The organism is Mycolicibacterium celeriflavum (assembly GCF_010731795.1).
In the GTDB taxonomy this organism is placed as follows: Bacteria; Actinomycetota; Actinomycetes; order Mycobacteriales; family Mycobacteriaceae; genus Mycobacterium; species Mycobacterium celeriflavum.
Window position 1 is genome coordinate 1593956 of sequence record NZ_AP022591.1, and the last position, 57671, is coordinate 1651626.

A 57671-nucleotide genomic window follows, 5' to 3' on the forward strand; every position below is an offset into this window, starting at 1 on the left:
GCCCCGGATGAACGCGATCTGCTCTCGCACATTGGGACGGTCCGCTCGGAACGTATTGGGATCGGGGAACTTCCGTTCATCGCGGTTGCATGCCCCCGGCAGCAGCATGACCGTCGTACCCGCAGGTACCTCGACGTCGCCGACCTTCGTCGTCGTACGCGCCATCCGGAAGTGTGATTTCACCGGGCTTTCCATCCGCAGCGTCTCTTCGAGGAAGGCCGGAATCTTGCTGCGGTCGTCGCGCAATTCCTTCTCGGATCCCTCGTTGTCACCGATGAATCGGACTGCCGAGCTGACCAGTTTCGTCGTCGTCTCGGTGCCCGCAGCGAACAGAAACGTCGACAGATTCATGACGTCCTCGATATCGGGCGTCGACCCGTCTTCATGCTTGGCCTGTGCGAGTTCGGTCAGTACGTCTTCGCGCGGTGAGCGTCTGCGGTCTTCGATGTAGGCGTAGAACTTCTCGTCGAGCCACTGCAGCGGATTGTGGGACGTGGGCGCCTCCTTACCCAACTCGCCGACGGTCTCCAGCGCGAACACCGCCTTGAACTCGTCGTGGTCCTCCTGCGGCACACCGAGCAGGTCGGCGATGACCAGCAGCGAGAACGGCTTTGCGTAATCGCCGAGGAACTCACAGCCGCCCTCCTCGATGAAGATGTCGAGTTGCCGGTCAGCCAGCCGCCACATGAAGTCCTCGTTTTCCTTGAGGCGCTTCGGGGTGATCAGCTTGTTCAGCAAGCTGCGCGTGCGGGTGTGCACCGGCGGGTCCTGTGACGTGATGTGTTCGGCCATCGGAACGGCGTCGCGATGCTGTTCGATGAGCTCCGTGACATCGTCGGTTTCACCCGGCCCGAAGGGCATACCGGAGAACGGCCCGGCGACCGAAACGCATGACGAGAAGGCCGGGTCTTTGTAGACAGCCAGCGCTTCGTCATAGCCGGTGACGGCCAGCACATTGAACGCGGTGGCCCTGGCCACCGGACATCTCGACCGCAGGTGCTCGAAGTACGGGTACGGGTCCGAGACAAGGGATTCGTCGGTGAAGAAGTCCACGGTCTCGTAATCGGTCACGAACGGCTCCTCACCGCGTCGAACAGCACGGGCACCGCGGTCGGCGACCGGAATACCTGTCCCCGCACGTGCGGATCGTCACCGTCGGGATCGAGTCGCAGATTCGGCAGCCGGTCGAGCAGCAGATTGACGGCCGTCCGCATTTCGAGGCGGGCGAGGTGCATGCCGAGGCAGACGTGGACGCCGTGGCCCCACGCGAGATTGCTCTTCTGCGGACGGAAGATGTCGAATTTGTCGGGGTCCGCGAAGCGGTCGTCCTGGTGTGTGGCCGAACCCAACATCGGCATCACGGTCGCGCCCGCAGGGATCGCCACCCCACCGAGAACGGTGTCCTTGGTTGCCACACGCGTGATGGTCAGCAGTGGCGGTTCCCATCGCACGCCCTCCTCGATGGCCTGGGGAAGCAGGGAGCGGTCGGCGCGGATCGCGTCGAGTTGGTCCGGGTGGGACAGCAGTGCGAAGAGCAGACTGCCGAGCGAGCGGTATGTCGTCTCAACGCCGGCCGGCAGAAGGAGCCGAAGGAACGAGAAGATCTCCTCGTCGTCGAGCTTTTCTCCGTCGATTTCCGCCGCCGCGAGTGCACTGATCAGATCCTCGCGCGGCTCGGCCCGGCGGGCTTCGAGGATCGGTGCGAAGTATTCGCACAGCGCAGCCGAGGCCGCAAGACCCCGTTCCGGGTTCATCAGCCAACTCAACAGCGAGATCGACCAGCGCTGGAACTGCGGATAGTCCTCCTCTGGCAGGCCGAGCAGGCCCGCGATGATCTGGCTCGGATAGTCGAAAGTGAATTCCTTCACCAGATCTGCCTTGCCGTTGGGCGCAAACTTGTCGATGAGGCTGTTGGCCACCCGGGCGACGAGCTCGTCTTCCCAACGCGCCAGGGACTTCTGCGCAAACGCTTTCGAGACGAGTCCACGCAGCCGGCCATGGATCGGCTCGTCCATGCCGAGCATCACGCCTTGGCCGAGTACCGGACCGAAGGCAGCGATGACGGCAGCAGACGAGAAAGTCTCGTTGTCGCGCAGCATCTGCTGGATGTCCTCGTGGCGATACACGATGAACATCGGCAGCGACTCCTCGTGCGGCAGCGCACCGGATGTTTCGAGTCGCTGCACCGGCTCCTCGCGGCGGATCCGCGCCAGCTCCGTGTACGGGTCACGAACGTCGCCGGAGATCGCGTCGTCGAAGGATCCGAAGTCTTCGAGGTCATCGAATAGGTCTGACAAGTGTGCTCCTACTATTGGGCCGGGTAGGCAACGGATTTCACTTCGGTGTACTGGTCGAAGCCGGCCGTGCCGTTCTGCCGTCCCACACCGCTGGCCTTGTATCCGCCGAACGGCGTGTCTGCGCCGTAGCCGACGGCGCCGTTGATGCCGAGGAACCCCGCCCGTAGCCGTCTGGCCACGGCGAGACCGTGCTCGATGGAACCGGCCATGACGTTTCCTGCAAGCCCATACGGGCTGTCGTTGGCGATGCGCACCGCGTCGTCCTCGTCGGTGTACGGGATGACCGCCAGCACAGGTCCGAAGACCTCCTCCTGCGCGATGGTCATCGCGTTGTCGACGTCGACGAAAAGCGTTGGCTTGACGAAGAATCCCTTGTCCAGTCCTTCGGGCTTCTCGGGGCCGCCGACCACGAGTCGGGCTCCTTCGTCGATACCCTTCTGAATGTAGGTTCGGATCCGGCCGCGCTGCTTGTCAGAGATGACGGGTCCGCAGAGCGTGCCGGGGTCCTGTGGATCTCCGGGCGCCTGACTTTGGTAGATGCCCTTGAGGATCTCGACGCCTTCGTCGTAGCGCGACCGCGGCAACAGCAACCGTGTCGGGTTCGCGCAGCCCTGTCCCGCATGCATGCACGGTGCGATGCCCATCATGCAGCCCAGGGCGAAGTCAGCGTCCTCCAGCACGATCGTCGCGGACTTGCCGCCGAGTTCGAGGAACAGGCGCTTCATGGTCGCGGCGCCCTTTTCCATGATCCGCTGCCCGACGACGGTGGAACCGGTGAACGAGATGAGGTCGACCTTCGGCGAGAGCGTGAGTTCCTCGCCGACGAAGTGGTCCGACGCCGTCACAACGTTCACTACACCGGCTGGGATATCGGTCTTCTCGGCGATCAGCCTGCCGAGCCGCGTGGCGTTGTAGGGGGTGTTCGGCGCCGGCTTGAGCACGACGGTGTTGCCGGTTCCCAGCGCCTGGCCGATCTTCTGGATGGTGACCTCGAACGGGAAGTTCCAGGGGACAATCGCACCGACGACACCCGCGGGTTCGCGCCACACCCTGCGCGTGGTGTTCATTCCCGTCACCGACACCATGGCATCGCCGAGCAAGGTCTCCCAAGGGTATTCATCGATCAGCTTGGCCGGATACCGCAGCCCGTCGGCAAGCGGCGCATCGAGCTGCGGCCCGTAGGTGATCGAGCGCGGGCAACCGACCTCGAGGATCAGCTCTTCGCGCAACTCTTCTCGTTCGGACTCCAGCGCCTCCTGCAGCTGCAGGAGGCATCGTTGGCGGAACGCGTGATTCGTCGACCAATCGGTCTCGTCGAAGGCGCGACGCGCGGCGTCGATGGCACGGTGCATGTCGCTTTTGGACGCGTCGGCCACCTCACCGAGCACTTCCTCGGTCGCCGGATTGATGTTGGTGAAGGTGCCGGCCTGCCCATCGACGAGCTTGCCGTCGATCATCATCTTGGTCTCGAAGCGCACTGCGGGGCTGTCAGCCACTCTCGTCGCTCTCCTGGGTGTTCTCCTCTGGCGCTCCCATGGTCGCGGCCGACGTGCCGCCCAAAGCGCCGAATCGCGGTATTCCCATCATCAGCCGGGTCACCGTGTGCATTGCGGCGCCGGGCAGCATCCGGTTGGCGATCAGTAGCATTCGCGCATCGGGGCCGACGCAATGTCGCACGAATGGCTTGTCGCTTTCCAGCGCCTGCGCGAGTCCTGTGGCGAAGCGGGCCGGCGACTTGGCAGCCCGCCTCATCGCCTCGCGACCCCGCTTGTCCATCGTCCGGTGGTGGCGGGCGTAGGGGCCGTCGAGGACGCGGTTGTCCGTGGTGCCGGCGTCGGTGATGATCTCGGTGTCATAGGTGCCCGTCACCAGGATCGTGACCCCGATTCCGAACGGGGCGACCTCACTGGCCATCGATTCGCCCCAGCGCTCGAGGGCGCCCTTGACCGCCGAATACGCTGCGGTCGCGGGCATTCCCCGAATCCCACCCGCACTCGAGATCAGCACGATCCGCCCGCGCCCCGCCGACCGCATCGACGGCAGTAGCACCTTCGTCAACGCGACCGGCCCGAAGATGTTGGTGGCGAACATGCGTTCCCAGAGGCTCATCGGGGCTTCCTCGACCATTCCGGCCGCGGAGATTCCCGCATTGTGAACGATGGCGTACGGGGCGCCGACGGCTTCGGTGATCGACTTGGCCGCCGCGGTGACGGACGCCAGGTCGGTGAGGTCGAGCGTGACGCCGATGAGGCGCGGATCGCCCTCGGCAGCAGCGGTTTCCGTGCGCAACGCCGCCATGCCCGCATCGACCGACCGCATCGCGGCGACGACCCGCCATCCTTGCCGGTACAGGTGCGCCGCGGATGCGAGGCCGAGCCCCCGGGATGCGCCGGTGATGACGACTGATCGGGGTTCAGACATCAGCGATCACTCGTTGCGCACCTGTTGCTCTTCGAACCCAGCTCGACATCGGGGCGACCGTCCGGCAGACCCTGCTGCCAGGTCGACCACTTTCCGACCGAGTACGGACCTTCGGCGCCGTTCTCCTCGTAATACCCCTGCGGGTCGTACACTTTGGCCTCTGGATAGGGCCACGGGCAGGCGACGGACGTCGCCAGGCCGCTGGCCTTGATCGCCCAGAACCATCCGCCGTAGGCGAAGTACGACACGTTGATGATTGCGAACATCACGAGGAACGTGCCGAGTACCGGTTTCGTGGTGAACAGCCGGGCCTTCGCGGCGAGCTTTTCCGCCATCGACTTTCCGGTGTCGTCGCGGTACACGAGGATCGCCGCGGGGATCATCACGAACGTCACCGACAGCGACTCCCAGATCAGCGGGAACTGGAAGGTGGTGCCTCCGAACATCGTGCCGAACGGGATCGCCTGCGAGTAGATGTACAGCCCCGTGCGCACGAGGCTGATCTCCAGGATGGCGTCGAAAATGAAGCCGATCACCAGCACCAGTCCGCCGAGGCTGATCAGCGGGTGCCGGCTGACGAACGCCTCGGGGCCGCGCTTGGCCTGCATCCGGCGCAGAATCCAGATCGCCGGGAAGTACGGCCCGAAGTAGAACAGGACGTAGCCGAACACGATGAACGGTTCGACGGTCGGCGACATCATGATCAGCGGCCAGGATTCCGGCCAGTGCAACAGCATCGGGTTGTACACCGCGTACGGTGACCAGTTCATGATCGGGTCCTGCCACACGATCAGCGTGGTGACCAGAACCATCAGCAGTACCGGACTTCCAGGATTCGTGCGCCAGCCGCGGATGAACGCGACGGTGAACACCACGACGATGATCACGGCGCCGACCTGCGGGATGATCTGCCACTGATCGAACGCCGTCAGAAACTCGACCGGGCGGGGCCGCCCCTTGACGTTCGGGTTGGCCACCCGTGGGTCGACGTCCGTCCGCCCGACGGCTGCGAACAGGCCCAGGAAGCCGAGCCACGCCAGCAGCGAGATCACCCGGCCCCAATTCGGGCCGTTGCGCGGGCTCGGTGAATCCGGCGCTTTCTCAGCAGGTTTGGATTCCTGTGTGGTCATCTCATGCCTCGCCGAAGCGATCCACCAGGTGCGAGTTGACGCCGTCGGCGTCGAGGGTCCGAGCGACGAGATATCCGGAGCCCATCCAGGCGCGACGCGTCCACTTACCCAGCGACACACGGGTTCCCGGCGCGCCGGAGGCGGCAGGCATCATCTTGACCCGTTCGAGCGCCTCCTTGACCCCGCGCGGACTCAGCGGATGCGCATCGGTGAAGGCGCGCACCAGTGTCGCGGCGACGTCGCGGTTGACCACCGTGACACAGAACTCGGGACGGCTGCCGTTGTATTTCGCCGCGTAACGATCGAGGAAGTCCTGCCCGATCGGGTTCTCCTCGTCGTACTGATCGATCCCGACCCACCCCATGAACGCGTTCCACATGATCGGGTTCACCCACGCGTTCTGGAAGGCGGTGGTGGTGAAGCGCGGCGGATCCCAGTCGACGGCCTCGAGTGCCGGGTTGACGAACACGATGCCGAAGCCGAACCCGAGATGCACGATCGCCTCGGCCTTCGCGTCGTGCAGGGTGCGCACCGCCTCGCTGATGTCCTGCGCGGTCTGGGCGATCGCCGCCTCCGCAACGATCCGAATTCCCTTCCGCCTACAGGCGCTCCGGAGATTCTTCAGATAGCTCTCGCCGATGAGGTTCTGCTCGACCAGGACACCGATCTCGGTGAGTCCGCGCTTGGCGACCAGGTCGGCGAGGAATATCGGCTCGTCGGTCATCGATCCCTGCGGGAAGGCGAACGTCCATTCGCCCAGCCAGTCGTCGGTGCCGGTGACGCTAATCGCCGGCACCTTGAAGCGCTCCTCGATCGCCTCGCGAAGCGGTACGCAGTTGTCTGTGATGTTCGGACCGAAAACCACCAGGCAGCCCTCGTCGACGAGTTCGCCGTAGGCGTCGATCACCGCCTTGACCGAACCTTTCGGAAGACCTTCGACCTCGCGGTAGATCATCTGCACCGGGCGATCCATCAGGCCCTGTTCGACGGCTTCGGAGAAGATCAGGTCGAAACACTGGGTGAAGGACGCGAACAGGTCTTCCGGAAAGCCGGGAGGCAGCGTGAAGTCCATCAGATAACCGACCTTGATCGGCTCAGCAGTGCTTTCGTAGGACACCCGACCTCCCGGGAGGGTCACGACCTAATATTTGTTCAGACCTTAGCGGGGCCGGCCGGTACCGTCAATCAACGTCGGCCGCGCCGAGGTAGACGTCGATCATCTCGTCCAGACCGCGGCCGACCGAGGCGTCGTCCGTCAGGGGCCCCGCGATCGCCGCTCTGGCCGCCTCGCGCATGGTCAACCCCTCGACGATGAGCCGGCCCGCCGCGATGAGCACCCGCGTCGACGCGACTTCGCGCAGTCCCCCGGTCTCGAGGCGCCGAATCGCCTGACCGAACTTGACGAGTTCGACGGCGGTCGCGTGCTCCACTCCCGATTCGTGGGCGACGATGCCCTCTTCGACGTCCGGCTCGGGGAACCCGAACTCGATGGCGACCATGCGCTGCCGCGTGGAGTCCTTGAGATCCTTGAGAACGCTTTGGTAGCCGGGGTTGTACGACACGACGAGGCCGAAACCCGGTGCCGCGTCGAGGGTGACCCCGAGGCGTTCGATGGGTAGTTGCCGCCGATGGTCGGCAAGCGGGTGCAGCACCACCGTGGTGTCCTGACGGGCTTCGACGACCTCGTCGAGGTAGCAGATCGCCCCCTCCCGCACCGCGTGGGTCAACGGCCCGTCCACCCAGACCGTCTCATCGCCCCGCAGCAGGTACCGGCCGACCAGATCGGCGGTGGTGAGGTCGTCGTGGCACGCCACTGTGATGAGCGGTCGACCGAGGTCGTGGGCCATCGCTTCGACGAACCGGGTCTTGCCGCAACCGGTCGGCCCTTTCAGGACCAGCGACAGACCCTGGCGATAGGCCGCCTTGAACACGGCCTCCTCGTTGCCCACCTGCCGGTAATACGGGCGCGACGGGTCGGCCTCTGGCATGGCGCCATTCTGGTACGCGACACTGGGCTCGGCCCCCATAACGCCCCTTTCGCCATCCGCGTCGTTGCGGTGGATTGCCAGCCTAATCGGAACAGATGTTTGTTTCAAGCACGTTGATCGTTGGCGCACAAGCGATGTCACGACACGCGCCGCAGCACCTCCGCAGACCGGATAGCCGACCGGAAGAGTGGCCCGACGATGCCTGCCAGTTGTTCGGGGCGCGCGATGGTGGCGTGTGCGGTATTCCCGAAGACCTTCCTCAGTGTTTCCACGTCGGTGCCGGCGCCCACGGTCAGGCAAACACAACCCGTCCCCCGGCGGCGGGATTCGGTCAGCGCGCGTCGCGCATCGGCAGCGCCGTAGGCACGCTCGTAGCCGTGGTCGTATGCCAGGCCGTCGGAAACCACGACCAGCAGGCGCCGTGACGTGCCACCGCGCGTTTCCAGGACTGCCGTCCCGTGGCGGATGGCGGCGCCCAGACGGGAATACGCGCCCGGTTCGAGGCTGTTCAGCCGTCGCATCATTCGCGCATCGAGATGGTCATCGAATCGCTTGACGGGCAACAGGTTCACAGCGGAACGGCCCTGCGAGTTGTAGGCGTAGAGCGCCACGCGATCGCCGAGGTCGTGCAGCGCGACGGTGAGATCGGCGATCACCGTCCGTTGCTGCTGATGGACCGTCCGACCCACCGTTCCCGGCTCCGCGGTCGACCCGGAGACATCGAGCAGCAGCAGCACAGACAGGTCGCGCCGCCGTCGCAGGCTGTCGAGATAGACCGCCTCGTCGGGCACTGATCCGGCTCGGACTTCGACGCGGGCCTCTACTGCGGCGTCGATGTCGATGTCGTCACCCTGGGACTGCCGATGACGGCGATGCAGGCCCATGCCCAGCCGCGCGAGCGGACGCCGGACTCCGATCGCACCATCGATCGCGTCGGCGGCCGACCCCTTGATCTTCGGCTCGAGCTCGCGCACGGTGCACCAGTCCGGCCGGTAGCCTCTGCGCTCGGCGTCCCATTCCGGGTACGTGAATCCGTGCGGCGTGATGTCCGCGACGTTCTCCGACGAGGTTGTCGCCGTCGACGCCACCGCGAGAGCGCCGCGGTTGGCCGAGTTCGTGCGGTGGGTCGGAGTGTCGGCACCGGGCGGCCCGCCGCCGTTTCCACCGGACTTGCGTGCCGATGACAACAACTTCTTCAGCCACTTGCCGATGAAGCCGCCACCTCCAACGGGATTGGTGAACAGGTCGGGATCGTCGCTGTCGTCGACCTCGCCGTCGTCGAGTTCGTCCAGCGCCTGCCTGCTTTCGCGCCGGGGAATGTGAGCGGCGGTCTCGCTCTCCACGCGTTCGGCGGCTCGACTGCCCGCCGCCATCACCCTCTTGGCCCGGATGACACCGAATGCTGCGGATGGATCGCCCAGCGTGTCCTTGCCCGACGCGATGGACAGCGACATCTCGGCTGAGTCGCTGCGATTCGCGGTTGCGGGATCCGCCATGGAACTCAGCACGCCCGGCAGCACCTCACCGTTGGCGGCGAGCGCCCGGTGTCCCTCCAGGACCAGATACCGCTTGGCCACCCGCGGATGCCGGACCAGTGCGCTGACAATGTCCGGGGCCAGGCTGTCCGCGGCGATCAGCGAGGCGTGCACCGCCACCGATTCGAGGTTCTCGCGCCGGCGAGCCGACGGATCGACGAAGATCGTCTGCCCATCGCTCCACGAGGGCTCGCCTGGATCGAGCGGCGCCACCGCGACGGCCCGTCCGGCGAGCGCGGACGCCAGCATTCCCAACGCCTGCAGGTGCTCACCTTCGGCGTGGTTCACCGCGATCACCCCCGACCAACAGCTCGTTGACCAAATATCTGTTCCACCGTAGAGTCCGGTCCTACTGGAGTCAATCGATGAGCCGGGCGGCCCCCGCGCCTCGCTCACGCCTTCCCGCAGCTGGGACGGCGGTCGGTAGGATCTCGTTCAGTTGTCGTAGCCGATGACGCGAGGGAAGGTACGCAGTTCGCGATGGCCGACGCCGACGCCGTGAGGCGGAAACCGAGAAGTAGCCGGCCTGCCGCCAAGAAGGGGGAGCGCGCCGCGAAGCTCACCGCCGTCACCGACGAACCGGCGGCCGACGCGACGCGGCGCACGGAGATCCTCAAAACCGCGAACGCCGTCATCGCGACAACAGGCTTGCGCACGTCGCTGCAACAGATCGCCGACGCCGCGGGCATTCTCGCGGGCAGCCTCTACCACCATTTCGACTCCAAAGAAGCAATACTCGTCGAGCTGATCCGGCGGTATCACGCCGACCTGGACCGCGTCGGTGAGTTGGCGCTCAAGCGTCTCGACGAACCAGATCCGCAGCCGGTCGCCGAGCAGATCACCGAGCTCGGATGTGCGATCGCCAACTGCGCCGTAGAGCATCGAGCCGCCCTGCAGATGTCGTTCTACGAGGGGCCGAGCTCAGACCCCGAGCTGATGGAGTTGACGCAGCGTCCGCCGTCGACCATCCAGGCGGCGATGTTGCAGGCATTGCGGGCCGGACGCTGGAGCGGCTACATCCGATCCGACCTGGACCTTCCCACCATGGCCGACCGGGTCTGCCAGAGCATGCTGCACGTCGGCCTGGACGTCATCCGGCACAAGGCGTCGACGAACGAACTGGCCACGTTGAAGAGCCGGATAGCTCTCGAGGGTCTCGCCGTCGACGTGCCCTCCGATTCCGACCTGGACAAGTCGAACGCTTTCGCGGCCGCCGAGAACGTCATCAAGAGTTGGGTCGACACCGAAGACGACAGTGACCTCAAGGCGGCCCACGTGCGAGCAGTGGCCCGGGCCGAGTTCGGCCGCCGCGGGTACGAGATGACGACGATCCGGGACATCGCGTCCGCCGCCGGGCTGGGCACCGGCACGGTGTACCGCGTCATCGGCTCGAAAGACGAGCTACTCATGTCGATAATGCTGGAATTCGGACACAAGGTCGGCGGCGCGTGGACGGACATCGTGCGGTCAGACGCCACCACGGTCGAGAAGCTCGACGCACTGAGTTGGCTGAACATCAACGCACTCGACCAGTTCCCCGACGAGTTCCGAATCCAACTTGCCTGGCTACGTCATACACCCCCGGACACCGCGAATCCCGCATGGTCGTTCACTACACGTATTCGCCAGATGAAAGCTCTTCTCTCCGAAGGTATTCGAGCCGGGGAGATACGTAACGACAGTCCCGCTGCCGATATGCTGGCCCGCTGCATCATCGGTGAGCAATGGATTCCGGAGAACATCCTCCAACGAATCGGCGCGCGGAACGCGCTGCTCCTGGCCCGCGACACCATTTTGCGGGGCATCAGCGTCCGCGAGTCGTGAGGCGCAGGAAGATTTTTCACGAGTTCGGCAGGACGACCGGAAGACTGCCCCACCCCCGCACGCTCGAGGTGTGCGCCATGGCCGCGTTCTCCAAGTCGATTTCCCACTCGGGCCACCGCTTGAGCATCTCCTCGAGCGCGACGCTGGCCTGCATCCGGGCCAGCGACGAGCCCAGGCAGAAATGCAGTCCCTGTCCGAAGGACAGATGCGGCCCGATGCGGTGGATGTAGAAGCTCTCACCGTCCGGGTAGTTCCGTTCGTCCCTGTTGGCTGAACCGTTGAGCAGCAACATGACTGAGCCTTCGCCGATTGTCTGTCCGTATACTTCGGTGTCCTGAGCGACATAGCGTGCCTGCACCGGCGAGGGCGACTCGTAGCGCAGCACCTCCTCGATCGCCCGTGGGATCAACGAGAAGTCCTCGACGAGTTCTCTGCGTTGGTCCGGATGCTGGGCGAGGAGCTGGGCGATGAAGCCGATGAGGCGGGTCGTCGTTTCGTTGCCCGCGCCGGCGATCATGCTGGTATAGGTCAGGACCTCGATGCGGGTCAACGCCCTCAGCTCTCCGCCGTCCTCGATCTGGGCATTGAGCAGCTGAGTCATCAGATCGTCGGATGGATGCTCGGCGCGCCACTCGATATAGTCGGCGAAAAGTTGGTACGAGTTCTCGAAGGTGGCCGCCGACACCGACCGGAAGCTGCCCTCCGTCAACCCAATTGACGCATCTGTGGTGTCCCGGATCTGCTGCTGCCCTTCTTCGGGTATGCCCAACAGATAACCGATTGTCCGCATCGGAATCAACGCACCGAAATCCGAGATGATGTCGAACCGTGAGGCGCCGGCCAGTGAATCAAGCGCCCGCACACAGAACTGGCGGGTCAGCGGCTCGATGGCCTCCATCCGACGGGGTGTGAAAACCTTCGACAGCACCCGCCGATGCAGATCGTGCAGCGGGGGGTCTTCGAACAGGATCACACCGGGCGGCACGTCGACACCGCTCTTGATGACGTCCATCGTGGTGCCCTTGCCCGACCGGTACGTGTCCCAGTTGTGCAGTTCGCGAGCCACGTCCTCATAGCGACTCAGCGCGTAGAAGTCGTACTTCTCGTTGTAATACAGCGGGGCCTCGTCGCGCATCCGCTTCCAGATCGGGTACGGGTCGTCGTCGATGGCGAAGTCGAACGGATCGTAGTACAGGTCCGTGGTGCTTGCGGTCATCGGCTGCTCTCCTTTATCAGTCGACTGCATGGCGCGGCAGTCTGTTCGGCAGGTCGAGCGAGCTGAGTAGGCCGGCGGGCGCCTCAACCACATAGGGAATGACATTGACAACCCGCATCGCGGTGGCGGTCATCGCTGCGTGGCCCGCGGCGTGCCCCTCCCCCGCTCCTACGTTCATCGCGCAGTGGATGGTGCGCCGCTGTCGGCTGCACGCATGTCGAACCGCAGCGTGAACATCAGCGCCGCATCCAGACCGAAGGGCTCACGGCGACCGACTATAACCTAATTTTTGTTCTCGTTCGTTCTAATAGTGAATGCTATCTTCGGGCGCTCGGGTTCACCCTACGCGGGTGAGGGTGAACGGCATCTCGATGTCGAGCACCTTGTTGAATCCGCAGGCACCACTGGGTCCTTCGGTCTTGTCCCAGCCTGTGTACTTATTGCGGTCCTGGGGATAGCCGAGCCAGAACACCCATGTCTGCTTACCGGGATAGGCGGTACCGTCGATGCAGGGCTCCCAGTTCTCCACGATCCGGCTGACCTTCCAGCGGCCGCTCATATAGACCAGATCCGAACTCCATCCCTGGTCGCTTGTCACCCGGCCGGTGCAATCCTGATAGGTCGTGCACGTCGAGGTGATCGTCCACGTCTGGGTCACGCTCAGCTCATCGTGGCGCGAGTCGTTCGTTTCGGCCCACCGGCCGTCGGAGAACGCGGTGAAGACGCCGTTGAGCGCGATATCATCTCGCGCGTGCGCATCAGGTGCGCCGGATATCGCCGCGATGACGGCTGCCGCAATCGCCATCATCCGAACCATCATGGCCCCGCCTCGTAGATCAGGTCCTGCCATGACTTGGGGCTCTCGACGAGATCGGTTTGGCGGCCGACGGTTCCATCCGGTGTCGAGTATTGGCCGCTCTGTGGGTCATAGTGGGCAATCGCGACGGATGGACCCGGCGCGGACGGGCCGGTGCCGAAGGCACTCGGCGCCGCTGGCACCGCACCCGCCGGTGACGCCTCCGCGGCCGCCGGCGCCGTGGCTTCCTCCGGCGCCCCGGCTTCCGGCGGCAGGGGCGGAATCGCTCCCGGCGGCAGAGTCGGAATCACGGCCCCCGGCAGCGGAGGGGTGATCGCCGGGCCCGGCGGCACCGGACCACGCGGCACCGCTCCGGGCGGGAGCGGAGTGCCTTCGACCGGGGCGAACAGGTGCTCGTCGGCCCTGACGCGGTCGTCGGGAAGCACGCCCTGCGCAATCAGGTTCGGATCGATCGGGTATGGGCCGAGAGTGTGCTGCCGCATCGCGAGCGGTTCGTAAGGCTTGTCGCTGTAGCAAATTTCGACGGTCGGCGCTCGTTTACCCGGCACGCCCATACAGGGCGCGTTGCGGGCGCCCCGCACGACGATCGGCGAGTCCTGCGGCAACTTGCAGTACAACCCGTCCGGCGTGTCGATGGTGGTCAGATCCGCGGGATTGCGCCATTCCGAGGGTGGTAGAAATCCGACCGTGCACGGGTTGGGGTCGGCGATTTGAATGCGGAAGTCGCCGAGCGCGATACCGGTCGGGTTGTTCTGAGGAGCCGAAGACTGCACATTGGCGACGAACGGAGGCAACAACACGAGCACCTGTTCGAGCGAGGGGCGATAGGTCACCGCCACCTGACCGAAGGTGGTCATGTTGGCCAGCAGCACCGGCAGGGTCGGCTTGATCTGCTCGAGCAGTCGGGCGGCCTCGTTCGCGGCGGGCGGCCCCTCGGTGAGCAGCGTGCGCACCTGCGGGTCGTTGACGACGACCTGGTCCGTGATTCCCGCAAGGCTGCGGGCCCACAGGCGTAGTGCATCCGTCGTCTGAGCTTGCGAATCGAGCAGGGGCACTGCATCTTCGATCAATCTCGGCGAGCGGTCGGCATCGCGATTCAGGGCTTCCGAGAGCGTGGCCGACGAATCGATCAGCGACCCCATGTCGTAGCCCGCCCCGCCGAAGGCCTCGAACGACTCGTCGATCAGCTCGTTCAACTGCCCCTTCGGGATACTTGCGATCAATGTGTTGACCTGATCCAACATCGGGCTGACCGGCTGGGGAATCATGGTGTCGGCCATCGGGATCACCGACCCGTCTTGCAGGTAGGGCGGTGAGTCGGTGCGCGGTAGCAGTTCGACGTACTGTTCGCCGATCGCGGAGACGCTGCGCACCTCGGCCTGCAGATCGGCGGGGATCTTGGGTGATGTGTCGAGCCGGAGAGTGGCCGTGGCATGCGTGCGGGACACATCCATCTCGGTCACCTTGCCGATCTGCACACCGCGGTAGGTGACGTTGGCGAAGCGGTACAGCCCTCCCGAAGCAGGCAACTGCAGGGTCACTGTGATTTTCCCGATGCCCAGCAGGGTGGGCACCTGCATGTAGACGAACACCATCGCGAGCACACCGACGATCGACGCGATCGTGAAGATCACCAGTTGGATTCGGACCATACGGGGGCAGCATCAGCCACCGCCCCCTGGGTCCCAAGGCGCGGGCGCCGCATTCGGAATCGGACCGAACGGCGGCGAAGTGCCCACTCCCAGCGGGAATTTCGTGTAATACGCGTCGTATCCAGGGTCGCCCGGCGCGGGGATCAGCGACGCCCGGTCCTGCCCGAGGCGGGTGCCGAGAAGCAACCCGCGTTTGATTCTGGCGTTGGTCCAGTCGATCGTCACCCAGAGATTCACGTAGTCGCCGCGGACACCGCGGTCGATCAGGTTCTGGGTCAGTGGGAACGTCGGAAGCCACGCGATCGCGGTGTCGATCTCGGGTCCTACGTCGGCGAGCGCACGCAACGTCGGCTCCAGGTTTTGCAGATTTTTCACCAGATCGGTTTGCGTGTCGTTGATCAAGCCGGTCACCGTGTCGCTGAACTGCCCCAAGCGTTCCAGCGCGGTGGTGAATCTGGGCCGCTCCCGTAGCAGGACGTCGAGCGCCGGCGGAATTTTGTTCAGTGCCCGGGTGAGCACTTGCTGCTGGTCGCCAAGCCGTTGCGAAAACCTGTTCAGTTCCTCGATCGTCGCGATGATGTTGTCGCGCTGCCGGTAGAGGGTTCCGACGAAGGTGTCCAGGCGGGTGATCAGGTCGCGCACCGAACCTTGGCGTCCCGACAGCGCAGCGTTGAAGTTGGCGATGATGTCACCGATCTGGCCCAGTCCGCCACCGTTGACGACCGCCGCCAACGACGACAGCGTCTGCTCTGTCGACGGATAGGTCGACGTCTTGTCGAGGTGGATCGTGGCGCCGGGGGCCAGCCTGCCGCTGGGCGCCTCGCCCGGTGGTGGATCGAGCGCGACGTGCATCGACCCCAATAGGCTGGTCTGTCCGACCGTCGCGATGGCGTTGGCGGGCACCGCGACGTCGGGCTTCACCGACAGCTCGAGGTCGATATGCCAGCCGTGCAACGTCATCTTGCCCACGCTGCCGACCACGACGTCGTCGATCATCACGGGTGAATTCGATTCCAGCGTCCCGACATTCGCGAGCTCGGCGTGATACACACTGGCGTCGGACCCGCGGCCCACCGCACCGGGAAGCGGCAACGAGTTGACGCCCTGGAACGAGCATCCGGTGACCGCCAGCATGATGCTGAGTCCGGTCGCCACCATCCGCCGGGCGATCATGGTGGCGTCCCGTCGTTCGGCACCGGTGGGGCCGCCGCCGGAGCGTGGGGCTGCTCGGCCGGTAACAGCATGTCCTGCAACGTCGGCGGGTTATGTGCGGCGGGAGCCGGTGCTGGTGTTGGAGCAGGAGTGGGCCCGAAACCCGGAGGGGGCGGCACGTCGCCGACGCCGGTGTAGGCCGACACGGCGGGCGGCTCCTCGGGCTGGTCGTCCGTCGGCCCGCCCGCACCGGGCATCAGGCTCGGTTCGGTGTAGCGCAGCATGTGCGGCGGCGGGTTCGAGGACATGAAGAGGCTGAACGGGAATGGCAGGTTGTTGAAGCTCGCGGTGCGCAATCCGGGCCCGAGATATTGCGAACACAACTTGGCCGTCGACGGTGCGGTGATGTTTCCGAGTGCCCCGATCATGCCGCAGACCAACCACACCGGGTTCGACATGTTGTTGAGCACGAACACGCCACTGGCCGCGCCAGTGCGGGGGTCGAACATGTTCACCGCGTTGGCGATGGAGTGCGGTGCGATGTGCAACACGTTCTCCAGAGCCATGCGGTGCTCGGAGAGGTTCTGCAGTACGTTGGCCAGTCGTTGGATCTGTTCGGCGGTCTGGTCTCGCGTACCCCGGATGAACCGGGTGGTGTCCCCGACGACGTCGGCGAGGTTCCGTAGTGCGCCGTCCAGATCGGATCGGCTCTCGTCGACAACGCTCGTCAACGTCGCGAACCTGTTCTGGAACTGCACGATCTGTTCGTTGCTGTCCCTCAGCGCGGTGACGAACATCTGTAGGTGAGCAATCGTGTCGACGATGTTGCCGCTGCCGTCGGCGAGTATTCGGCCGACGCCGGACAACTGCGCCAGCGTCTGACGTAGTTTGTCTCCGTTGCCGTCCAGTGCGGTCGCCGCGCTGTCGATGAACCGACCCACCGAACCGGTCGACATTCCGTTCGCAGGGCCCAGATCCGTCGCAAGCCGCATCAGCTGCTCTTTGACTTCGTTCCACTCGACCGGGACCGCGGTGCGCTCGACCGGGATCACCGCGCCGTCGGCCATTGCGGGCCCCGATTCGTATGCAGGCGTGAGTTGAACGTAGCGGGCCGAGACGAGGTTCTGGGCGACGATCACCGCCTTGGCATCGGCGGGGACCCTGATGCCGTGGTCGACGGACAGTGTCATCTGCGCGTGGGTTCCGACCGGCCGGATGGACTCGATGCTGCCCACTTTGACCCCGGCGATGCGTACCTCGTCGCCCGGGTAGATCGCGGTGGCGGTGGTGAAATAGGCGGTGACAGTGGTGGGCCGTAGTACCGTCTGCCGGATCAGGACGATGACGCCACCGATGAGGACGGCCACCAGCGCCGCCGCGACCGCACGCTTCATGAATCGGTTCATCGCGGCGGCCCCCACTGCTCGTGGGGCTGTGGGATCCCGTTGTAGGGGAACGGGAGTTCGGCGCGAGGCCCGGCGTTGTCGGGCGGCTGGCCCGCATTGACCCCGCGACGGAACCCGAATGCGTAGTCGAAGAACGGCTGCAGGATCGGCGCCATGTCGATATTGGGAATGTAGGCCTGGTAGTACGGACCGTTGCCGATGGTCTCGCCCAGCGTCGTTTGGAACTTCGCCAGCCCGGGAAGGGCTTTCGCGATGTTGTCTCGGTTCTTCTCCAGTACCTCGGTGACTCGGTTGAGCTTCTCCAGGCTGGGAGCGAGCTCCTGCTCGTTGTCGGCGATGAGCCCGGACAAGTGTGTGGACAACGCCGAGGTGTGCGCGAGCAGCTCGACGATGGCGTAACGCCGTGCCGACAACACCGCCACCAGGTCGTTGGCGTTGAGGATCAGCGTGTTCACCTGCTCGCTACGATCCGACAGGATCTTGGTGACGTCGGCGCCGTTCTCGAGCAAGTCGCCGAGCGTGTCGTCGCGGTCGTTGATCGCCTGGGACAACCGGGTCAGCCCGTCGAACGCGGGGCCGAGTTGCGGAGCGACCTGGTCCAGGGTGGCCGACAAGGTGTCCAGCGATTGGTTCAACGAGGCGGTGTCGGTGCCCGCGGTGTTGGTCGTCAACTCGCTGACCGCCTCGGTCAGAGAATACGGGGACGCGGTGCGCGACAACGGGATCACGTCCATCGGGTGCAGGGTTTCGGTGCCCTTCGATTCCAGGGTCACGACCCGCTCGCCCAGGAGCGTTCCGGTGCGCACGTGTGCCGTCGTGTCCGAGCCCAGCGATACCGATCCGTCGATCGTGAACGTCACGACCGCGTTTCGGCCCTCCAGTGCGACGTTGGACACGGTCCCGACCTTGATCCCCGAAACCGTCACGTCGTTGCCGGCAGCCACCCCGCCGGCATCGGCGAACTGTGCCTGATACCGAACCGCCGTAGCCCACGACACCAACCGTTCGGGGGCGAGTCCGACGGCTATGACGAGCACGATCAGCACCACGCCGATGACGCCGGCGCGGATGAGTTGTCTGCCACGGTATTTCAACATCAGGGCTCGGTGCACCTCCCGGTTTCCTGCCTGATCCACGGAAAGACCGCCGTGCGGCCCTGCAGGTCAGTCACCCGCCACTTGAGCTCGCAGATGTAGTAGTTGAAGAAACTGCCGTAGGACCCGGTGCGGATCAGTTTGCGGTAGTTCTCGGGCGCTTTCTGCAGAGCGGTGTCGATCCGGTCCTTCTGGAAGTCGAGGTTGTTGGCGAGCCGGTTGAGTTGATCCACAGTGCCAGCCAGTGGTGCCCGCGCATCGCCGAGCAGATCGGCCACCGACGCCGTACCGTTGTTCAGTGAATCGATCGCCGTGCCGATCGGATCCCGTTCTGCGGCAAGCTGGGTGACAAGCTGCTCGAGACGATCGATCGTGCCGGAGAACTTGTCACCTTCTCGGCTGAGCGTGGCGAGCAGTGTGCGCAGATTGTCGATCAGCGCCTGGATCGTCTGGTTGTGCTCGGCCAACGCGGTGGTGAACCCCGAGGTGTTGGTCAACAGAGATTGAAGTGTGCCACCCTGGCCCTGAAAGATCTGGATCAGCGACGCCGACAATGTGTTCACGTCTTCCGGGTTGAGGCCTCGGATAACGGGTTTGAGGCCGCCGAGCAACAGATCCAGGTCGAGTGCCGATTGGGTGCGTTCCCTCGGAATCTGAGAGCCGGGGGGCAGTGGTGTTCCTTCCGGCCCTTCGAGCAGTTCGAGATAGCGATCGCCGACCAGGTTCAGATAGCGCACCGCCGCGCGGGTTCCGGTGGTCAGCCGGACGTTCGGGTCGGCGTCGAACGTGACGATCACCGTCTTGTCCGGTTGCAGTTTGACGCTGTCGACCGTGCCGACCCGCATACCCGCCACCCGCACCGACTGCCCCGCCTCGAGCCGCGACGCATCGGCGAACACCGCGGAATAGCCTTTGGTGCTGCCTGTCCGGTACTGGCCGAAGATGAAGAACAACGACGCGGTGAGCAGTGACATCGCCACCGCGAAGATGCCGAACTTCACCAGTGTCGGACGTAGTGAGCGCCTCATCCGGGCTGTCCGATCTGCGCGGTGTTGCGGGGCGGTCCGGCAGTTTCGGTGTCGGGGAACATGATCTGTTTGATGATGTCCGCGTTGAGGATGATGCCCGGGTAGGTGCGTCGCCAGGGGTTCGTTCCGGTATCGGCGACCACGTAGGGTGCGACGCCTTCGAACGGCATCTTCGGCAGTCCGGTGCACTGCGGGCCACCTTCGGCGCCTGCCTTCGGCAGATCCAGCGGATAGCGGTAACGTTCCTGCGCCCAAAGGAAACCGGCCAGCACCTCTACTCCGGGCTCCTTCAACGGCGGCAGGTAAGACGCCTCGACCATGCCCGCCAGGGCGCACCACAGCGCCTGGTTGTACTCGTTGGTCAGTTCGGTGGTCGGCACCAGCAGTCGCACGACATCGGTCAACGGCTGGCGGTTCTGGCCGATCACCTCGTTGCCGATGTCGGCCAGACCGATGACGCTCACCAGCGCCGCGTCGAGATTATCTTCCTCCTCGACCAGCGTTTCGCTGATGTCTGCCGCGTTATCGGCGATCGCCACGAAATCCGCTGTCGCATCGGCATATCCGCTCAGCACATTCGGGGCGAGTTCCAGATCGCGGCTCAGCGCAGGCAGGCTGGGCTCCAGTTTCGCGAGGTAAGAATCCAGGTCGGAGAGCATCTGGCCAAGCCTCTGCCCTCGGCCGGACATGGCAGAGGCGATGGCACCCAGCGTCGCGTTGAGCTTCGCCGGTTCGATTGCCGACAGGACCGAGGTCAGCTGCTCGAAGACGGTGTTCATCTCGACCATCACGTGCTGCGCCTCGATCACCTGACCGGCGTGCAGCGATTGCGGTGATGGCTCGTCGGGGAAGACGAATTGCACCTGCTTCGCACCGAACACCGTCGGCGATGCGATGTCCACCAGCGCATTCGCCGGGATCGCATCGAGTCGCGAGGGATCCATCGCGAGGTGGATCGCCGCCTCACCGCTGGGCAGTTCTTCGATCGACGCGACTCGTCCGACCTGCACCCCGCGTACATCAACCTTCGCGTCCGGATTCATCACCAGACCGGCACGCTGAGAAATCACCGTTACCGGCACAGTGTCAGAGAAGCCGCCCCGAAACAGGTTCGCCGCCAACACGAACACCGCCACGGCCAAAACGATGGAGACCAATCCGACGAATGGACGCAGCAGATGCCGTCTCACCGAACGACCCCGCTTTCGCACCCGAGGCGCTCGGAACCGCACCACGCCGCTCGGTATGACAAACCCGTTTTCCCCCCAGCATGCAATCGAGGACGGTGCAGGACTTTACGCCGGAACATATTTTTGGGTCAATCGCTCCTAGGAGAAGGTGGTCAACGCCTGGACTGCGATACCCCCTCTTCGCCGCCGAGCCGCATATCGTGTTTGCTGTGCAAGGATGTCATACAGCTCGAACCTGTTCAAGGGCCAAAAACGGGACAAAGTCATGTTTTCTGTCTCACACGTGCAACGCTACGGACCGGTGCGTCAACGCCCTTGGGCATCAGGGCACAGCGGACCAAGAATTAGGCTCGGACACCGATGATTGATCGATCGCGAGTCTCGAGCCGTCAACCCGCGTGCCCCATGATCATGCCGCGAGGGTGCGGCGCGGCAGGGCTAAATGGCAATTTTTATGACAATAGAGACGGTCAGTATCAAAACCCGCTATCCGCCGCGGTTGGGCCAAACGCGATAAGTATTGTCGCACACGTCAAAAGCGTCCGACGAGAAGGTCGAAGATCCTCTACTCGGGCAGGTGTAGCTACTCGCGCAGGCGTAGCTACTCGGGCAGGCGTAGCTCGGGTTTCTCGACCTCTTCGATATTGACGTCTTTGAAGGTGATCACGCGCACCTGCTTGACGAAGCGCGCGGGTCGATACATGTCCCACACCCAGGCATCGGCCAGGCGCAGCTCGAAGTAGACCTCGCCCTCGGAGTTACGCGGCACCACCTCGACGCTGTTGGCGAGATAAAACCGCCGCTCGGTCTCCACCACATAGCTGAACTGACCGACGATGTCTTTGTATTCGCGGTAGAGCGAGAGCTCCATCTCGGTCTCATACTTCTCGAGATCTTCGGCACTCATCAGCTCAGCTGTCCTTCATGTCGGTCACGGCGCTCTCACTGGCACTATTGTCCCCTACCCCACTTCACCACGCTGATCCGGTTCACAGTCATCGACCAGCTCGGTGACGACCCTGATACCACCGGCCGTTGCCACCCGGCGCACGTTGATGAACGAATACCGATGCTGTGCGCATGGCCCCAGCTCTGCGAGCGCCGCGCTGTGGGCCGGCGTGCTGTAGCCCTTGTGATCCGCGAAACCGTAGCCGGGGTGCTCGGCCTCCATCTCGACCATCAACCGGTCGCGGCTCACCTTGGCCAGCACGCTGGCCGCCGCTATGCAGGCCGCGGCCGCGTCGCCCCCGACCACGGGCAGCGAGGGCGCCGGCAGGCCGGGCACGCGGAACCCGTCGGACAGTACGTATCCGGGCCGCAGCGACAGACCAGCCACCGCCCGGCGCATGCCTTCGATGTTGGCCACGTGCACGCCACGCCGGTCCACCTCCGCAGATGGAATGAACACCACGTGATAGGCCAGCGCGTACCGGCGGATCAGCGGGAACAGCCGCTCGCGTTCCTTCTCGTTGAGTTTCTTCGAGTCATCGAGGGCTGCCAGGCTCTCGAGCCGGTTCGGACCGAGCACACACGCAGCCACCACGAGCGGTCCCGCGCACGCGCCGCGACCCACCTCGTCGACGCCGGCGACCGGCCCGAGGCCGCTGCGATACAGCGCCGATTCCAGAGTGCGCAGGCCCGAGGATTTGCGGATCACCGTGCGCGGTGGCCATGTCGCCGGCAAGAACACCCTCTCCTATGCGTCCTACTGCGTTTTGGCGGTCACGTCTGCGGGTTCACGCTGCCAACGCCGCCCCACCGTGACGGGGGCCAGGCAATGAACCGTGCTATCCCGATCACATTGTCCACCGGGACGGTGCCCGCCATCGGGTCGCCCGTACACAGCAGGCCCTTCTGAACGTCGGCCGGAATGTTTGAGCAGTGTGCGCGTGAATCGGCCGAGTGGGTGCGGTTGTCGCCCATCACCCACAGCCGGTCCTCGGGCACAGTCACGGGCCCGAACTCATTGCCCAGGCACGGGTAGACCGCGGGGTCGGCCCGCATGGTCTCGGGGTCCAGGTACGGCTCGTGGAGCCGCTCGCCGTCGACGGTCAGCCCGGTCGCGGCGCGGCATGCGACAGTCTGTCCGCCCACCGCGATGACCCGCTTGACGAGGTCGTTCTCGTCCGGCGGGACGAAGCCGATGAATGACAGCGCGTTCTGCAGCCATCGCACGGCAGTGTTGTCCGAGCGGATCGACTGGTAGTTGATGTTCCAATTCGGCGGACCCTTGAACACGATCACGTCGCCCGGCTCGGGGGACGAGAACCGGTAGGTCACCTTGTCCACCATGATCCGGTCGCCGGTGCAGCCGGCACACCCGTGCAGTGTGGGTTCCATCGATTCTGACGGAATGAGGTAGGGCCGCGCGACGAACGTCAGCATGACGTAGTACAGGACCAGCGCGATCGTGATGAGGATCGCGAATTCGCGCAGCGCGCCGCCCTTCTTCTTCTCGGGCTTGTCCGTGTCGGGTTCTGGAGCCGCGTCCTCGGGCGGGCGCTCGGCTGACGACTCGTCGGACTTCGGGGAACCGGTCACCGCATCAGGGTAGCCAGCGCGGTGCTCGGCACCGCGCGGCTCGCGCTGCAAGGATCAGACCTCGATGCCGGCGGCCGACCCGAAAGTCAGCGCTTTTCCTTGATCTTCGCCTTCTTGCCGCGCAGCTCGCGCAGGTAGTACAGCTTGGCGCGACGCACGTCGCCGCGGGTCACGACGTCGATGTGATCGATGTTGGGTGAGTGCACCGGAAAGGTTCGCTCCACGCCGACGCCGTAGCTCTCCTTGCGCACCGTGAAGGTCTCCCGGACTCCGCCGCCCTGGCGACGCAGCACCACGCCCTTGAAGACCTGGATGCGCTCCTTGGAGCCCTCGATGACCTTGACGTGCACGTTAACGGTGTCGCCGGGACCGAAGTCCGGGATGTCGTCGCGCAGCGATGTCTGATCGACGAAGTCCAGCGTGTTCATCGGTGACACTTCCTTGCGGTTGGCGGCTGCGGGCGCTGCTGTCACGATGGACGCGTCACCGAGCCGATCTGATCGGGCGTATCGGGGTGTATCTCGCAGCGGGCGGAACTGGCCGTTCCCGGGTCCTGCACAGACAACTGCTCAATTGTGCCAGATGGGGTCGAATCCGGAGAAATCGAGCGGTATCGCCGCCGCCCCGACATGCCGGAAAACGCGCCTACGCCTGCACAGGCGGCGCGAATCCGAACCGGTTAGGCTGGCTTCACGGGGCTGATCGCTGGTGATGACCCTGATTCCCCGCCCACCGCACCCTGAGGAGGGCCATGCGACGTCGGCCGTCAAGGCTGGTGAGGGTTGCCGCAACCATTGTCGTCGCGGTACCGGTCGTCGCGGGTTGTGAGGCCAAGGTGTACGGGACGACGCCGCCCGAACGAGCGGCGCCGCATGCGACCGTCGTCGTACCGCAGGGCACCATGGCACCGCTGCCAGAGACCGCACCCGACGAGCCCGCCGCATCGTTCTCCGGCCTGCAGTTGCGGGTGCAGCAGGCCACCGCCGAGGCCGCCGGGGCCGGCGCCGACATCTCGGTCACGATCCTTGACCGCAATACCGGGCAGCTCATCTCGAATGGGAACGCCGAGGCGATGCCAATCGCCTCGGTGGTCAAGCTGTTCATCGCCGACGACCTGCTGCTGCAGGAGTCGCGGGGAAAGGTCAAACTCTCCCCCGACGACCGGCGGGCGTTCGAAGCGATGTTGCGGTCCTCGGACGACAGCGCGGCCGAGGTCTTCTGGAACCGAGGCGGCGGCAGCGAGATCGTGTCGCGGGTCATCGCGCGGTACGGCCTGAAGGCGACGAGCACGCCCTACAACGGGCGGTGGTTCAACACGTTGAGCACGACCGGTGACCTCGTTCGGTACTACGACAAGCTGCTCTCGGGCAGCGGCGGGTTGCCTCGGGACAAAGCCGACATCATCCTGTCGAACCTGGCGGCCTCCACGCCGACCGCGCCCGACGGCACCGTCCCCGGGGGCGTCTACCCGCAGCGGTTCGGCATCCCCGAGGGTCTCTACGCCGACCGGGTCGCAGTCAAGCAGGGCTGGTTCTGCTGCTGGAACGGTGGCAACTGGGTGCACTGGTCCACCGGAGCGATCGGCGGCGACCATCGGTATGTGATGGCGATCGCCTCCATGCAAGCCGCCGACGACGTGACGACGCGCAACACGATCACCCAAGCGGTCAAGACCATGTTCCCCGACGGCCGAATCTAGTCGGTGCGGTCGAGCAGATCCGGTCGACGTTGCCGGGTGCGTTGCAACCCTTGTTCTCGCCGCCACGCCGCGATCTTCGCGTGGTCGCCCGACAACAGGACGTCGGGCACATCGAGGCCGCGCCAGCTCGGCGGCCGGGTATAGCTGGGCGCTTCCAGCACCCCGTGTGAGTGCGAATCATCTTGGTGCGACGCGGGATTGCCGAGTACACCGGGAAGTAGCCGGACGATCGCCTCGATCATCACCAGCGCCGCCGACTCGCCGCCGGGCAGCACGTAGTCGCCGATCGACACCTCCGCGACCCGCATGCGGCGCACGGCATCCTCGACGACCCGTTGATCGATTCCCTCGTACCGGCCGCACGCGAACACGACGTGCCTCTCAGCGGCCCAGGCCTGTGCGTCGGCCTGCCGAAACAGCCGCCCGGCCGGCGTGGGAATCACGAGAAGCGTTTCGTCCGAACAGATCTCGTCGAGCGCATCGCCCCAAACGGGGGCCTTCATCACCATTCCCGGCCCGCCGCCGTAGGGCGCGTCGTCGACCGAATGATGCACGTCATGGGTCCAGCGGCGCAGGTCATGCACGACCAGCTCCACGATGCCCGTTTCGATCGCCTTGCCGGGCAACGACTGTCGCAGCGGGTCGAGGTAGGCCGGAAAGATCGTCACGACATCTATGCGCACGTTCAGATCTCCAGTAGGCCCTCGGGCGGATCTATCTCGATCAGCTGCTCGGTCAGCGACACCGACGTCACGATCGCGCTGACGAACGGGACCAGCACCTCACGTTCAGCGCTGCGCACCGCGAGCAGTTCACCCGCCGCGGTGTGCAACACCTCCGCCACGGTACCGATGTCATCGCCGGCGACGGTGCGCACCTGCAAACCTTCGAGCTGATGGTCGTAGTACTCGTCGGGGTCCTCGATGGGCGGAAGCTCTTCGGAATCGACGACGAACAACGTGCCGCGCAGCGCGTCGGCCGCGTCACGGTCCGCCACGCCGTCCAGCCTCACCAGCAGGCGGCCGCCGTGCGCCCGCGCTGACTCGACGACGTAGTCGCGCTCCGCACCGCCCTTCGGGGCGCGGCCGCGCAGCGACGCGCCGGGGGCGAAGCGCGCTTCGGGATCGTCGGTGCGGACGTCCACCACCACCTCACCGGTGATGCCGTGCGCTTTGGCGACGCGCCCGACGACGAGATCCATGTCGGATTACTGGTCGGTGTCCACCACGTCGACGCGAATACCGCGACCGCCGATGCCGGCGACCAGCGTGCGCAGCGCGGTCGCGGTGCGTCCACCTCGCCCGATCACCTTGCCGAGGTCATCGGGATGCACATGCACCTCGACGGTGCGTCCGCGCCGGTTGGTCACCATGTCGACGCGGACGTCATCGGGGTTGTCGACGATTCCGCGGACCAGGTGTTCGACGGCGTCGACGACGACAGAGCTCACGTCTTTGCTCAGCTCTCTGCCGACGAGGGCTCGCCCGAGGAGCCATCAGCCGTGGCGCCGTCGACGGTGGCGTCCGCACCCTCGGCCGCAGGCTCGGACTTGTCTTTCGCGCCGGACGGGTCGGCGGTCGCCTCGGCCTCGACGGCCTTCTGGTCGGCCTCGCCGCTTGCCTTCTCGTCGGCCTTGTCGGCCTTGTCGGCCTTCTTGGCGGGCGCCTTCTTCTTCTTGGGCTGCGTGGCCTCGGTGCTCGGGCCGCCCTCGGCCTCGGCCAGCGCCGCGTTGAACAGCTCGAGCTTGCTGGGCTTGGGCTCCTTGACCTTCAGCGTGCCTTCCCCGCCGGGCAGACCCTTGAACTTCTGCCAGTCGCCGGTGATCTTCAGCAGCGCCAGAACGGGTTCGGTGGGCTGGGCGCCGACGCCAAGCCAGTACTGCGCGCGCTCCGAGTCGATCTCGATGAGGCTCGGATCTTCCTTCGGGTGATACCGACCGATGACCTCGATCGCACGGCCCTGACGGCGGGTGCGGGCATCGGCGACGGCGATGCGGTACTGGGGATTGCGGATTTTGCCAAGCCGAGTGAGCTTGATCTTTACAGCCATGGTTGAGCTACTTCTCCTGTGATTGCCACGCTGCAATTCAGCGATCGAGGCGGGTTGCCTCGGCCCGGTTTTGCCTTGCGTGTGTGACCGCCGCAGAGCCGGAGTCCTGCGGTAGACAGCCGCCCATTGTGCCAGAACCCGCCCTACCGGCAAAAATCCGGCATTGTCGGCGCTTATTGGGGCGTTAGCGGGTTGATCCCATGCACCCCTGCGGGGGCAATCAACCCATTAACGGCCTCCTATGGGGCTCACACGAGCTTGTCGAAGCACTTCTCCTCGACGCGCCTGCTCATCCGCCAGCCCTCGGCGGTACGCACGAACTCGTCGACGTACCAGATCCCGACGAAGTAGATCTGGCCCTCCCCGCCCATCACCATCGGGTTGAAGCAGACGGCGCGCGAGGACGCGGTGTCGCCGGCCGGATCGTAGGAGATGCGTACGTCGACGTTGCCGAGCATGTGGTAGTACGCCGGGAAGTTCGGCAGCACTTCCGTCAGCCAGACCTTCACCTCCGGGTAACGGCCGTCGATGCCTCCGGTGACGCGGTAGTCGATGTAGGCGTCGGCGGTGAACACCCGGTCGAGGTCGTCGAATCGCTTCTGATCGATCGCCGTGGAGTAGTCGATCAGCAGTTGCTGTATTTCCAAGCGGTCCGAAATCTCCTCGAGGCTCAACATGCGTCGATTGAACACGACTAGGCTGCCTGCCCATGCGGAAGCTGTTGATCTGCTTGACGACCCTGCTGAGCCTGGTCGCGGCGGGAACCACCGTCGCCGCCGCCGCGCCTATCGGCGTCAACCAACCGTCGGGATCGGTGCCGATCCCCGACGGGCCCGCGCAGGCGTGGGTGCTCGCCGACATGGACAGTGGCGCCGTGCTGGCCGCACGCGACGAATACGGCCAGTACGCGCCCGCAAGCACGATCAAGGTGCTGCTGGCGCTGACAGTGCTCGACGAACTGCCCCTCGACGCCACCGTCGTCGCGAACGAGGCCGACACCCAGGTCGAATGCAACTGCGCAGGTGTGACGCCCGGCATGGTCTACACGGCGCGCCAACTGCTCGAGGCGCTGCTGCTGGTTTCGGGCAACGACGCGGCCAACACGTTGGCCACCATGCTCGGCGGCCACGACGTCGCCATCACCAAGATGAACGCCAAGGCCGCGTTGCTCGGCGCGCACGGCACCAACGTGGGCTCGCCGTCGGGCCTCGACGGCCCCGGTATCGACATGTGGTCGTCGCCGCACGATCTGGCGGTCATCTTCCGCGCCGCGATGGCCAACCCGGTGTTCGCCTCGATCACCGCGCAGCCGACCGCCGTCTTTCCGACCGAGACCGGCGACAAGGTCCTGGTCAACCAGGACGAGCTGCTCAAGCGGTATCCGGGCACGCTCGGCGGGAAAACCGGATTCACCGACCGCGCCCAGAAGACCTTCGTCGGCGCCGCCGAACGCAACGGCCGCCGACTGGTCGTCGCGTTGATGTACGGCATGGACAAGCCCGGCCAGCCGACATACTGGGATCAGGCCGCGAGCCTGTTCGACTGGGGTTTCGCGCTCAGCCCGGGAGCCAGTATCGGCACGCTGTGACCGCCTCCTTGAGTTGCTGAATCGCAACGCATCCGAGACCGGGACGGGGAACGCGGGCGATACGCTCGGCGGCCATGCGAGGCATGTTGGCTGCGTTGGCCATCGCGCTGACAGCGGCCATCGGCGTCGCTGCACCGGCGTCCGCCCAGCCGGGAAGTGAACCGTCGGGCGCCGTCGCGCTGCCGGACGGACCGGCGCAGTCCTGGTTGCTCGCCGACCTCGATTCCGGCCGGATCCTTGCTTCACGCAACCCCCATGAGCCGCACGCGCCCGCGAGCACCATCAAGGCGCTGCTCGCCATGGTCGTGCTCGACCAGCTTCCGCTCAACGGGGTGATCCGGGCCAGTCCGGCGGCCGCCGACGTCGAATGTTCCTGTGCGGGAGTGAAAGCGGGACGGGCTTACACGGTGCGTCAACTGCTCGACGGGCTGATGCTGGTGTCGGGCAACGACGCCGCCAATGTGCTTGCCGACGGTCTCGGCGGCTATCGAGTCGCGGTCGCGAAGATGAACGCCAAGGCGTCGGGCCTGGGGGCGCGCAACACCCGAGCCTCATCCCCGTCGGGACTGGACGATCCTGGAATGGAGTCGGTCACCACGGCCAACGACCTCGCGATGATCTACCGTCAAGCGCTGCGGTATCCCGCGTTCGCCGCGATCGTGCGCCAGCCGTCGTCGCTGTTTCCGACCGACGACGGCCCGAAGACCATCACGAACCAGAACGAGTTGCTCAAGAGGTATCCGGGCACGCTCGTCGGCAAGACCGGCTACACAAACCTGGCCCGCGACACGTTCGTCGCCGCCGCACAACGCAACGGTCGCCGACTCGTGGTCGCGCAGTTGTACGGCAACGGCGACCTCTACGGCCAGGCAATCGACCTCTTCGACTGGGGCTTCGCCCACCCCTGAGTTTCCTTGCCCAGTTGCCTAGTTGCGCGAGCGTGCGTGTCTGCACCCGACACACCGCAAATCTTCAGCGCTGCACGCACTTTCACGTGCGACGAGCGTGCGCAACTGCAGGAATTGCCGCGGTGTGTCGGGTGCAGACACGCGCGCTCGCGGTAATGGGCTCGCGGCTAGGGGAAGGTGCGGCCGCGCAGGATGACGAGATCCGGGTGGTTGACGACGGAGGCGCCGAGCCGCGGATCGTCGGCGTAGCACACCAGGTCTGCGGGTGCTCCGTGCTCGAGACTCGGCCGGCCCAGCCAGTCGCGGGCGCTCCAGCAGGCAGCACCCAACGCGTCGGTGGCACTCATGCCGATGCTTTTGAGCGCGTCGATCTCATCGGCGATCCGACCGTGGGCAACCATGCTGCCAGCGTCGGTGCCGGCGTAGATCGGCACGCCCGCCTCACGGGCGGCGGCAATCCGCGACGCACACCGCTCGTAGAGATCGCGCATATGACGGGCATATGTCGGGAATTTGGCGGCGCCGTCGGCGATGCCCGGAAAGTTCTCGATGTTGATCAGCGTCGGCACCAGTGCAGTGCCGTGCTCGACCATCAGGTCGATGGTGTCGTCGGTCAGCCCGGTGCCGTGCTCGATGCAATCGATACCGGCTTTGATCAACCCCGGTAGGGCGTCCTCGCCAAACACATGGGCGGTCACGCGGGCACCGTTGTCATGGGCGGCATCGATTGCGGCCTCGAGCACGTCGTCGGACCACAGCGGTGCCAGATCGCCGACCTCCCGGTCGATCCAGTCGCCGACGAGCTTGACCCAGCCGTCACCGAACCGCGCCTGCTCGGCCACCGCGGCCGGCAGCGCGGATTCGTCTTCGAGTTCGACCGCGAATCCACGCTGGTAGCGCTTCGGCCTGGCGAGGTGGCGCCCGGCCCGGATGATCTCGGGCAGCTCGTCGTGGTCGGCGAGGCTGCGGGTGTCGACGGGCGATCCGCAGTCGCGCAGCAGCAGCGCACCCGCATCGCGTTCGACCTCGGCCTGCTCGATGCAGTCGTCGAGGTTGTCGAGCGGGCCGTGCGCACCGAGTCCGACGTGGCAGTGCGCATCGACGAGTCCGGGGAGTATCCAGCCGTCGGCCCGGTCAGCGCCGAAGACGGTCTGCGCACCGCTCACCGGTTCGGCGCTCAGCACACCGTCGACGATCCACCACTCCACGGGCTCTTCGTCGGGAAGTCCCCGACCGCGCACATGGAGTCGCATCCCTAGTTCTGGCCCGGGAACTTCAGCTTGGACAGGTCGATGTCGGCCAGCCCCGGTGGGAGCTCGTCTAGGCCCTTGGGCATATCGGACAGATCGGGAAACCCCGCGGGCATCCCCGGCATTCCTGCGCCGAGCGGATTGCGCGCCTTCGGCGGCGTCGGTCCGCTGCCTTTCTTGCGGCCCTTCTGCCCCTTCTTACCCTTCTTGCCCTTGCGGTTGGATGGCTTGCGGCCGAACGGCATTCCCATCTGCCCGGCCATCTGCGACATCATCTTGCGGGCTTCGAAGAACCGCTCGACAAGCTGGTTCACCTCGCCGACCGTCACACCGGAGCCGTTGGCGATGCGAAGCCGGCGCGAGCCGTTGATGATCTTGGGATCGGCGCGCTCCTCGGGTGTCATGCCGCGGATGATCGCCTGCAGGCGATCGAGTTGCTTGTCGTCGACGGCGGCCAGCGCATCCTTCATCTGGCCCGCGCCGGGCAGCATGCCCAGCAGGTTCCCGATCGGGCCCATCTTGCGGATCGCCAGCATCTGCTCGAGGAAGTCTTCCAGCGTCAGCTCGCCGCTGCCGATCTTGGCGGCCGCCGCCTCGGCTTGCTGGGCGTCGAAGACCTGCTCGGCCTGCTCGATCAACGACAGCACGTCGCCCATGCCGAGGATGCGACTGGCCATCCGATCGGGGTGGAAGACGTCGAAGTCCTCGAGCTTCTCTCCGCTCGAGGCGAACAGGATCGGCACACCGGTGATCTCGCGGACCGACAGCGCGGCCCCGCCGCGGGCGTCGCCGTCGAGCTTGGTCAGCACGACGCCGGTGAAGCCCACGCCCTCGCGGAACGCCTCGGCGGTCGTGACGGCGTCCTGGCCGATCATCGCGTCCAGCACGAAGATCACTTCGTCCGGGTCGACGGCCTGCTTGATCGCGGCGGCCTGACCCATCAGCTCGTCGTCGATACCGAGGCGACCCGCGGTGTCGACGACGACCACGTCGAAATGCTTGGCCCTGGCCTCGGCGAGACCGGCGGCGGCAACCGCGACCGGATCACCGGGCGCCGATCCGCCGCTGCCCTCGGGCCCGACGCCGGGGTGCGGCGCGAAGACCGCGACGCCGGCACGCTCGCCCACGATCTGCAGCTGACTCACGGCCCCGGGCCGCTGCAGGTCGCACGCCACAAGAAGGGGCGTATGTCCTTGCCCACGAAGCCATTTCGCGAGCTTTCCGGCCAAGGTCGTCTTACCGGAGCCTTGCAGACCGGCCAGCATGATCACGGTCGGCGGAGTCTTGGCGAACGCCAGCGTGCGGGTCTCCCCGCCGAGGATGCCGATCAGTTCCTCGTTGACGATCTTGACGACCTGCTGGGCCGGGTTGAGGGCACCGGACACCTCGGCGCCGCGGGCACGCTCCTTGATGCGGTTGACGAAAGCGCGCACGACGGGCAGCGACACGTCGGCTTCCAGCAACGCCAACCGGATCTCACGGGTGGTCGCATCGATATCGGCGTCGGTCAGCCGCCCCTTGCCGCGCAGCCCCTGCAGGGCGCCGGTCAACCGGTCGGACAGGGATTCAAACACTTAAGCCTCCTGCGGCCTAGCCTAACTGGCCTCGGAGACCGCCTTGGCGGGCGGCGGCGCCGGCAGCACCGTGTACAGGTCACGCTCGATCTCGTCGCGAACGGCCGGGCCGGCGGTGATGCCGAACACGTCCACGACCGAGGAGCCCAGCGTGGTCACCTTCGCCCAGGCGATGTCGACGCCATCGCGCTCGAACACCGCGGTGAGCCTCGCCAGCAGACCGGCGCGGTCGGTACTTCGGATCTGCACGATCAGCTCGCCCGGGTGCGCGCCCTCCGACCACAGGATGCGCGGTGGAGCGGTGACGTGATTGATCGGGACGGCCGCCAACACCTCACCCGCACGGGCGGTGCCGTGCTGCGCGGCGTCGCGATCACGACGATCGAGCGAGTCGAGGACGTCGAGTTCGCCGTCGAGGGCGAGGATGAACTGCTGACGCAGCAGCTCGCCGGCCGGTGGGGAGCCGAAATGCGGTGAGACGACGAACGTGTTGATCGCCGAGCCCTCGTGACCGTTGACCGACGCCGAGTGCACCCGCAGCGAATTGAGCGCCAGCACGCCGGCCGCCTTCGACAGCAGCCCCCGTCTGTCCGGCGCGATGATTGTGACGTTGTAGATGTGCGGGCTGTCCACAGGCGTCAACTCGACGTGCACACCGACCTCGGCTGCCAGCGAAAGATACCGCGGATCAATGGGATCCGGTTCGGGCAGCGGCTCGCCGGCCATCACCATCTTGCACCGGTGGACCAGGTCGCCGATCAGCGACGCCTTCCAGTCGCCCCAGACGCCGGGCCCCGTCGCCAGCGAATCCGCTTCGGCGAGCACGTGCAGCAATTCCAGCAGCACGGCGTCGCCGTCGAGGGCGTCCACCACCGACGCGATCGTGTTCGGGTCTTGCAGGTCGCGCCGCGTCGCGGTGTGCGGCAACAGAAGATGATGGCGTACAACTTTTGACAACACCTCGACGTCCGAGGGCCACAGGCCCAGTCGGGTGCCAATCTGGGTGGCCAACTCGGCACCGATGACGCTGTGATCACCGCCGCGTCCCTTGCCGATGTCGTGGCACAGCGCGCCGAGCATCAACAGGTCGGGGCGGGACACCCGCGTGGTGAAAGCGCTTGCCCGGGAGACTGTTTCGACAAGATGCCGGTCGACGGTCCAGATGTGCACGACGTCACGCGGCGGGAGGTCACGGACCGCACCCCACTCCGGGAACAGCCGGCCCCACAGACCGGTGCGGTCCAGCGCCTCGATCGTGGCGACCGCCGACGGCCCCGCGGCGAGCATCACCAGCAGGTCCTTCAGGGCCTGCCGCGGCCACGGTGTGCGGAGCTCGGGCGCAGCCTCGGCGAGCCGGGCCAGCGTGGACGCGGCCATGGGCAGCCCGGTGGTCGCCGAAGCGGCTGCCACCCGCAGGATCAGGCCTGGATCGCGTTCGGGACGGGCGTCGCGCGCGAGGATCACCTCGCCGCCGAACTCGATGACGCCCTCGTCGAGGGGGCGGCGGGTGGGGCGGCGCAGCGACGCGAGTCCGCGGCGGGGCAGCGCGTTCGCCGCGGTGCGGACACCGGCGTCGACGTAGAAGCTGATGGTGCGTGCGGCGTCGGACAGCGTGCGTGCCAGATCGAAGCGGTCCCCGATGTGCAGTGCTGCGCCGATCTCGTCGGCATGCTGGGCCAGCAGCAGGTCGCGGCCGCGCCCGGCGACCCTGTGCAGTTCGGTCCGAACGTTGAGCAACGCCAGATGGGCCTCCCCCAGCGTTCCGAGCGGCGAGGCCGAGGTCCGGTTGGGGTACACATCGGTCAGCTGGGCGATCGCCAGCGCATTGAGCAATTGCACGTCGCGCAGACCGCCACGACCACACTTGAGATCCGGCTCGGCACGGTGCGCGATCTCACCGCTGCGCTGCCAGCGCGCTCGGGTGTGTTCGACGAGTTCGTCGAAGCGCGAGGCGATTCCGGTGCGCCACTGCCGGCGGGCGCCCCCGATCAGCAACGTCGACAGGTCCGCATCACCCGCGATGTGCCGGGCTTCCAACATTGCCAGGCCCGCCGAGATGTCCTCACCGCCCACCTTCAGCGCTTCCGGCACCGTCCGCACACTGTGGTCGAGACGAATGTTCGCGTCCCACAACGGGTACCACAACAGCTCCGCAACCTGCCCGACCACGTCGGGAGGCATGTTGTCGTGCAACAGGGTCAGGTCGAGGTCGGAGTACGGCACGAACTCACCCCGGCCCAGGCCGCCGGTCGCGACGATGGCGAAGCCGCTGGTGGGTGTGATGCCGACCTCGGCGGCCTTCGTCGTGAGCCAGAATTCGTACAGATCCTGCAGCGCCTGCCGCAGGGCTGCCGAATCCAATTGGCGGGCAGTGCCTGCCAACAATTGCTTACTCGCGGCGGCGAGGTCGGTCGCCGGCCGAGACGAGCCCGCCGCCGGTGCCACCCATCGGGGCACACCGGTGGCGGGATCGCGTTTCTGCTCAGGCATCTCGTCCACTCCCGCCCTGTCGAGAACTGCTCACGGTGTGATCGGTCGGTTGGGAGACGAACTCTCAGTTCTTCAAGCGGCTCAAAGGGCGTCGGCTCCCCGTTCGCCGGTTCGCACCCGCACGACGGTGTCGACGGGACTCACCCACACCTTGCCGTCGCCGATCTTCCCCGTCCGTGCGGCCTGGACGATGACATCGACCACCTTGTCGACAGCGGAGTCTTCGACGACCACCTCGACACGCACCTTCGGCACGAAATCCACGGAGTACTCGGCGCCGCGGTAGACCTCGGTGTGCCCCTTCTGCCGGCCGTACCCCTGAACCTCGCTGACGGTCATCCCGAGGATCCCCGTCTGCTCGAGCCCGGTCTTGACGTCTTCGAGCGTGAACGGCTTGACAATCGCAGTAATCAGCTTCATGTAGTCGATCCCTTCCGAGGAAATTGTTGCCGATCAGACGAGCTCGTAAGCGGTTTCGGCATGTTCGGTCTCATCGATGCCGGTGTCCTCGTCTTCCGCGGTAACGCGCCAGCCCAACGGCTTAACGATAAAGGCAATGATCGCCGTCATGATGCCAGTGAAGATGACCGCCACCAACGCGATCACCACCTGCACGACGAGTTGTCGGATGCCACCGCCGTAGAACAGGCCGGTCTCCATCGCCAAGAAGCCGATGCCGACCGTGCCCCACAGACCCGCTACCAGGTGCACACCGACCACGTCGAGCGAATCGTCGTAGCCGAACTTGTACTTCAGGCCGACTGCGAGAGCGGACAACACACCGGCGATGACGCCCAGGATCAACGACCCGATCGGCGACAGCGCACCGCAGGCCGGAGTGATCGCCACGAGGCCGGCGACAATGCCCGAGGCCGCGCCGACACTGGTCGCGTGACCGTCCCGGATCCGCTCCACGAGCAACCAGCCGAGCATCGCCGCAGCAGTCGCGGCAGTGGTGTTGACCCAGACCTGGCCGGCGATCATGTCGGCCGCGCCTTCGGATCCCACGTTGAAGCCGAACCAGCCGAACCACAGGATGGCAGCGCCGAGCATCACGAACGGAATGTTGTGCGGCCGATAGGCCATCCTGCCGAACCCGGTCCGCTTACCTAGCAGCAGCGCGAGTACCAGTGCGGCCATGCCCGCGTTGATGTGGACCACGGTGCCGCCGGCGAAGTCGATCGGAGCGACGTTCGCCATGCCTTCCTCGTTCACCCCGAACAGCTTCGCCGCGACGCCGTTGCCGGCCGCCGACAACAGGCCGCCGCCCCAAACCATATGGGCGAGTGGAAAATACACCAGAGTGGCCCAGATTCCGCCGAACACGAGCCAGGTCCCGAACTTCATCCGCTCGGCCACCGCGCCACTGATGAGGGCGACCGTGATCACCGCGAAGGTGAGTTGGAAGCCGGCCCAGACGATCGCGGGAACCGTGCCGAAGCCGCCGAGGACGTAGAGGGTGTTCTCGCCGATCTCCTTGGTTTCCAGTAGCGGACTCAACCCGAAAAGCGCGAACGGATTGTCGAATACGCCGAGGATGTCGCCGGTACCGGTGTGCGCCGATGCGAACGACATCGAGTATCCCCACAGCACGTAGATGACACTCACGACGCCGAGGGTGCCGAACGACATCATCATCATGTTCAGCACCGACTTCTGCCGGGAGAGCCCACCGTAGAAGAACGCCAGACCGGGCGTCATGAACAGCACGAGCGCCGCGGCCATCAGCACCCATGCGGTGTCGCCCGCGCTCAAGCCCTCCGGGCCGAACGGCGCGAACGCATCATCGGGTAGAGCCAGGGGTAAGGCTGAAACCACTTTGTGTGAACCTCCTTGGGAAGTACGCCGATCGGATCGGCCTCCCGAAGAGACTCTTCGGCTCGCGTTTCACCGGTGATTCTGTTCGGTTTCCAGAAAGTGAACGCGCACGCCAGAAGCGTTACGCTCGTGTTTCTGCCGGGCGCGGCGAGGCCAAACGCCTACCCGAGCAGCGCGTCGACGAAGGCCGCAGGCTCGAACGGCGCGAGATCGTCGGCGCCTTCCCCGAGCCCAACCAGTTTGACCGGCACCCCCAGTTCCTGCTGCACCCGAAAGACGATTCCACCCTTGGCCGTGCCGTCGAGTTTCGTCAGCACGACGCCGGTGATGTCGACGACTTCAGCGAACACCCTGGCCTGCGGCAGACCGTTCTGGCCGATCGTGGCGTCGAGCACCAGCAGTACCTCGTCGACCTCGGCTCGGCGACTGACCACCCGCTTCACCTTGCCCAGTTCGTCCATCAGTCCGGTCTTGGTGTGCAGCCGCCCGGCGGTGTCGATGACGATGACGTCGGCGCCGTCCTCGACGCCTTTGTCGACCGCGTCGAAGGCCACCGATGCGGGATCGGCGCCCTCCGCGCCACGCACCACATGTGCGCCCACCCGCGACGCCCAGGACTGCAACTGATCGGCCGCGGCGGCCCGGAAGGTATCGGCCGCGCCGAGCACCACGCGGCGTCCGTCGGCGACCAGCACGCGGGCCAGCTTGCCGACGGTGGTGGTCTTGCCGGTGCCGTTGACCCCGACGACCAACAACACCGACGGCTTGTCCGCATGCGGCAGCGCCTTGATCGACCGGTCCAGGTCGGGCCGCAGTTCGGCGATCAGGACTTCACGCAGCACGGCGCGGGCGTCTGCCTCGCTGCGCACGTTGCTGCTGGCCATCCGGGCGCGCAGCGACGACACCACAGACTCCGTCACGACCGGCCCGAGGTCGGCGATCAGCAATGTGTCCTCGACCTCTTCCCAGGACGCCTCGTCGAGGTCACCGCCGCCGAGCAGGCCCAGCATGCTGCGGCCGAGCGCGTTGTGCGACTTGGCCAGGCGGCCGCGCAGCCGCTCCAGCCGGCCTTCCGTCGGCGCGATCTCGTCGAGCGCGGGAGCGGCCGGGGCGGCAGCGGTCGGCGCCGCGGGTTCACTCGGCTTCTCGGGCGCGGGGATGGTCGGCGGCGCAGCGGGCTTCTCAGGGGGCTTCTCGACCGGCGCCTCGGGAAGTTGCACGTCGGCGATCGGGCGCTTGGGCGAGTCCCGCGGAATCGTGGCGTCATCACCGACCGCGGGCAGCCCGCTGGTGTCGATCCGCTCGGCCGGCCTCGCCGGCGCGGACTGGCTGAACGTGATGCCCGACGAGGCTGTGTAGCCCCCGGAGCGGTCGATCTGGGTGGCCGTGTCGGCCTTCTTCAAACTGATCCGGCGGCGCCGGTATCGCACCAGGCCAACGACCAGCGCGACGACCAGCAGTACGGCGATGACCGCAATCGCGATCCACAAACCCAACCAGGCAGCTTCTGTCACCGCGCCATTGTCTCAAGGCGGGTAGCCGGTGACCCGTGACGCCCCCACGGCCGCGAGCCGCGGTCAGTGGCCACTAACGGGTTGATTACTCGCATCAGGTGCAGACGATCAACCGGTTAGAGCTCGAGAAGGCCCTGCGCGCCTTAGTTGGTGGCTGCGACCAATTCCTGACCACGCATCCGCTGGCTGATCACCGTGGTGATGCCGTCGTCGCGCATGGTCACCCCGTACAGGGCGTCGGCGACTTCCATCGTCGGCTTCTGGTGCGTGATGACGATCAGCTGAGAGCGCTCGCGCAGCTGCTCGAACAGGCTGATCAGCCGGCGCAGGTTCACGTCGTCGAGCGCCGCCTCGACCTCATCCATCACGTAGAACGGCGAAGGCCTGGCACGGAAGATCGCGACCAGCATCGCGACCGCGGTCAACGACTTCTCTCCGCCGGACAGCAGCGACAGCCGCTTGATCTTCTTGCCCGGCGGACGCGCCTCGACCTCGATGCCGGTGGTGAGCATGTCGTTGGGGTCGGTCAGCAACAGCCTGCCCTCACCACCGGGGAACAGGGCAGAAAACACCCCGCGGAACTCGCGTTCCACGTCGGTGTACGCCTCGGTGAACACCTGCAGGATGCGCGCGTCGACGTCATCGATCACATCGAGAAGATCCTTGCGCGCGCCCTTGACGTCCTCGAGTTGAGTGGACAGGAAGTTGTAGCGCTCCTCGAGCGCGGCGAACTCCTCGAGCGCAAGGGGGTTGACCCGGCCCAGCTCGTTGAGCTCGCGCTCGGCCTTCTTGGCGCGCCGTTCCTGAGTCGCCCGGTCGAACGGCATCGGGGCGGGCGCGGTGACCTGCTCGCCGCGCTCGCGCGCCTGCTCGAACTCGGCCATCTCCAGTTCCGTAGGCGGCAGTGGAACACCCGGGCCGTATTCGGCGACCAGATCATCGGTCGCCATGCCGAACTGTTCGAGGATCTGCTCCTCGAGCTGCTCGATACGCATTGCCGCTTGGGCCTTGGCGACTTCGTCCTTGTGCAGCGCCTCGGTCAGACCGTTGACCTTGATGGTGAGCTCGTTGACCAAGTCGCGCGTCTTGGCCAGCGCGGCGGTGCGGTGCTGACGTTCGGCGGCGACTTCGTCGCGAGCGCGTGACGCGACGGCCACGACGGCGCTCAACCGTTGTGCGACAAGGCGTCCCGAGTCCGCGACCGCGGCGGCCACCGCCGCTGCATGCTGGCGCGATTCACGGGCCCGAAGAGCGCGCAGCCTCGCCTCGCGCTCGGCGGCCGCCGCCCTGCGCAGCGAATCCGCCCTGCCGCGAACGGCATTCGCACGCTCCTCGGCGGTTCGCAGCGACAGCCGGGCCTCCACCTCGGCACTGCGGGCGGCCTCCGCGGCGGCCATCGTCTCCTGGCGGTTGACGGGCTCCGCTTCGAACGTCGGCTCCTGCTGGGCGTTGTGCAGTCGCTGCTCGAGCCCGGCGAGCTCCTCGACGGTGCGCGAGCGGTTGGCCTCCAACTCGTTTCGCTGATGGATCAGCCGTTGCCATTCGTCGTCGGCGGCGCGGGCGTCCTGGCCGAGTCGACCCAGCTGCTCGTAGATCGCCGAGATGGCGGCGTCGGATTCGTTGAGCGCGGCGAGTGCCTGCTCCGCGGTATCCTGACGGTTCGCCTGTTCGGTCAGCGCGCCGGACAACGCCGCGGTCAGCTCGCCGACCTGCCTCTCGGCCTCGGCCAGCTCGGTGCGGGCCTTCTCGACCTCCGAGGCGATCTCGAGCGTGCTCGGTTTGCGGTCCGACCCGCCGCTGACCCAGCCCGCCCCGACCAGATCGCCATCGGTGGTGACGGCCCGTAGTTTGGGCCGCGAGGCGACGACGTCGAGCGCAGCGGCCAGCTCCGACACCACCACGACGTCTGAGAGCATCGCCCGGATCGCACCCTGCAGTCGCGGCGGCGCTTCGACCAGCTCCACCGCCCACACGGCGTCGACGGGCAGTGATTCAGCTTGCGGCGGCGCGTGATTCGGCCAATCACCGAGCACGATCGCCGCCCGCCCGCCGTCGGACTCCTTGAGCGCCGCGACCGCGGCGCGGGCGGCCCCGGGGCTTTCGGCGGCGACCGCGTCGGCGGCGGCACCGAGCACCGCCGCGACGGCCACCTCATAGCCGTCGCGCACCTTCAACAGGTTGGCGATCGAGCCCAGAAGCCCTGCGCCACCACGATTTTGCTGTAGCCAGGCCGCACCGTCCTTGCGATCCAGACCGACCGAAAGGGCTTCGATGCGAGCGCGCAGCGAGGCGACCTGACGTTCTGCGCCACGCTCGGCGGCCTGCAGCTCGGCGACGCGTTCGTCGGCCAGCCGCAGCGCGGTCACCGTGCGGTCGTGGTGTTCGTCCAGACCGACTTCGCCGGCGTCGAGTTCACCGACGCGGCTTTGCACGGTCTCGAACTCGGCCTGGGTCTGCTGGGCCCGGGCGGCCGCCTCGTCGATGCCGCCGGTGAGGCGGGCGACGGTTTCGTCGATGGACTCCACGCGGGTGCGCATGGTGTCTACCTGGCCGGCCAGCCGGGCCAGGCCCTCGCGGCGGTCGGCTTCTGCGCGCGCGGCGGCCATGTGCGCACGTTCGGCCTCGGCGGCGACGCGCTCACGCTCGGCCAGCTCGGCACGGGCCGCCTCCAGCTTCGCGCGGGATTCGGTCAGCTCGTCGAGCAGTTGCCGCTCCTGGGCGGCGATTTCGTTTGCTTGGGCTTCCAGGGCATCGGGATCAGGCCCCGTCGACGCCTCGGGCTCGATTTCGAGGTGCTGCGCTCGCTCGCTGGCGATGCGCACTGTTGCACTGACTCGTTCGGCGAGCGCCGACAGCGAGAACCAGGTCTGCTGTGCGGCGTCGGCGCGTTCGCTGAGGCCGGCGACCGCCGCTTCATGGGCGGCCAGCTCCGTGGTCTTGGCGTCCAACAGTGTCGCGATCTCATCGTGCTCGCGGCGCAGCGTGGTTTCGGCCTGGTTGGTGTTCTCGAAGTCGGCACGGCGTGTGACGAGGTCGTCGGCGGCCAGGCGCAGCCGGGCGTCACGCAGGTCGGCCTGAATCGTCTGGGCGCGACGGGCCATCTCGGCCTGCCGCCCGAGCGGCTTGAGTTGACGGCGCAGTTCGGTGGTCAGGTCGCTCAGCCGGTTGAGGTTGGCCGACATCGCATCGAGCTTGCGGACCGCCTTCTCCTTGCGCTTGCGGTGCTTGAGAACGCCGGCTGCCTCCTCGATGAACGCCCGCCGGTCCTCGGGCCGCGATTCCAGGATCTCCGAGAGCTTGCCCTGTCCGACGATGACGTGCATCTCGCGGCCGATGCCGGAGTCGGACAGCAGTTCCTGGACATCCATCAATCGGCAACTGCTGCCGTTGATCTCGTACTCACTGCCGCCGTCGCGGAACATCCGCCGGGTGATCGACACCTCGGAGTACTCGATCGGCAGCGAGTTGTCGGAGTTGTCGATCGTGACCGTGACCTCGGCGCGGCCAAGCGGCGGCCGCGACGACGTCCCGGCGAAGATGACGTCTTCCATCTTGCCGCCGCGCAGCGTCTTGGCGCCCTGTTCGCCCATCACCCAACTCAGCGCGTCGACCACATTGGACTTACCCGAACCGTTGGGCCCGACGACGCACGTGATGCCTGGCTCGAAGCGCAGAGTCGTCGGCGAAGCAAACGACTTGAAGCCCTTCAGGGTCAGACTCTTGAGGTGCACGACGTGCCACACTACCGCCGCTCGGGCTAGCGCTCGGTGAACCCATCTAGCGAGTCGCGGGGTTCTGTGAAGTCGGCGACGACGTTGTCGACCCGACCCGGCGCCTCACCGCTTTGCAGCAGGTCAAGTAGTCGCTGGCACGCTTCACGTCGGCCCTCGGCGACCACTTGCACCCGGCCGTCGGGCTTGTTGGCCGCGAAGCCGGTCAGCCCGAGTTCCAGTGCACGCGCCCTCGTCCACCACCGGAAGCCGACACCTTGGACGTGGCCGTGCACCCATGCCGTCAGGCGTACCTCAGCTAACTCCTGCATCATGTACCTCAAACGTCACTTTCGTCCCGGACTTGAGGGTGCGGCCGACGGTGCAGACCTGGTCGATCGCGCGCTCGACCACCGTGAGTACCCGCGCGACCTCGGCCTCTGACAAGCCGGACAGGTCCAGTTCCATGTGCTCCTCGAGCAGCGGATACCGCTCCTGCTCGCGGTCGGGGGGACCGGAGACGCGGATCGTCGTGCGGTAGTCGTCGCCGAGCCTGCGTCGCAGCGGCGCGTCACTGGCCATACCGCTGCATGCCGCCAGCGCGATCTTCATCAGTTCGCCCGGCGTGAACACTCCATCGACGTCCTCGCTGCCGACGAGCACCTCGGCGCCCCGCGAGCTACGGCCGGTGTAGCGGCGCTCCCCCGTCCGCTCAACCCACAGTTCCGTCATGAACTATTTGTACAGCGCGTGCCCCCACCTCATTCCCTGCTGTACCGCTCGTCGCAGCGATCGACGTTTCGCAGAGATCGTGCGAGAAGCGAGCTGGAAAACGTCGGGCAGTGGGGCTGGAGTGGCTGCTGTGACTCCGCGGCGCCACGGAGCGCAGTTTAGTTGCCCCGCACTCGCGGCCGGGGTTGGCATTTCGGGCAGTAGAACGACGAGCGGTTCATGAACTTCTCCCGCCGCATCACCGCACCGCAGCGCCGGCACGGCTCACCTTCGCGACCGTAGGCGTCCAGCGACCGGTCAAAGTAGCCGGATTCGCCGTTGACGTTGACATACAGCGCATCAAACGACGTGCCGCCCTGCTCCAGCGCCTCGTGCATCACCTCGGCGGCCGCGTCGAGCACCTCCGCCAGTTTGGACCGGGTCAGCGACGACGCCAACCGGGCGCCGTTGGTCCTGGCACGCCACAGCGCCTCGTCCGCGTAGATGTTGCCGATGCCCGACACCACCGTCTGATCGAGCAGCTGACGCTTGATCTCAGAGTGCTTGTGCCGCAACACCGTAACCACACCATCGCGGTTGAACAGCGGATCCAGCGGGTCGCGGGCCAGATGAGCGACGGGCACCGGCACCTCGCTGCCGTCGACGGTGACCATCTCGGTGAGCATCCAGCCGCCGAACGTGCGCTGATCGACGAAGCTCAGCGCCGTGCCGTCGTCGAGCAGGGCGGCGATGCGCAAGTGACTCTCGTTGGGCACCGAGCCCAGCAGCATCTGCCCGCTCATCCCCAGATGCACCACCAGCGCCGAACCGTCGTCCAAAATCAGCCACAGATACTTGCCCCGCCGGCCCGTGCCGACGATGCGGGAATTCAGCAGTCGCCCAGTCAGGTCGGCGGGGCCGGCCTCGTGCCTGCGCACCGCGCGGGGATGGTGGACGCGCACCGCGGTGATCGTCTTGTCGACGACGTACGCTTCCAGTCCGCGCCGGACAACCTCGACCTCGGGAAGCTCAGGCATCTACCTCGGCGGCGCTCAGCGCGTTCCAGGCCGCCGCGGCCGCCTTCAGCTCGGCCTCCTTCTTCGTGCGCCCGACACCCGTGCCGTATTCGGTGTCGGTGACGACCACCGTCGCGGTGAATTCCTTGTCGTGGTCCGGCCCGGTGGAGGTGACGACGTAACTCGGTGCGCCCAGCCCGCGCGATGCGGTCAGTTCCTGCAGGCTGCTCTTCCAGTCCAGCCCGGCGCCGAGGGTCGGCGCGGTGTCCAACAGCTTGCCGAACAACCGCAGAATGACCTGCCGGGCGACCGTGATGCCGTGCTCGAGAAAGATTGCGCCGAGCAGGGATTCGACCCCGTCGGCCAGGATGCTGGCCTTACTCGCGCCGCCGGAGTTCTCCTCGCCCTTGCCCAACAACAGGTACGCGCCGAGCCCGTCTTCGGTCAGCTGACGACCCACCTCGGCAAGCGCCTGGGTGTTGACGATGCTGGCGCGCAGCTTGGCCAGATCGCCCTCCGACCGGTCGGGGTGCCGGTGGTAGAGCTCCTCGGTGATGGTCAGCCCGAGCACCGCGTCGCCGAGGAACTCCAGTCGCTCGTTGGTCGGCAGACCGCCGTTTTCATAGGAGTAGCTGCGGTGGGTGAGCGCGATGGTGAGCAGCTCGTCGGGCAGGTCGACACCCAGCGCCGCCAGCAGCGCCGCGCGGTCAGTCACGCGTGTCCTCGTCCAGCATGCCGGCCAGCTTGGCCCAGCGCGGATCGATCCGCTCGTGGTGGTGCCCGGGTTCGGCCTCCGCCAACGCCACGCCGCAGTCCGGGCACAGTCCGGCGCAGTCCGGACGGCACAGCGGGACGAACGGCAGCGCCAACCCGACGGCGTCGATGATCGGCTGCTCCAGGTTGACGGTGTCGTCCACCACGCGACCGACCTCGTCGGCCTCGGTCGTCTCGTCGGTGGCGCTGTCGGGGTAGGCGAACAGTTCGGTCAGATCGATCTCGACGTCACCGGTGACCGGCGTCAGACACCGTGCACACTCGCCCGCCGTCGGCGCGGAGACCGTGCCGGTGACCAGCACACCCTCCGACACCGACTCGACCCGCAGGTCGAGCGCCAGCGGGGCGCCTTCCTCGATGGCGATCAGGTCCAGCCCGATCCGCGACGGGCTGGGCACCGTCTCGGAGACAGCCATCATTGCCCCGGGCCGCCGACCCAGCCGGGAGATGTTGATAACGAGCGGCGATTGTGACGCGCGATGCGTCGCCGCTTTGGCATGCGTCGCCATGAGTGTCGAGTTTACGGCGAGGACTTTTGGCGGCCCTCGGCGCTCAGCGCGCTGCGTAGTCGTGAGTGCCCGCGGCGGTGCGGAGTTGGTGCCGGCCACGCCCGACCGAGCGCAGCGTGCCGTTGAGGAAGCCCTCGAACTCCGCGAGCTTACTGTCGACATAGATGTCGCACTCTCCGCGCAGCCGGTCGGCCTCGGCATGTGCCGAATCGATGAGCCGGGTCGCCTCGCCCGTCGCGGTCTGCACGATCTCGGTCTGCGACACCAGCCGCTGTTGCTCCTTGATGCCCTCCTGCACGGCCTTCTCGTAGGCGAGGTTGCCGCTCTCGATGAGCCGGTCGGCTTCGGACTTGGCCCGGCCGGTGCTGGCCTCGTACTCGCGCTTGGCGGTGGCGGCGATGCGGTTGGCTTCCTCGCGGGCCTCCCCGACCATCCGCTCGCTGTGCTGACGGGCCTCGGCCACCATGCGGTCGGCCTGGGCTTTCGCGTCGGCGAGCAGCCGGTCCGCCTCGGCTCGCGCGTGGTTGAGCAGCGAGTCGGCCTCGGCGGTCGCCGTCGACACCATCGAGTCGGAATGCTCCTTGGCCTCGCGAAGCATTCCGTCGCGGGCATCGAGGACATCCTGGGCGTCGTCGAGCTCACCGGGAATCGCGTCCTTGATGTCGTCGACCAACTCGAGGACATCGCCGCGGGGCACCACGCACCCTGCCGTCATCGGCACGCCGCGGGCTTCTTCCACAATCGCGCTCAGTTCATCGAGCGCCTCGAAAACTCGGTACACGGCAACACCCTCCAGGCGTAGTTGACAGTTACCAGTGTGCCTGGTGTTGCCCGTGTGACTCGGCTTCCCGCCTCGGTGTGTCGCCTCGGACCTCGGTTATCCTCGGCATACACCCGCGGTTTGCTCCGTCGCACCGCTCTCCAAGCCGCAACTGCCTGTTGAATCGCTTCTGCGCATTATGTCAAGCGCGCGGTTGCCGCGACGAGCGGGCGACGGGAAGCCGAGCTACTTCAGCGCTGCACCGATGAGGTCACGGGCCCGGTCGAGCATCGAGGCGAACGGCCCAACCGCGAAGTTGGCCTTGGCCGACTCGACGCCGGCATGCGGATGGGTCGGCGCGATTGCCTCGGCCGCCTGTACCGCCTTGGCCATCCGCCCGAGGTCGTCGCCGTCGAGTTTGCGCTGCAGCTTGTTGAACTCCTCGTGCTCCTCGTGCTCGGCGTGCTCGACCACATCGTCGCGGAACTTCGTCAACTCGTCGACGAACTCCTTGGAGCCGACGTCCATCTTCTCCAGCCGTGAGAGGAACTCCTTCGCCTCGTGCTCCTCTTTGAGGCGGGCGTCGACGATCGACTCTCCGTCGGCCACCTCCTTGCGGGCCCGCGGATGTACCACCATTTCCTCGGCGGTCTCGTGCACGGCGAGCAGCTGACGAAGATCGGCGAACGCCTTCTCGCGGGCTTTCGTCTCCGAGGCGCCGAGCACTTCGTCGAACAGATCCTTGATCAGGTTGTGCTGATCGGTGAGGAACTTCACGACGTCGTCGGTGTTCTGGACGAACGTTTCGACCATGGCAGAAACCTCCGGTGAATTCGGGTGTGGTCAGGGGCGCGAATGGGCTGTGCGCCACCCAACGCCTACCCGGCGGCGACGGAAATCAACCCTGCCGAAGCTTGGCCTGCAGCCGCTTGTTGACCGGGCCGGGTAGCAGGTCGGAGACATCGCCACCCAGCGTCGCGACCTCCTTGGCCAACGACGAGGACACGAACGAATACTGCGGTGTGGTGGCGACGAAGAATGTGTCGACGCCGGCGATGTGCTTGTTCATCTGCGCCATCTGCAGTTCGTATTCGAAGTCGGTGCCAGTGCGCAGGCCCTTGACGATCGCGGTCAGGCCCCGCTTCCTGGCGAAGTCGACGACGAGCCCCTGACCGGACTCGACGCGCAGGTTCGGCAGGTGCTCGGTGGACTCCTCGATCATCGCGATGCGCTCATCGAGGGTGAACATGCCCTTTTTGTTCGGGTTGACCAGCACGGCGATCAGCAATTCGTCGAACTGGGCGGCCGCGCGCTCGAAGATGTCGATGTGACCCAGGGTCACCGGGTCGAAGGAGCCTGGGCATACCGCGCCGCTCATGAGCGATGACGCTATCAGGGCCGTTAGGAGCGCTCCGCGAGTTCAAGGCGGGTGTCGCCGTAGGTGCGCGACGGCCACACGTGCCACCCCGGCGGCCAGTTCAGCGGTGGTCCGCTCGCCGCGCGTTCGACGACGACGACGGTGCCCTCGGTGGTCCATCCGCCGTCGACCAACGCCGCCACGATGCGCGCGACCTCGTCCGCGTCGACGTCATAAGGCGGATCGGCGAAGACCACATCCACCGGTGACGACGCCCCGGCCGAGAGCACCGCGGCCACCGTGCCCCGCCGCACGGTCGCCCGCGACACCCCCAAGGTGGCGATGTTGTCGGCGATGACGCGCGCGGCCCGGGCATCGGATTCCACGAAGACCGCGGACACCGCTCCCCTCGACAACGCCTCGAGGCCCAGGGCTCCTGAGCCGGCGTACAGATCGAGCACCACCGCCCCAGTGAGGTCGATGCGCGCGGCAAGCACGTTGAACAACGCTTCGCGGACCCGGTCGGTGGTGGGCCGGGTTCCCCGCCCAGATCGATGCTGCGGCACGGTGATTCGTCGACCGCCGAAGACCCCGGCGACGATGCGGGTCAGCTGACCACCACCAGAAGATCGCCGCCTTCGACCTGGGCCGTCTCCGACACCGCCACCCTGCTGACCTTGCCGGCCTTGGGCGCGGTGATCGCGGCCTCCATCTTCATCGCCTCGATGGTGGCGATGGTCTGGCCCGCCTCCACCTGGTCGTCCACGGCGACGTTGACGGTCACCACACCCGCGAACGGCGCGGCGACATGGTCGGGGTTGGCGCGGTCGGCCTTCTCCGCGGTCGGGATGTCACTGGCCACGCTGCGGTCACGCACCACCACCGGCCGCAGCTGCCCGTTGAGGATGCACATCACGGTGCGCATGCCGCGCTCGTCGGGATCGGAGATCGCCTCGAGCCCGATCAGCAGCTCGACACCACGTTCCAGCTGGACCCGGTGCTCCTCGCCGTGGCGCAGCCCGTAGAAGAACTGGTTGGCCGACAGGCTCGACGTGTCGCCGTACTGTTCGCGGTGGGCGTCGAGTTCCTTTGTCGGACCGGGAAACAACAACCGGTTCAATGCAGCCTGGCGTTTCGGGCCGGCTTGGGCGAGCACCGCTTCGTCTTCCTCGCTGAGTTCCGGTTGCGGTTTCGCGGGCGCCCGTCCGGCCAGCGCCTTGCTCCGCAGCGGTTCGGGCCACCCGCCGGGCGGCTCGCCGAGCTCGCCGCGCAAAAATCCGATCACCGACTCGGGAATGTCGAATCGCGAAGGGTCCGAGGCGAACTCGTCGGCGCTGATGCCCGCACCGACCAGCGCCAACGCAAGGTCGCCCACCACCTTCGACGAGGGGGTCACCTTCACCAGTCGGCCCAGCACCCGGTCGGCGGCCGCGTAGTTGGCCTCGATCTCCTCGAAGCGGTCACCGAACCCGAGCGCGATGGCCTGCTGGCGAAGATTCGACAGCTGACCGCCGGGAATCTCGTGGTGATACACCCGCCCAGTGGGGAAAGGAGGGCCCGACGCCACAACGTCGAAGGGCGCGTAGACCTTTCGCAGCGCCTCCCAGTAGGGCTCCAGGTCGCACACCGCCTGCAGCGACAACCCGGTGTCGTACTCGGTGTGCGCGGCGGCGGCGACGATCGAGCTGAGCGCGGGCTGACTGGTGGTGCCCGCCAGCGGCGCCGCCGCTCCGTCGACCGCGCTGGCACCCGCCTGCCAGGCAGCCAGATAAGTCGCCAGCTGACCGCCGGGGGTGTCGTGGGTGTGTACGTGCACCGGCAGGTCGAACCGGGTGCGCAGCGCGCTGATCAACTTGTGGGCAGCGGGGGGACGCAGCAGCCCGGCCATGTCCTTGATCGCCAGCACGTGGGCACCGGCTTCGACGATCTGCTCGGCCAGCTTGAGGTAGTAGTCCAGCGTGTAGAGATTCTCGCCGGGGTCGGACAGGTCGCCGGTGTAGCTCATCGCGACTTCGGCCACCGCCGTGCCGGTTTCGCGTACCGCGTCGATGGCGGGCCGCATGGACTCGACGTTGTTGAGCGCGTCGAAGATCCGGTAGATGTCGATGCCGGTGGCGGTCGCCTCGGCGACGAACGCGTCGGTGACCGTCTCCGGGTACGGGGTGTAGCCGACGGTGTTACGGCCCCGCAGCAGCATCTGCAGGCAGATGTTGGGCACCGCCTCGCGCAGCGCGGCCAGCCGTTCCCATGGGTCTTCCTTCAGAAACCGAAGCGCCACATCGTAAGTCGCCCCGCCCCAGCATTCCAGTGACAGCAGCTGCGGTGTCATCCGCGCGACGTAGGGCGCCACCATCAGCAGACCGGTGGTGCGCAGGCGGGTGGCCAGCAGCGACTGGTGCGCATCGCGGAACGTCGTGTCGGTGACACCCAACGGCTTTGAGTCGCGCAGCCAGCGGGCGAACCCGTCGGGCCCGAGTTCGGTCAGCAGCTGCTTGCTGCCGGCCGGCGCTGGGGCATCGAGGTCGATGTCGGGCAGCTTGTCCTGCGGATACACCGACGCCGTGCGCGGGCCGTGCGGCTGGTTCACCGTGACATCGGCCAGGTAGTTGAGGATCTTGGTGCCGCGGTCGGCCGGCGTTCGCGCGGTCAGCAGATACGGGCGTTCGTCGATGAACGACGTGCTGACGCGTCCGGCACGGAAGTCGGCGTCGTTCACCACCGCCTGCAGGAACGGGATGTTCGTCGACACGCCGCGGATGCGGAACTCGGCCAGTGCGCGGCGCGACCGCGCCACCGCCGCACCGAAGTCGCGGCCCCGGCACGTCAGCTTGACCAGCATCGAGTCGAAATGCGCGCTGATCTCCGCACCGAGGTGCGTGCCGCCGTCGAGCCGGATGCCCGCGCCGCCCGGCGTGCGATAGCCGGTGATGCGGCCGGTGTCGGGCCGAAACCCGTTGGCCGGATCCTCGGTGGTGATGCGGCACTGCATAGCAAAACCCCGTGGCGCCGTCATCATGTCCTGACTGAGCCCGAGGCTTTCCAGTGTCTCGCCGTCGGCGATGCGCAACTGCGACGAGACGAGGTCGACGTCGGTGATCTCCTCGGTGACGGTGTGCTCGACCTGGATGCGGGGATTGCACTCGATGAACACGTAGTGACCGCGCTCGTCGAGAAGGAATTCGACGGTGCCCGCGAAGGTGTAGTCGATCTGACGGGCGAAAGTGACCGCGTCAGCGCAGATCCGTTGCCGCAGTTCGTCAGACAGGTTCGGCGCCGGCGCCATCTCGATGACCTTCTGGTGCCGGCGTTGCACGCTGCAGTCGCGTTCGAAGAGGTGCATCACGTTGCCGTGGGTGTCGGCCAGGATCTGCACCTCGATGTGGCGGGGGTTGAGTACCGCCTGCTCGAGATACAGCGTCGGGTCGCCGAACGCCGACTCGGCCTCGCGCGACGCGGCATCGATCGCATCGGGCAACGCATCCGCGTCCGCCACCCGTCGCATTCCGCGGCCGCCTCCACCGGATACGGCCTTGACGAACAACGGGAACTCCAGGCTCGACGCGGCAGCCATGAGCTCATCGGCCGAAGCCGACGGCGCCGACGAGTTCAGCACCGGCAGGCCCGCGGTGCGGGCCGCGTCGATCGCCCGGGATTTGTTGCCGGTCAACTCGAGCACTTTCGCGCTGGGCCCGATGAACGTGATTCCGCTCTCGACACACGCAGCGGCAAGGTCAGGGTTCTCCGACAGGAAGCCGTAGCCCGGATACACCGCGTCGGCGCCGGCATGCTTGGCCACCCGGATGATCTCGTCTACCGAGAGGTACGCCCGGACCGGGTGTCCGGTCTCACCGATCTGATAGGACTCGTCGGCTTTCAGCCGGTGCAGTGAGTTGCGGTCCTCGTGTGCGTACACCGCAACCGTGTCGATCCCCATCTCATAGGCGGCACGGAAGGCCCGGATCGCGATCTCGCCGCGATTGGCGACCAGGACTTTAGAAATCACGGGCGCTCACGCACGTACTGTATCGCCCGGCGAATCGGCGCCCCTAGACCAGCGTGGACCAGTAGCTCCAGAAGCGCACGAGTATCAACAGCACCAGGCCGGTGAACCACAACGTCACCAGCGACCACCGCCAGGTGTGCACCACGCGCGCGACCGCATTCCCCCGTTGGGGCTGCAGTGCGATGGCGGCGACGACGACCAGCAGCGGAATCGTCACCGCCCACACCACCATGCAGTACGGGCACAGCGCGCCGATGCGGTACAGACTCTGGAAGATCAACCAGTGCACGAACGCGGCGCCCAGCAGCGTGCCGGCGGCCAGGCCGGCCCAGTACCAGCGCGGCAACTCGACGCGAGCCAGCGCCAGCACGCCGGTCACCACGACGATCGTGAACGAGACGATGCCGATCAGCGAGTTCGGGAAGCCGAACACCGAGGCCTGCGGCGTGACCATCACCGAACCGCAGGACAGCACCGGGTTGAAACTGCAGGAGGGAACATACTCCGGATCGATCAGCAGCTCGATTTTCTCCACGGTCAACAGGACCGCCGCGACGAGCCCCAGCACACCGGCGATCAAGATCCAGACCGCGCTCGGGCGCCCCACCGGCAGGCCCGTCGGCTCGTCAGCCGCGGGCTCGGTCGGCGAGACGGCGCCGGGCGCGGTGACCGTCACGGCGCCGGCTGCGGTGTCGGATCGGGGTTCGGGGGCGGGGCCCCGGCATCCAGTGCGGGCACTTCGCCGACGATTTTCTCGATCTCGGCGATCAACGCGTCAGGGGTGGACGGCGAGTAGTCCTCGCCGTTGATGCGGATCGTCGGCGTCGAGTTGACGTTGGCGGCTTTGGCAAGGCCCTTGACCATCTTCTCGTAGCGGCCGCTGTTGATGCACTCGGGAACATCGCCGGTCACGCCGGCTTGCCGGGCGATTTCGATGAGCCGGGCGTTGTCGGGGAACGGGCCGACGCCCTCGGGCGGCTGCTGGGCGAACAGCGCGGCATGGAAACGCCGGAAGGCCTCCTTGTCCGCGTCGGCCACGCAGTAGGCCGCGTTGGCCGCGCGTGTCGAGTAGCCCTGCCCCGCCCGGTCGAGGATGGAGACCATGTAGTAGTCGGCGGCGACGGCACCGCTGTCGATGAGCTTGTTGATCGTGGGCCCGAACTGCTTTTCGAAGTTGCCGCACGCGGGGCACAGGAAGTCCTCGTAGAGCGACAGCACGGCCTTGGGCTCGGAGGTGCCCTCCTTGGTGATCACGTTGCTCGACGCCACGTGCACCGCCCTGACTTCACCCTCACCGGGCTTGTCGCCCTTGGTCATCACGATGTACAGCACCAGCGCGACGGCGAAGACCACGACGATGGCGGTCAAGCCGATCTGCACCGCCCGATTGCGGTTGCGATCGGCTGCCTTCAGGTCGTAGCGCGGGGTCTTCTTCGGTTTCGAGGCCACGGGGGTAAGAGTACCGGCGGTGCTGCGACGGCCTGTCAGTCGCGGGCCAGATGAGCCCGCAGCGCGGAGATCACCTCGGCGACCGCGGTGGTGCTGTCGCCGCCGAACGGGAAGAAGTTGGCGAATCCGTGGATCAGGGGGCCGAACTCGCGGTGGTCGACCGGCACGCCCGCCGCCCGCATCGCGTCGGCGTACTGCCTGCCCTCGTCGCGCAGCGGGTCGAACCCGGCGGTGATGATCAATGCAGGGGGCAGACCGGACAAGTCGTCGGCCAGCAGTGGCGACACCTGCGGGTCGTCGGCGGCGACTCCCCCGCTGAGGTACTTGTCTCGAAACCACCCGAGGTCGTCTCTGGTCAGGAAGTACCCGTTTGCGAACAGCGCCTGTGACCGGGTTTCGGCGCTGTAGTCGGTGACCGGATAGAGCAGCAACTGCGCGGCCGGCAGCGGGCCCTCGGCGCGGGCGCGGTGCGCGACGAGCGTCGCCTGGTTACCGCCCGCGCTGTCGCCGCCGACGGCGATGCGGTCCGGGTCGGCGCCCAGTTCGGTGGCGTGGTCGTGCGCCCAGCGGAACGCGGCGTACGCGTCCTCGGTGCCCGCGGGCGCCGGATGCTCGGGTGCCAGGCGATAGTCGACCGAGAGCACGTGCATGCCGCCGCGTCGGCAGATCTCGCGGCACAGGTCGTCGTGGGTGTCGATGCTTCCGATGACCTGGCCGCCGCCATGGAAGAAGACCAGCAGGGGACCCTGGCCCTCGATGGGCCGGTAGTGACGCGCCCGGATGGGTCCGGCAGGTCCTGCGATCATGATGTTGCTTACCGCGGCGACGGGGATGCTCTGCTTGAAGCTGGCGGCCAGTACCTCCAGCTGACCCCGGGCCGCGGCGACGTCGTCGGCATTGACCAGTCCTTCGATGCCGGTGAGCTTCTGGCCGGCGAGCATCAGCGCGAGCGTGGTGTCGAGCGTGTTGCCGTCGATGGTGACCGTGCGGCCGCCGAGCAACACGCGTTTGGCCGCGTGCGGGATGTGCGGAAGTGCGCGCAGGGTGACACCCGCCGCAGCGTTGACGACAGCCTCCCGGCGGTTGGGACTCCAGGAGCTTGCGGCTGGCAGACTTTCAGTCATGGCTTCTCCATCAATCACGTTGAATGACGGTAATTCGATACCTCAGGTCGGACTCGGCGTTTGGCAGACCCCGGCGGAGGACACCGAACGCGCCGCCGCGACCGCACTGGACGCCGGCTACCGGCACATCGACACCGCCGCCGCGTACGGCAACGAACGCGAGGTCGGCGAGGCCGTCAAGAGATCGGGGTTGGCGCGGGAGGACGTCTTCATCACCACGAAACTGTGGAACGCCGACCAGGGCTACGACAGCACGCTGACCGCGTTCGACAAGAGCATGAAGCGTTTGCAGCTCGACTACCTCGACCTCTACCTCATCCACTGGCCCATGCCGGCCAGGGGTGCGTTCGTCGAGACCTTCAAGGCCTTCGCGCATCTGCGCGAGCAGGGCCGCATCCGGTCGATCGGGGTGAGCAACTTCGAACCCGAACACTTGCGGGCGCTGGTCGACGCCACCGGGATCGTGCCCGCCGTCAACCAGATCGAACTGCATCCGCTGCTCCAGCAGGAGGAACTTCGAGAGGCGCACGCGCAGCTGGGCATCGCCACCGAAGCATGGAGCCCGCTCGGACAGGGTTCACTGCTGTCGAACGACACCATCGGCTCGGTGGCCGAGGCGCATGGTAAAACGCCGGCCCAGGTGTTGATTAGGTGGCATATGCAGCTCGGCAATATAGTCATCCCGAAGTCGGTGACCCCCGAGAGAATCGTGAGCAACTTCGACGTGTTCGATTTCGAGCTGAGCGAGCAGGACATGGCGTCCATTTCCTCGCTCGGCGACGGCACTCGGTTGGGTCCCGATCCGCGAACATTCGAGTTCACAGGATAGGTGAGATGACCCAACCGCAGGGCAACGCGGGCGCGATTCCGACCGTCACGCTCAACGACGACCACACGATGCCGGTCCTCGGCCTCGGCGTCGCCGAGCTGTCGGACACCGAGACCGAGCAGGCGGTGCTGGCGGCGTTGGCGGCCGGCTACCGGCTGATCGACACCGCGTCCGCGTACGGCAACGAGGAAGCGGTCGGGCGGGCGATCAAGGCGTCCGGTGTGCCGCGCGAAGAGGTGTTCGTCACCACCAAGCTGGCCACCCCCGACCTCGGCTTCCAGTCGTCCCAGGATGCGCTGAAGGCAAGCCTCGGCCGGCTGGGGCTCGATTATGTCGATCTCTACCTGATCCACTGGCCGGCCGGCGAGCACGGCAAGTACGTCGACAGCTGGGGCGGGCTGATGAAGCGCAAGGAGGTCGGCGACACGAAATCGATCGGGGTCTGCAACTTCCACGCCGAGCATCTGTCGAACATCATCGATCTGTCGTTCTTCACTCCGGCGATCAACCAGATCGAACTGCACCCGCTGCTGAACCAGGCGGAACTGCGCGAAATCAACGCGGGCTACGGAATCGTCACCGAGGCCTACAGTCCATTGGGCGTCGGCCGGTTGCTCGACCACGAGACCGTCACCTCGGTCGCGCAGTCGCACGGCAAGACGCCCGCGCAGGTGCTGATCCGGTGGAGCCTGCAACTCGGCAACGTGGTCGTCCCCCGCTCGTCGTCACCGGAGCGGATCGCCTCGAACCTCGAGGTGTTCGACTTCGAACTCACCGACGATCAGATGGCCGCGCTCAACGGCCTCGACGAGGGCACCAGGTTCCGCCCGGACCCGGAAACCTACACCGGCACCTAGCTTTTCCTGCGCGAGCAGACGAGAAGTGCCCCGAAAACGCCTCGAATAACGGCAATTTGCGGCTGTTCGCGGGAAAGAGTCAGCCGGTCGGGCAGGTCGCCGCGGCTTGGCGCAGCACCGTGGCCGACGGCATGTCGATCGGCAGCGCATATCCGCGCAGCACTTCGATGAACTGCATCGCGTACTGACAGTGGAACGCCGCGTTGGGCGGCATCCAGTCGGCGGGTTCGGAATCGCCTTTGTCCTGGTTGGCCGCGCCGGCCACCGCCAGCAGGTTGGCGGGATCGTTCGCGAAGCGAATACGCAGGCCGTCGGGCCAGTGACGTGCACCCAGATCCCAGGCGAGCGCGAGCGGAACGATGTGATCGATCTGCACCGCGGCGCCTGTCTTCTCACCGCGGGTGAAGGCGACCACGGCGTTGGTGTACGGGTCGTGCAACGTGCCGGTGGCCACCGCGTCGGCGCAGCGTTTGATCGACACGAACGTCTTGTCGTCCAGGTCGCGGTCCAGAATGTCGTTGCGGGTGTCGCAGCCGTTGTGCCCGCCGGGAGCGGAGTTGTCGTCGGTCCAGCTGTCCCCGAAAGCGTCTCTGCGGTAGTCGTATCCGCGGATGCGCATCGGTATGACGGGCAGACCCGCGAGAACGTCGGCACCGGGCGCGACGGTCGGGATGTCGGCGCGCGCGATGAAATGCGTCCGGTCCGCCGCCGATATCACGGCCTGAGCGGCAACGACCACCGCGAGCGTAACGATCGCGGTCAGCCACAGGATGTTCTTGCGGTTCACGTCTTGTCCAGGAACTCGACGCGGTCGGTGTCGACGAACGGTGCGGCCAACGCCGCCATTCCCGGGTTGGCCGGATCCTGCTGGTAGCGCGCCGCGCAGAAGTCGCGGGCGGCCAGGATGATGTCGAGGTGCTCGAGCAGTGACAGGAACCGCAGCGTGATCGCCCGCCCGGACTGGCTCAAGCCCAAGACATCTCCTTCCTTGCGCTCGTGAAGGTCCAGGTCGGCGAGCTTGAAGCCGTCCAACGTCGATGCGACGGCCTTCAACCGGGCACCGGCCTTGGAGCCTTCCGGCAGCTTGGTGACGAGCAGGCACAGGCTGGGATGCTGTCCGCGCCCGATCCGCCCGCGCAGCTGGTGCAGCTGACTGATGCCGAAGCGGTCGGCGTCCATCACCACCATCACGGTCGCATTGGGCACGTCGACGCCGACCTCGATGACGGTGGTGCACACCAGCACGTCGATCTCGCCCGCCCGGAACGCCGCCATCACCGCGTCCTTCTCGTCGGAGGGCAGCCTGCCATGCATGAGTCCGAGCCGAAGCCCTGACAGCGGGCCGCGGCTCAGCCGGTCGAACAGTTCGACGACCGTGATCGGGGGTGGGCCGCCGGTCTGCTTGTCGTCGTCCACCTTGTCGTTCTCGTCGATGCGCGACGCGACCACATACGCCTGCCGGCCGTCGCGGACCTCTTCGGTGACGCGTTGCCAGGCCCGGTCCAGCCAATGCGGGTGCTCCTTGAGGAAGACCGTGTTGGTCGTGATCGGCTGGCGGCCTCTCGGCAGCTCACGCAGCGTCGAGGTCTCCAGGTCGCCGTAGTAGGTGAGCGCGACGGTGCGCGGTATCGGCGTGGCGGTCATCACCAGCAGATGCGGTGTCACATCTTCGGGTGCCTTGGCGCGCAACCGGTCTCGCTGCTCGACACCGAACCGGTGCTGTTCGTCGACGACCACCATCCCGAGGCGGTGGAACTCGACCGCGTCCTGCAACAGCGCGTGCGTGCCGATCACGATGCCCGCCTCACCGCCGGCGACCTCGTCGCGCACCGCACGTTTCTGTTGGGCCGTCATCGATCCGGTCAGCAGTGCAACGCGGGTGGCGCCGTCCACACCGCCGAGTTGTCCTCCCATCCCCAGCGGACCGAGCACGTCGCAGATCGATCGGGCATGTTGGGCCGCAAGGACTTCCGTCGGTGCCAGCAGCGCGCACTGGTAGCCGGCATCGACCATCTGCAGCATCGCGAGCACGGCGACGATCGTCTTACCCGAACCCACTTCGCCCTGCAGCATGCGGTTCATCGGCCGGGTGGACGCCAGCTCCGAAGAGATGACGTCGAGCACTTCGCGTTGGCCGTTGGTCAGTTCGAACGGCAACTGGTTGTGCAGGGTGGCGGCTAGCCCGTCCTCGCGGCGGACCGCAACCGGACCTGATTCGCTGAGCTCGCCGTGGCGTCGATCGGTCAGCGCCCACTGCAGGCCGATGGCTTCGTCATAGGTCAGGCGCGCGATCGCAGCATCGCGTTCGGCGGATTTCTCGGCAGTGTGGACGGCACGCAACGCCCGGTCTTCGGTGATCAGATCATGTTGTCGCAGAAACGTTTCCGGCAG

General features: G+C 66.4%; 53 protein-coding genes and 1 pseudogene (2 of these 54 running past the window's edge). 6 read left to right on the forward strand and 48 right to left on the reverse strand.

Features of this window, described 5'->3' with window-relative positions; translation table 11 throughout:
* The 8 genes from G6N18_RS07820 to G6N18_RS07855 all read right to left on the reverse strand — a co-directional run.
* Positions 1 to 1071, reverse strand: the 5' portion of a protein-coding gene (locus G6N18_RS07820; protein ID WP_082999809.1) for a cytochrome P450. The gene continues 198 nt to the left of window position 1, outside the view; 1071 of the gene's 1269 nt are visible here — the first part of the coding sequence; its start codon is at positions 1069 to 1071; its stop codon lies off the left edge, out of view.
* Positions 1068 to 2297 carry a cytochrome P450 gene (locus tag G6N18_RS07825; RefSeq protein WP_082999808.1) on the reverse strand — a complete coding sequence of 410 codons (1230 nt, stop codon included), beginning with the start codon at positions 2295 to 2297 and terminating at the stop codon, positions 1068 to 1070. The genes G6N18_RS07820 and G6N18_RS07825 overlap by 4 nt, the downstream gene beginning before the upstream one ends.
* A gap of 11 nt (positions 2298 to 2308) precedes the next feature.
* Positions 2309 to 3757 (reverse strand): aldehyde dehydrogenase family protein, encoded by a 1449-nt coding sequence (locus G6N18_RS07830; protein WP_083000003.1) that lies wholly within the window; start codon positions 3755 to 3757, stop codon positions 2309 to 2311.
* Between the two features lie 28 nt (positions 3758 to 3785).
* Positions 3786 to 4718, reverse strand: coding sequence for an SDR family oxidoreductase (locus G6N18_RS07835; protein WP_082999807.1), 933 nt, complete (start codon positions 4716 to 4718; stop codon positions 3786 to 3788).
* A complete protein-coding gene (locus G6N18_RS07840; RefSeq protein WP_082999806.1) occupies positions 4718 to 5848 on the reverse strand; it encodes a spirocyclase AveC family protein in 1131 nt (376 codons plus the stop codon). Before G6N18_RS07840 ends, G6N18_RS07835 begins: the two co-directional genes overlap by 1 nt.
* 1 nt (position 5849) lies before the next feature.
* Positions 5850 to 6965, reverse strand: coding sequence for an ABC transporter substrate-binding protein (locus tag G6N18_RS07845; RefSeq protein ID WP_082999805.1), 1116 nt, complete (start codon positions 6963 to 6965; stop codon positions 5850 to 5852).
* Between the two features lie 64 nt (positions 6966 to 7029).
* Positions 7030 to 7875 carry a CbbQ/NirQ/NorQ/GpvN family protein gene (locus G6N18_RS07850; protein WP_082999804.1) on the reverse strand — a complete coding sequence of 282 codons (846 nt, stop codon included), beginning with the start codon at positions 7873 to 7875 and terminating at the stop codon, positions 7030 to 7032.
* A gap of 98 nt (positions 7876 to 7973) precedes the next feature.
* Entirely contained in the window at positions 7974 to 9620 is a 1647-nt protein-coding gene (locus tag G6N18_RS07855) for a nitric oxide reductase activation protein NorD (RefSeq protein ID WP_083000002.1), read from the reverse strand.
* Positions 9621 to 9851: 231 nt separating this feature from the next.
* Between G6N18_RS07855 and G6N18_RS07860 the strand changes: the two genes are divergently transcribed.
* On the forward strand, positions 9852 to 11195 hold the full coding sequence (locus G6N18_RS07860; protein WP_067225071.1) for a TetR/AcrR family transcriptional regulator: 1344 nt from the start codon (positions 9852 to 9854) through the stop codon (positions 11193 to 11195).
* 16 nt (positions 11196 to 11211) lie between these two features.
* On the opposite strand, the gene G6N18_RS07865 is transcribed toward G6N18_RS07860, so the two are convergent.
* The 13 genes and pseudogenes from G6N18_RS07865 to rplS form a co-directional block, all read right to left on the reverse strand.
* A complete protein-coding gene (locus G6N18_RS07865) occupies positions 11212 to 12411 on the reverse strand; it encodes a cytochrome P450 (protein ID WP_082999803.1) in 1200 nt (399 codons plus the stop codon).
* A gap of 16 nt (positions 12412 to 12427) precedes the next feature.
* Positions 12428 to 12601 (reverse strand): annotated as a pseudogene (locus G6N18_RS24500) (dihydrodipicolinate reductase); the annotation flags it as partial.
* Between the two features lie 147 nt (positions 12602 to 12748).
* The gene (locus G6N18_RS07875; RefSeq protein WP_234783731.1) at positions 12749 to 13216 is read right to left on the reverse strand and encodes an Rv2253/PknI dimerization domain-containing protein; all 468 of its coding nucleotides are present in this window, start codon (positions 13214 to 13216) and stop codon (positions 12749 to 12751) included.
* Between the two features lie 11 nt (positions 13217 to 13227).
* Positions 13228 to 14880, reverse strand: a complete 1653-nt coding sequence (locus G6N18_RS07880) for an MCE family protein (RefSeq protein WP_082999802.1) — start codon at positions 14878 to 14880, stop codon at positions 13228 to 13230.
* Between the two features lie 12 nt (positions 14881 to 14892).
* Positions 14893 to 16053, reverse strand: a complete 1161-nt coding sequence (locus tag G6N18_RS07885) for an MCE family protein (RefSeq protein ID WP_109749336.1) — start codon at positions 16051 to 16053, stop codon at positions 14893 to 14895.
* The gene (locus tag G6N18_RS07890; RefSeq protein WP_234806067.1) at positions 16050 to 17426 is read right to left on the reverse strand and encodes an MCE family protein; all 1377 of its coding nucleotides are present in this window, start codon (positions 17424 to 17426) and stop codon (positions 16050 to 16052) included. The genes G6N18_RS07885 and G6N18_RS07890 overlap by 4 nt, the downstream gene beginning before the upstream one ends.
* An 8-nt stretch (positions 17427 to 17434) precedes the next feature.
* On the reverse strand, positions 17435 to 18535 hold the full coding sequence (locus G6N18_RS07895) for an MCE family protein (protein WP_082999999.1): 1101 nt from the start codon (positions 18533 to 18535) through the stop codon (positions 17435 to 17437).
* A complete protein-coding gene (locus G6N18_RS07900) occupies positions 18535 to 19560 on the reverse strand; it encodes an MCE family protein (protein WP_082999801.1) in 1026 nt (341 codons plus the stop codon). Before G6N18_RS07900 ends, G6N18_RS07895 begins: the two co-directional genes overlap by 1 nt.
* Positions 19557 to 20750 carry an MCE family protein gene (locus G6N18_RS07905; RefSeq protein ID WP_407663557.1) on the reverse strand — a complete coding sequence of 398 codons (1194 nt, stop codon included), beginning with the start codon at positions 20748 to 20750 and terminating at the stop codon, positions 19557 to 19559. Before G6N18_RS07905 ends, G6N18_RS07900 begins: the two co-directional genes overlap by 4 nt.
* Positions 20751 to 21351: 601 nt before the next feature.
* Entirely contained in the window at positions 21352 to 21657 is a 306-nt protein-coding gene (locus G6N18_RS07910; protein ID WP_059099649.1) for a DUF2469 domain-containing protein, read from the reverse strand.
* A gap of 54 nt (positions 21658 to 21711) precedes the next feature.
* The gene (locus G6N18_RS07915) at positions 21712 to 22434 is read right to left on the reverse strand and encodes a ribonuclease HII (protein WP_082999997.1); all 723 of its coding nucleotides are present in this window, start codon (positions 22432 to 22434) and stop codon (positions 21712 to 21714) included.
* Between the two features lie 38 nt (positions 22435 to 22472).
* Positions 22473 to 23291 carry a signal peptidase I gene (lepB, locus tag G6N18_RS07920; protein WP_067225142.1) on the reverse strand — a complete coding sequence of 273 codons (819 nt, stop codon included), beginning with the start codon at positions 23289 to 23291 and terminating at the stop codon, positions 22473 to 22475.
* Between the two features lie 86 nt (positions 23292 to 23377).
* Positions 23378 to 23719 (reverse strand): 50S ribosomal protein L19, encoded by a 342-nt coding sequence (gene rplS, locus G6N18_RS07925; RefSeq protein WP_064351209.1) that lies wholly within the window; start codon positions 23717 to 23719, stop codon positions 23378 to 23380.
* Between the two features lie 323 nt (positions 23720 to 24042).
* Between rplS and G6N18_RS07930 the strand changes: the two genes are divergently transcribed.
* Entirely contained in the window at positions 24043 to 24990 is a 948-nt protein-coding gene (locus G6N18_RS07930) for a serine hydrolase family protein (RefSeq protein WP_067225077.1), read from the forward strand.
* Here G6N18_RS07930 and trmD read toward each other — a convergent pair.
* The 5 genes from trmD to G6N18_RS07955 form a co-directional block, all read right to left on the reverse strand.
* Positions 24987 to 25673, reverse strand: coding sequence for a tRNA (guanosine(37)-N1)-methyltransferase TrmD (trmD, locus tag G6N18_RS07935; protein WP_067225078.1), 687 nt, complete (start codon positions 25671 to 25673; stop codon positions 24987 to 24989). The genes G6N18_RS07930 and trmD overlap by 4 nt on opposite strands.
* A gap of 2 nt (positions 25674 to 25675) precedes the next feature.
* The gene (gene rimM / locus G6N18_RS07940; RefSeq protein WP_082999800.1) at positions 25676 to 26191 is read right to left on the reverse strand and encodes a ribosome maturation factor RimM; all 516 of its coding nucleotides are present in this window, start codon (positions 26189 to 26191) and stop codon (positions 25676 to 25678) included.
* A 6-nt stretch (positions 26192 to 26197) separates the two neighbouring features.
* Entirely contained in the window at positions 26198 to 26440 is a 243-nt protein-coding gene (locus tag G6N18_RS07945) for an RNA-binding protein (protein WP_003928628.1), read from the reverse strand.
* Positions 26441 to 26448: 8 nt separating this feature from the next.
* Entirely contained in the window at positions 26449 to 27039 is a 591-nt protein-coding gene (rpsP, locus tag G6N18_RS07950) for a 30S ribosomal protein S16 (protein ID WP_082999799.1), read from the reverse strand.
* Between the two features lie 248 nt (positions 27040 to 27287).
* Entirely contained in the window at positions 27288 to 27716 is a 429-nt protein-coding gene (locus G6N18_RS07955; protein ID WP_067225081.1) for a nuclear transport factor 2 family protein, read from the reverse strand.
* A 32-nt stretch (positions 27717 to 27748) separates the two neighbouring features.
* Between G6N18_RS07955 and G6N18_RS07960 the strand changes: the two genes are divergently transcribed.
* Together G6N18_RS07960 and G6N18_RS07965 are read left to right on the forward strand one after the other, a co-directional pair.
* Positions 27749 to 28627 (forward strand): D-alanyl-D-alanine carboxypeptidase family protein, encoded by an 879-nt coding sequence (locus tag G6N18_RS07960; RefSeq protein ID WP_067225082.1) that lies wholly within the window; start codon positions 27749 to 27751, stop codon positions 28625 to 28627.
* Positions 28628 to 28701: 74 nt separating this feature from the next.
* Positions 28702 to 29535, forward strand: coding sequence for a D-alanyl-D-alanine carboxypeptidase family protein (locus G6N18_RS07965; RefSeq protein WP_082999798.1), 834 nt, complete (start codon positions 28702 to 28704; stop codon positions 29533 to 29535).
* A gap of 167 nt (positions 29536 to 29702) precedes the next feature.
* On the opposite strand, the gene G6N18_RS07970 is transcribed toward G6N18_RS07965, so the two are convergent.
* The 20 genes from G6N18_RS07970 to G6N18_RS08065 all read right to left on the reverse strand — a co-directional run bounded on the left by G6N18_RS07970 (position 29703) and on the right by G6N18_RS08065 (position 53594).
* Positions 29703 to 30788 (reverse strand): metal-dependent hydrolase family protein, encoded by a 1086-nt coding sequence (locus tag G6N18_RS07970; protein ID WP_067225084.1) that lies wholly within the window; start codon positions 30786 to 30788, stop codon positions 29703 to 29705.
* Between the two features lie 2 nt (positions 30789 to 30790).
* Positions 30791 to 32359, reverse strand: coding sequence for a signal recognition particle protein (ffh, locus tag G6N18_RS07975; RefSeq protein ID WP_067225085.1), 1569 nt, complete (start codon positions 32357 to 32359; stop codon positions 30791 to 30793).
* Positions 32360 to 32380: 21 nt separating this feature from the next.
* On the reverse strand, positions 32381 to 34849 hold the full coding sequence (locus tag G6N18_RS07980; protein WP_067225143.1) for a [protein-PII] uridylyltransferase: 2469 nt from the start codon (positions 34847 to 34849) through the stop codon (positions 32381 to 32383).
* Between the two features lie 81 nt (positions 34850 to 34930).
* Positions 34931 to 35269 (reverse strand): P-II family nitrogen regulator, encoded by a 339-nt coding sequence (locus G6N18_RS07985; RefSeq protein ID WP_018600748.1) that lies wholly within the window; start codon positions 35267 to 35269, stop codon positions 34931 to 34933.
* Between the two features lie 33 nt (positions 35270 to 35302).
* Positions 35303 to 36667, reverse strand: a complete 1365-nt coding sequence (locus G6N18_RS07990) for an ammonium transporter (RefSeq protein ID WP_067225086.1) — start codon at positions 36665 to 36667, stop codon at positions 35303 to 35305.
* Positions 36668 to 36828: 161 nt separating this feature from the next.
* Positions 36829 to 38181 (reverse strand): signal recognition particle-docking protein FtsY, encoded by a 1353-nt coding sequence (gene ftsY / locus G6N18_RS07995; RefSeq protein ID WP_082999797.1) that lies wholly within the window; start codon positions 38179 to 38181, stop codon positions 36829 to 36831.
* Between the two features lie 143 nt (positions 38182 to 38324).
* Positions 38325 to 41912 carry a chromosome segregation protein SMC gene (smc, locus tag G6N18_RS08000; RefSeq protein WP_179962382.1) on the reverse strand — a complete coding sequence of 1196 codons (3588 nt, stop codon included), beginning with the start codon at positions 41910 to 41912 and terminating at the stop codon, positions 38325 to 38327.
* A 26-nt stretch (positions 41913 to 41938) separates the two neighbouring features.
* Entirely contained in the window at positions 41939 to 42223 is a 285-nt protein-coding gene (locus G6N18_RS08005; protein ID WP_082999795.1) for an acylphosphatase, read from the reverse strand.
* Complete coding sequence (locus G6N18_RS08010) at positions 42207 to 42623, reverse strand: OsmC family protein (RefSeq protein ID WP_082999794.1); 417 nt, start codon at positions 42621 to 42623, stop codon at positions 42207 to 42209. Before G6N18_RS08010 ends, G6N18_RS08005 begins: the two co-directional genes overlap by 17 nt.
* A 158-nt stretch (positions 42624 to 42781) precedes the next feature.
* Positions 42782 to 43639, reverse strand: coding sequence for a DNA-formamidopyrimidine glycosylase (mutM, locus tag G6N18_RS08015; RefSeq protein WP_082999793.1), 858 nt, complete (start codon positions 43637 to 43639; stop codon positions 42782 to 42784).
* A complete protein-coding gene (rnc, locus tag G6N18_RS08020; protein WP_067225092.1) occupies positions 43632 to 44333 on the reverse strand; it encodes a ribonuclease III in 702 nt (233 codons plus the stop codon). The genes mutM and rnc overlap by 8 nt, the downstream gene beginning before the upstream one ends.
* The gene (locus G6N18_RS08025; RefSeq protein WP_067225093.1) at positions 44326 to 44901 is read right to left on the reverse strand and encodes a YceD family protein; all 576 of its coding nucleotides are present in this window, start codon (positions 44899 to 44901) and stop codon (positions 44326 to 44328) included. The genes rnc and G6N18_RS08025 overlap by 8 nt, the downstream gene beginning before the upstream one ends.
* A gap of 43 nt (positions 44902 to 44944) precedes the next feature.
* Positions 44945 to 45682 (reverse strand): cell division protein SepIVA, encoded by a 738-nt coding sequence (gene sepIVA, locus G6N18_RS08030; RefSeq protein ID WP_082999792.1) that lies wholly within the window; start codon positions 45680 to 45682, stop codon positions 44945 to 44947.
* Between the two features lie 225 nt (positions 45683 to 45907).
* Positions 45908 to 46474, reverse strand: a complete 567-nt coding sequence (locus G6N18_RS08035; protein WP_067225095.1) for a hemerythrin domain-containing protein — start codon at positions 46472 to 46474, stop codon at positions 45908 to 45910.
* 85 nt (positions 46475 to 46559) lie between these two features.
* Positions 46560 to 47039: a pantetheine-phosphate adenylyltransferase gene (gene coaD, locus G6N18_RS08040; RefSeq protein WP_067225096.1), complete on the reverse strand. Its 480-nt coding sequence runs from the start codon at positions 47037 to 47039 to the stop codon at positions 46560 to 46562.
* A gap of 23 nt (positions 47040 to 47062) precedes the next feature.
* The gene (rsmD, locus tag G6N18_RS08045; RefSeq protein WP_067225097.1) at positions 47063 to 47629 is read right to left on the reverse strand and encodes a 16S rRNA (guanine(966)-N(2))-methyltransferase RsmD; all 567 of its coding nucleotides are present in this window, start codon (positions 47627 to 47629) and stop codon (positions 47063 to 47065) included.
* Positions 47626 to 51021, reverse strand: a complete 3396-nt coding sequence (locus G6N18_RS08050; RefSeq protein ID WP_082999791.1) for a pyruvate carboxylase — start codon at positions 51019 to 51021, stop codon at positions 47626 to 47628. The genes rsmD and G6N18_RS08050 overlap by 4 nt, the downstream gene beginning before the upstream one ends.
* A 43-nt stretch (positions 51022 to 51064) precedes the next feature.
* Positions 51065 to 51697, reverse strand: coding sequence for a vitamin K epoxide reductase family protein (locus G6N18_RS08055; protein ID WP_082999790.1), 633 nt, complete (start codon positions 51695 to 51697; stop codon positions 51065 to 51067).
* The gene (locus G6N18_RS08060) at positions 51694 to 52470 is read right to left on the reverse strand and encodes a DsbA family protein (RefSeq protein WP_067225100.1); all 777 of its coding nucleotides are present in this window, start codon (positions 52468 to 52470) and stop codon (positions 51694 to 51696) included. Before G6N18_RS08060 ends, G6N18_RS08055 begins: the two co-directional genes overlap by 4 nt.
* 35 nt (positions 52471 to 52505) lie before the next feature.
* Positions 52506 to 53594: an alpha/beta hydrolase gene (locus G6N18_RS08065; protein ID WP_082999789.1), complete on the reverse strand. Its 1089-nt coding sequence runs from the start codon at positions 53592 to 53594 to the stop codon at positions 52506 to 52508.
* On the opposite strand from G6N18_RS08065, the gene G6N18_RS08070 reads away from it, so the two are divergent.
* Together G6N18_RS08070 and G6N18_RS08075 are read left to right on the forward strand one after the other, a co-directional pair.
* Entirely contained in the window at positions 53593 to 54423 is an 831-nt protein-coding gene (locus G6N18_RS08070; protein ID WP_082999788.1) for an aldo/keto reductase, read from the forward strand. The genes G6N18_RS08065 and G6N18_RS08070 overlap by 2 nt on opposite strands.
* Before the next feature lie 5 nt (positions 54424 to 54428).
* Positions 54429 to 55280, forward strand: a complete 852-nt coding sequence (locus tag G6N18_RS08075; protein WP_067225103.1) for an aldo/keto reductase — start codon at positions 54429 to 54431, stop codon at positions 55278 to 55280.
* 79 nt (positions 55281 to 55359) lie between these two features.
* On the opposite strand, the gene G6N18_RS08080 is transcribed toward G6N18_RS08075, so the two are convergent.
* Together G6N18_RS08080 and recG are read right to left on the reverse strand one after the other, a co-directional pair.
* A complete protein-coding gene (locus G6N18_RS08080; protein ID WP_082999787.1) occupies positions 55360 to 56067 on the reverse strand; it encodes an HNH endonuclease family protein in 708 nt (235 codons plus the stop codon).
* Positions 56064 to 57671: the 3' portion of an ATP-dependent DNA helicase RecG gene (recG, locus tag G6N18_RS08085; RefSeq protein ID WP_082999786.1), read on the reverse strand. 606 nt of this gene lie beyond the right edge of the window; only the last 1608 of its 2214 coding nucleotides appear in the window; its start codon lies beyond the right edge, outside the window — the gene reads right to left on this strand; its stop codon occupies positions 56064 to 56066. The genes G6N18_RS08080 and recG overlap by 4 nt, the downstream gene beginning before the upstream one ends.

Excerpts from the sequence above, each read along its gene's own strand:
- G6N18_RS07830 (WP_083000003.1), bottom strand. The coding sequence starts at position 3,757 with ATGATGATCGACGGCAAGCTCGTCGATGGGCAGGCCGGCACCTTCACC.
- G6N18_RS07835 (WP_082999807.1), bottom strand. The coding sequence starts at position 4,718 with ATGTCTGAACCCCGATCAGTCGTCATCACCGGCGCATCCCGGGGGCTC.
- G6N18_RS07840 (WP_082999806.1), bottom strand. The coding sequence starts at position 5,848 with ATGACCACACAGGAATCCAAACCTGCTGAGAAAGCGCCGGATTCACCG.
- G6N18_RS07850 (WP_082999804.1), bottom strand. The coding sequence starts at position 7,875 with ATGGGGGCCGAGCCCAGTGTCGCGTACCAGAATGGCGCCATGCCAGAG.
- G6N18_RS07855 (WP_083000002.1), bottom strand. The coding sequence starts at position 9,620 with ATGCTGGCGTCCGCGCTCGCCGGACGGGCCGTCGCGGTGGCGCCGCTC.
- G6N18_RS07860 (WP_067225071.1), top strand. The coding sequence starts at position 9,852 with ATGGCCGACGCCGACGCCGTGAGGCGGAAACCGAGAAGTAGCCGGCCT.
- G6N18_RS07865 (WP_082999803.1), bottom strand. The coding sequence starts at position 12,411 with ATGACCGCAAGCACCACGGACCTGTACTACGATCCGTTCGACTTCGCC.
- G6N18_RS07875 (WP_234783731.1), bottom strand. The coding sequence starts at position 13,216 with ATGGCGATTGCGGCAGCCGTCATCGCGGCGATATCCGGCGCACCTGAT.
- G6N18_RS07880 (WP_082999802.1), bottom strand. The coding sequence starts at position 14,880 with ATGGTCCGAATCCAACTGGTGATCTTCACGATCGCGTCGATCGTCGGT.
- G6N18_RS07885 (WP_109749336.1), bottom strand. The coding sequence starts at position 16,053 with ATGATCGCCCGGCGGATGGTGGCGACCGGACTCAGCATCATGCTGGCG.
- G6N18_RS07890 (WP_234806067.1), bottom strand. The coding sequence starts at position 17,426 with ATGAAGCGTGCGGTCGCGGCGGCGCTGGTGGCCGTCCTCATCGGTGGC.
- G6N18_RS07895 (WP_082999999.1), bottom strand. The coding sequence starts at position 18,535 with ATGTTGAAATACCGTGGCAGACAACTCATCCGCGCCGGCGTCATCGGC.
- G6N18_RS07900 (WP_082999801.1), bottom strand. The coding sequence starts at position 19,560 with ATGAGGCGCTCACTACGTCCGACACTGGTGAAGTTCGGCATCTTCGCG.
- G6N18_RS07910 (WP_059099649.1), bottom strand. The coding sequence starts at position 21,657 with ATGAGTGCCGAAGATCTCGAGAAGTATGAGACCGAGATGGAGCTCTCG.
- rplS (WP_064351209.1), bottom strand. The coding sequence starts at position 23,719 with ATGAACACGCTGGACTTCGTCGATCAGACATCGCTGCGCGACGACATC.
- G6N18_RS07930 (WP_067225077.1), top strand. The coding sequence starts at position 24,043 with ATGCGACGTCGGCCGTCAAGGCTGGTGAGGGTTGCCGCAACCATTGTC.
- rimM (WP_082999800.1), bottom strand. The coding sequence starts at position 26,191 with ATGGATCTCGTCGTCGGGCGCGTCGCCAAAGCGCACGGCATCACCGGT.
- rpsP (WP_082999799.1), bottom strand. The coding sequence starts at position 27,039 with ATGGCTGTAAAGATCAAGCTCACTCGGCTTGGCAAAATCCGCAATCCC.
- G6N18_RS07955 (WP_067225081.1), bottom strand. The coding sequence starts at position 27,716 with ATGTTGAGCCTCGAGGAGATTTCGGACCGCTTGGAAATACAGCAACTG.
- G6N18_RS07960 (WP_067225082.1), top strand. The coding sequence starts at position 27,749 with ATGCGGAAGCTGTTGATCTGCTTGACGACCCTGCTGAGCCTGGTCGCG.
- G6N18_RS07965 (WP_082999798.1), top strand. The coding sequence starts at position 28,702 with ATGCGAGGCATGTTGGCTGCGTTGGCCATCGCGCTGACAGCGGCCATC.
- G6N18_RS07970 (WP_067225084.1), bottom strand. The coding sequence starts at position 30,788 with ATGCGACTCCATGTGCGCGGTCGGGGACTTCCCGACGAAGAGCCCGTG.
- G6N18_RS07980 (WP_067225143.1), bottom strand. The coding sequence starts at position 34,849 with ATGCCTGAGCAGAAACGCGATCCCGCCACCGGTGTGCCCCGATGGGTG.
- G6N18_RS07985 (WP_018600748.1), bottom strand. The coding sequence starts at position 35,269 with ATGAAGCTGATTACTGCGATTGTCAAGCCGTTCACGCTCGAAGACGTC.
- G6N18_RS08005 (WP_082999795.1), bottom strand. The coding sequence starts at position 42,223 with ATGCAGGAGTTAGCTGAGGTACGCCTGACGGCATGGGTGCACGGCCAC.
- G6N18_RS08010 (WP_082999794.1), bottom strand. The coding sequence starts at position 42,623 with ATGACGGAACTGTGGGTTGAGCGGACGGGGGAGCGCCGCTACACCGGC.
- mutM (WP_082999793.1), bottom strand. The coding sequence starts at position 43,639 with ATGCCTGAGCTTCCCGAGGTCGAGGTTGTCCGGCGCGGACTGGAAGCG.
- G6N18_RS08025 (WP_067225093.1), bottom strand. The coding sequence starts at position 44,901 with ATGGCGACGCATGCCAAAGCGGCGACGCATCGCGCGTCACAATCGCCG.
- G6N18_RS08035 (WP_067225095.1), bottom strand. The coding sequence starts at position 46,474 with ATGGTCGAAACGTTCGTCCAGAACACCGACGACGTCGTGAAGTTCCTC.
- coaD (WP_067225096.1), bottom strand. The coding sequence starts at position 47,039 with ATGAGCGGCGCGGTATGCCCAGGCTCCTTCGACCCGGTGACCCTGGGT.
- G6N18_RS08070 (WP_082999788.1), top strand. The coding sequence starts at position 53,593 with ATGGCTTCTCCATCAATCACGTTGAATGACGGTAATTCGATACCTCAG.
- G6N18_RS08065 (WP_082999789.1), bottom strand. The coding sequence starts at position 53,594 with ATGACTGAAAGTCTGCCAGCCGCAAGCTCCTGGAGTCCCAACCGCCGG.
- G6N18_RS08075 (WP_067225103.1), top strand. The coding sequence starts at position 54,429 with ATGACCCAACCGCAGGGCAACGCGGGCGCGATTCCGACCGTCACGCTC.